Consider the following 57,671-nt stretch of genomic DNA (forward strand, 5'->3'; position numbering starts at 1 on the left):
TCACCGTGGATCGCGTGCAGGTCCCGCAGCGTGTCGATGGTGTACGTGGGGCCGCTGCGGTCGACGTCGATCCGGCTGACGGAGAACTGCGGGTTGGACGCCGTCGCGATGACCGTCATCAGATAGCGGTCCTCGGCCGGGGACACGTGCTTGTGGCTCTTCTGCCACGGCTGCCCGGTCGGGACGAAGATCACCTCGTCGAGGTGGAACTGGGCGGCCACCTCGCTGGCCGCCACCAGGTGTCCATGATGGATCGGGTCGAACGTCCCGCCCATCACGCCGAGTCGGCGCTTTCCGCGGCCGGTAGGCACTTCCTGCTCTCCCATGCGTGCAGAGCCTACTGGCACAGGTGTACGCCTCTGTCTCAGCGGTCGCGGTTGAAGCGTGTGGTGACCCACAGCAGGAACATCAGCGCGAGGAACGCACCGCCCCCGGTGAGGTAGGGGTTGAGGCTTTCGTGGTTGCCACCGAGCTCGCCGCCCTCGGAGGCGAGAGTGACCAGCTGGTGTGCGGTGCTCGTGAGGCTCATCTTCGGCAGGACCTATCGATCGGGAGTCGGAAGGAAGACGTCGCGCACATCGTATGCGGGCGCCCCGGGCACGCTCACGCCGACTCAGTCGTTGTTGTCGTCGTTGCGGTATCCGCGCAGCAGGAACCAGCCGAGCAGGGCGGCTCCGACGAGCGAGACGAGCAGCACGATACGGAGCGTGTTGCCAGGTCCCTGCTCCGTGGATGCGGCAGCGAGCAGAGCAACGGTTTGCGGCATGTCGGGCGTCTCCTCTGTTATCCACAGCCCCCCGCACACCGTAGCCCCAGCACCTACGCTGGGTTTTGTCAGGGGGCGAGCGACGTCTCGTACGAACAGGGGGCCATCCATGACCGAACACAGCCACGAGAACGTGCCCAGCAGGCAGCGCAGGCGCTTCACTGGGATCTCGTCCCGGGCCTACGAGCACCCGGCGGACCGCTCGGCCCTGGTGGCCCTGCGCAAGCTGAGCGGTTTCGACACCGTCTTCAAGACGCTGAGCGGTCTGCTGCCCGAGCGCAGCCTGCGACTTCTCTTCCTCTCCGACTCCGTCCGGGTGAGCGACGCCCAGTTCGCCCACCTCAACGACATGTTGCGGGATGCCTGTTACATCCTGGACCTGGAGAAGGTCCCTCCGATGTACGTCAATCAGGACCCGCAGCCCAATGCCATGTGCATCGGCCTCGACGAGCCGATCATCGTGGTGACGACGGGGCTGGTGGAGCTGCTCGACGAGGAGGAGATGCGGGCCGTCATCGGCCACGAGGTGGGACACGCCCTCTCCGGCCACGCCGTTTACCGCACGATCCTGCTGTTCCTCACCAGCATCGCCCTGAAGGTCGCCTGGATCCCGCTGGGCAACGTCGCGATCATGGCGCTCGTGACGGCGCTGCGCGAATGGTTCCGCAAGTCGGAGCTGTCGGCCGACCGGGCCGGGCTGCTCGTCGGCCAGGACCTTCAGGCCTCGATGCGCGGCCTGATGAAGATCGCGGGTGGCAACCACCTGCACGAGATGAACGTGGACGCCTTCCTCGCCCAGGCCGACGAGTACGAGAAGGGCGGCGACCTGCGCGACTCGGTGCTCAAGATCCTCAACCTGCTGCCCCGCTCCCACCCGTTCACCACGGTCCGCGCGGCCGAGCTGAAGAAGTGGTCCGAGACCCGCGACTACCAGCGGATCATGGACGGCCACTACCCGCGGCGCGACGAGGACAAGGACACCTCGGTGACGGACTCCTTCCGGGAGTCCGCGTCCCACTACGCGGACACGGTGCGCACCAGCAAGGACCCGCTGATGAAGCTGGTCGGCGACATAGCGGGCGGCGCCGGAGACCTGGGCGGCAAGCTCCGCGACAAGTTCACCGGCCAGGGCGGGGGCACGGCCGGCAAGGGCACCGGGAACGACACCGCCAACGGGTCGGCGGGGGCGGAGGGGACTCAGGAGTCCTGAGGGACCACTGAGCCTTGAGGAACCACAGAGCCTTGGAACCACAGAACCTTGAGGGACCGCTGAGCTCCGAGCGGCTCAGCTCTCCTCAGGAGCCCTGAGGAGCCGCGGGCCGGGCCGGGGACTGCTGGAGGACGTCGGTCTTCAGGGTGCCGCAGAGCGCTGCCGCGGGACGGCCCGTCGCGTACGGGTCGGTGCCCGCGGGGCCGCGGTGGGAGGCGTGCTGCCCGGCGAGCAGCGGCCGCAGCGCACCGGTGTTGTCCGTCGGGCACGACTGCGGCCCGGCCTGGACGTAGCTGGTGCGCACCTCCAGCCGGTGCAGCCGCAGGTCCTCCCGGTCGAAGCGGAAGTGCAGCTCGCGTCGCACGGTGAAGAGCGAGGCGTCGTCCGCCGCCCGGGGCCCCTCACCGGCCGGGCGGAGCGTGTAGGTGAAGGTGTGGTCCGACACCACCTCCAGCGTGTCGGACCCCTCCTCGGCGTAGCTCAGGATGCCCCGGACGCGTACGTCCGGGGCGGCGAGCGCCACCTTCGCCGGGTCGAACCGCACCAGCCACCCGGTCGCGGCGTGCCGGCCGTCGTCGACCGGGTGGTCGACGCTCTGCTCGAACTGGGTGGTCTGGTCGGGGTCGAGCAGCATCTGCACCGGTCGCACGGCGTCGCCGGTGAGCACGTCGGGGTCGAGCGAGGACGCCACCAGGTAGTCCTTGGCCGTGTCCAGGGCCGCCCCCACCTGGTCGGCCGAGAAGTTGTCCGTCCGCCCGACCACCGGCAGGTTGATGCCCGCGGCACCCTTCTCGAACTGCGCCGCGGGGCTCTTCGCGAGAAGCCCGGCAGCCGTTCCGCCGGGTACGGCGCCCTGGGGCGCCAGGGGGACGACGGTCGATCTCATGGGCTCGGCCCGCCTGCCGACGGGGGGCTGGTAGGGGTGGCGAAGGCCCATGTACACGGCCGTCCCGAAGGCCAGGGCGATCAGGAGGATCAGGGCGACGAGGGCCCTGGACCCGGCGCGGAAGCGGCGGGACGGCAGGCTGCGCACGGCGGGGGCGTGATCCGTCAGGCGCTCCCGTGCGGAGAATTCCTGCAGCCGGGCAGCGCGCACGAACGATTCGTCGAAGACGAGTGACCGGTACTCGTCCTCGCCTCCGCCCGCCGGGTTCTCGAGCGGACCTTCTGGCGGTTCTCCGTGGCCTGCCATGGCTTCTCCCGACTCCCACGTCACCGGACGGGCCGGAACGCTTCGCTCTGCTTCGGCCGAACGGCTTCGGACAGGGCCTGTCCGTCATGGGTTCGCATGACGTCGCACGGCTGCGCATGTACGGACGAGCGAGAAGCCCCCTCGGTGAGAGGGGTCACACTTTCAGGGTAGGTCGATCGGGGTCGGGGTAAACGCCCAGCCGCGAAGAACCGGCCGCGAGCTTCCCCGGGCTCTTCGGGGACATCGCCGGATTCACGACCAAGGAGGATGTACCGGGCATCCAGAACATGCACCCGCATGCGAGTGCATACCGTGCCGAAACATGTGCATCCGGTCGCCCACGGTGCGCGATCGCGCGCGAGGGCGCGGGCGTCCTCGGCACCCGGGCGTCCTCGGTGGGAGTGCGCGGGGCCTCAGCCCGTACGGGGTGTCGCGGAGGCCGTGGGCCGGACGTGGTCCGTGGTGGCGGAAGGGACGACTCCGGGGCCCGGGGCGCTGTCCACACCGGTCGTGGCGGGCGGCGGGGCGGGTTCCTGGCGGCTGCCCGACGCATTGCGGTAGACGGCGCTGAAGGCGAGCGCGATCATGCCGATCCCCATCAGCACCGCGAGCAGCCAGGCCACCGGCCGGTGCCAGCGCGCGGAACTCCGGTAGGGGCGCAGGGCGCCGCCGTGCCGCCCATAGGGGTCGTCGGGGTCCGGGGAGTCGTCGTGGGAGCCCTCGCGGCCGTATCCGCCGCCCGGGCCGTATCCCTCGTCGTGGAGGTCCTCGTCCAGCGGGGCGCCACCCGCGCGGGCCCGGGACGCCTCGGCCTCGGCACGGGCCTGAGCGGCTGCCAGCAGCCGCTCCACGGCGGTCGGTTCATGGATCTCGGCGGCCCGTACGAAGTCCTCGTCGAACACCACGGAGGCGAAGTCCTCGTCCGCGCCCCCGCGGTCGTCGTCGGGCTCCCAGCCGTCCGGGAACGGCCTGCCCCCCACGTCGTCCGGCACGGCTCCAGACTAGCCCCGCCGGGGCGTTCTGGGCAGGGAGCCCGCAAACATTCACCGGCTCCGGAAGGTCACCGCACGTGGCCGTCGCCCGTGACGATGTACTTCGTCGAGGTGAGCTCCGGCAGCCCCATCGGGCCCCTGGCGTGCAGCTTCTGCGTGGAGATGCCGATCTCGGCACCGAAGCCGAACTGGCCGCCGTCGGTGAAACGGGTGGACGCGTTCACGGCCACCGTCGTGGAGTCCACCAACTGGGTGAAGCGGCGGGCCGCCGCCTGGGAGGTGGTCACGATCGCCTCGGTGTGACCGGAGGACCAGAGCCGGATGTGGGCGACGGCCGCGTCCAGCGAGTCCACGACGGCCGCGGCGATGTCGTAGGAGAGGTACTCGGTCTCCCAGTCCTCCGGCGTCGCCGCCACCACGGTGGCCCTGGACCCCTCGGCGTGCGCGAGCACCCGCTCGTCGCCGTGCACGGTGACGCCCGCGTCGGCCAGCGCGTCCAGGGCCCTGGGCAGGAACCGGTCGGCGACGTCCCGGTGCACCAGGAGGGTCTCGGCGGCGTTGCAGACGCTCGGGCGCTGCGCCTTGGAGTTGACCAGGATCTCCACGGCCATGTCGAGGTCGGTCTGCGCGTCCACGTAGACGTGGCAGTTGCCGGTGCCGGTCTCGATGACGGGCACGGTGGACTCCTCGACCACCGTGCGGATCAGCGAGGCGCCGCCGCGCGGGATGAGGACATCGACGAGGCCGCGGGCCCGCATCAGTTCCCGTACCGAGTCGCGGCTCTCGCCCGGTACCAGCTGCACCGCGTCGGCGGGCAGGCCCGAGCCGCCGACCGCGTCCCGCAGCACCCGTACGAGTGCGAGGTTCGAGGAGTACGCGGAGGACGAGCCGCGCAGCAGGACGGCGTTGCCGGACTTCAGGCAGAGGGCCGCGGCGTCGACCGTCACGTTGGGCCGGGCCTCGTAGATGATGCCGACCACGCCGAGCGGCACCCGGACCTGGCGCAGGTCGATGCCGTTGGGGAGCGTCGAGCCCCGGACGACCTCGCCGACCGGGTCGGGCAGCGCCGCCACGTGCCGCACGTCGGCGGCGATGGCGCGGATCCGTTCGGGGGTGAGGGTGAGCCGGTCGATGATCGACTCGCTGGTCCCGGCCTCGCGGGCGCGGGCGACGTCCTCGGCGTTGGCGGTGACGATCTCGCCCGTCCGCACCTCCAGCGCGTCCGCGATGGCCAGCAGCGCGTCGTCCTTCGCCGCGCGGGGCAGCGGCGCGATGTCGGCGGCGGCGGAGCGGGCCCGGTAGGCGGCCTGGGCGACCGGGGACATGTTGTCGTACGGCGAGAGCGTGGTCATGCCCGCAGGGTAGTGCGCACACTGCGGGCATCCGTCACGTATCCCGTGATGCGAGACAACTCCCCCGCCTGCCGTCGCGGCGGTCAGTAGGGGTGCACTCCCACGGGGGCGGCCGGGGGCGGCCCGTATCCCTCGGCGACGCGCTGGTGGTACGTCTCGCGGTCGATGACCTCCAGGCCGACGATCTCCCAGGGCGGGAGCCGGGCGGTGGAGCGGTGCTCCCCCCACAGCCGCAGTGCGACGGCCGCCGCGTCGTGCAGGTCGCGGGCCTCTTCCCAGTAGCGGATCTCCGCGTGGTCGTCGGCGTACCTGCTGGTCAGCAGGAAGGGGTGGTCGTGCGCGAGTTGTTCGAGCCCGCGTCTGACCTCCTCCAGGGGAACGGCCCCGCCCGAGACGCTGAGCGTGATGTGCCACAGCCTCGACGGGGTGCGTTCCGTCCTCGCCGCCTCCGGCGCGGGTCCTCCCGCCGCCGTCGGTCCGGAGCCGGCGGTCCGGTCCTCATCAAGATCCGCGGACCCGCCGCCGTCGAAATCGGCCCCCGCTCCGACGCTGGTCAGGGCCCGGCCGGCCGTTCCTCGGGGCGGCGCCCCCGGGCGCGCTCGTCTCACCGGCGGCCTCCTGTGAATGCGTTCGCTGTGCTGTACCCCGCTTGTGTCCCGTTACAAAGTTGACCAGTCCTCGGCCGGGGATGGGGTGGTTTTCGTGAAGGTCTCCGGTGCGGGACCGGACTTTCAGCCGTTTCAGGGGCCGTCAGGAGTGCAGTACGACCAGATCGTCCCTGTGTACGATCTCGCGCTCGTAGGCCGGGCCGAGCTCCCGCGCCAGGTCGCGGGTGGACCGGCCGAGCAGCTGCGGGATCTCCTTGGCGTCGAAGTTGACGAGTCCGCGCGCCACCGGCCTGCCTCCGAGGTCGCGCAGCTCCACCGGGTCGCCGGCCGTGAACTCGCCCTCGACCCCGGCGATCCCGGCGGGCAGCAGCGAGCTGTGGCGCTCTACGACCGCGCGCACCGCCCCGTCGTCGAGGGTCAGCGAGCCCTGCGGGGTGGAGGCGTGGGCGAGCCAGAGCAGCCGGTCGGCCGAGCGGCGTCCGGTGCGGTGGAAGTACGTGCCGGTGTCCCGTCCGGCCAGGGCGTCGGCGGCCCGGCTCGCCGAGGTGAGGACGACCGGGACCCCGGCGGCCGTGGCGATCCGGGCGGCCTCGACCTTGGTGACCATGCCGCCGGTGCCGACGCCGGCCTTCCCCGCGCTGCCGATGGTGACGCCCGCGAGGTCCGCCGGTCCGGTCACCTCGGCGACCCGCGCGGTGCCCGGGGTGCTGGGGTCGCCGTCGTAGAGGCCGTCGACGTCCGAGAGGAGGACCAGAAGGTCGGCACGGACGAGGTGGGCGACGAGCGCGGCGAGCCGGTCGTTGTCGCCGAACCGGATCTCGTCGGTGGCGACGGTGTCGTTCTCGTTGACGATCGGGAACGCGCCCATGTCCAGCAACTGGTCGAGGGTGCGGCAGGCGTTGCGGTAGTGGGCGCGGCGGCTGGTGTCGTTACTGGTCAGCAGCACCTGGCCGACGCGTACGCCGTACCGTGCGAAGGAGGCGGTGTAGCGGGCGACGAGCAGCCCCTGGCCGACGCTGGCGGCGGCCTGCTGCCGGGCCAGGTCCTTGGGTCGGCGGTGCAGTCCGAGCGGGGCGAGCCCGGCCGCGATGGCGCCGCTGGAGACGAGCACGATCTCGCGCTCCCCGCCGCTGCGCACCTTGGCCAGTACGTCGACGAGTGCGTCGACCCGGTCCGCGTCGAGGCCGCCCGCCGCGGTGGTGAGGGAGGAGGAACCGACCTTGACCACGATCCTGCGGGCCTCTGCGACGCCCTGCCTTGCCCCTGACACGTACATCCCCAATGGTTCGGCCTCTCGCCCGGCCCCCGCAATCTACGCGAGCGGCGGCGACGGCGCTCGGGCGTTCCGCTCCCTGGACCCGTCCCGTCCGACCGGCGGCCCGGAGCGGCCGCGGAAGACCTCGGTTCCGGTTCCGGTTCCGGAAGACCCCGGTTCCGGTTCCGGGAGACGCTGCCGGCCGGCTCCGGAGGCTTCCGTTCGGCCCGGGGAAGAACGGATCGGTGTTCTCCGTTTCCGTGCTTCCCCGGCCCGCCGCGCAAAGGATTCACGAATACGGAACACTCCTTCGGAACTCGCGAAGGCATCCGGTCATGATTGGCGAAATCATGGCGGTCCGGGCGGGCAACCATCGAGGCGCCTCGACCATCTAACAGCCGATAGGGTGCACGGCGGGCGGCTCATCATGCCCATTTTCAGCGGCACGGGCCCGCGTCAGCCGCCGCCAGAGGGACTTCTACAGACAGTGGGACAGCAGCAATGCCAGTCAAAGTAAGTGTCGTCATTCCTGTGTACAACCCGGGCAAGTACATCGACCCCTGCATCGACTCGCTTCTGCGGCAGACCCTCCCGGCAGGGGAGTTCGAAGTCCTCTTCGTCAACGATGGCTCGACGGACGACACTCGCGAGCGGCTCGAGAAGCTGGCCGGGGAGCACCCGCATTTCCGCGTCATCACCATCCCGAATTCCGGCTGGCCGGGGAAGCCCCGCAACATCGGTGTGGACGAGGCGAAGGGCGAGTACGTCCAGTTCGTCGACCAGGACGACTACCTCGCTTCCGGTGCGCTGGAACGTCTGTACGCCATGGGTCACCGCAACGGATCGGACATCGTCATCGGGAAGGTGGCCAGCAACTTCCGCGGCGTTCCCCACGGCGTGTTCAAGAAGAACCGCGAGAAGTGCACGCTGCGTGACGCCCCGCTGTACGACAGCCTCACGCCGCACAAAATGTTCCGTACGGAGTTCCTCCGCGAGAACGGCATCGCCTACCCCGAGGGCAAGCGGCGCCTGGAGGACCAGCTCTACATGATGCAGGCGTACTTCCCCGCCAAGGTCGTGTCGATCCTCGGCGACTACACCTGCTACTACTACTCCCGGCGGGACGACGGCCAGAACGCCGGTTCCGCGAAGATCGTCCCGTCCGGCTACTACGGCAACCTCCGCGAGGTCCTCGACGTCGTCGTGGAGAACACCGAGCCCGGCGCCTTCCGCGACATGCTGCTGCGACGCTTCTACCGCGTCGAGATGATCGGCCGCCTCAGCGAGCCCGCGGTCCTCAAGTACGCCCCCGAGTACCTGGACGAGATGTGCGACGCCGTCCAGGACCTGGCGTCCGACTTCATGGACGACGGCGTGCACGACGGGCTCGGCCCGGTGCTGCGGCTGCGCTCGACCCTGCTGCGCAACAACGACCGCCAGGGCCTCGTCCGGATCTCCCGGTTCGCCGCCTCGGTCAAGGCCGCGGCCCGCCTGGAGGGCTTCGCCTGGCGTCCGGACGGCAAGATCGACCTCACCATCAGCGGCCGGCTCGTCCACGGCGACGACCAGGCTCCGCTGACCCTGCTCCGCCGCGACGGGCGCTACTTCCTGCACCCCGGGATCACCGAGGGGCTGCTGCCGGAGGGCGAGCTCCTGGACGTCACCGACGACATGAACGGGTTCTCCGCCGAGCTGGCGCTGCGCAACCGCGAGACGGCCGTCGAGTGGTCCTGCCCCGCGCAGTTCACCGCGCGGGTCGAGGAGCTCGGCGACGACGTGTGCGAGGTCGTCCTGCACGGCAGCGGCCAGATCGGCTCGGAGGCGACCGGGGGCCGCGGCCGGGTCTCCCGCGGCTTCTGGGACGTCTGGGTGCCGCTGCGCGGCCTCGGCCTGGTCCGCAAGGCGCGGCTCGGTGCCGACCGCGACCCCGCGGTGGACGCCGACTGCCTGCCCGCCTCGCTCGGCTCGCCGGCCCGCGCCGTCATCCCGTACTTCACCGACCCGCACGGCAACATCACCCTCGACGTCGCCCGCCGCGCCAAGAAGCTGGCCGAGTACCTGGAGGGCCGCCCGGTCCGGCGCTCCCCCGGCAGCGGCCCCACCGAGCTGCGCCTGGACCTCTTCACCGGGTCCTCCACGGCGTCCTCCGCGACCACCCTGGTCCTGAGCCCGGCGGACGGGGCGGACGGGCCCACCCACCAGCTCCGCACCACCCTGCGCCCCACCGAGGGGCGGGCCCACCTCACGGTGCCCGAGCGCGCGCCGGGCGTCGCGCCCGGCACCTGGAAGCTCTCGGTCCGGCTGGACGGCGACAAGAACCCCGCGTTCCACCTCTGCGAGGTCACCGTGGACAAGGGCGGCCGGATCACCGTTTCCCAGAGCCTGCCCGTGATCGACGCCGGGATCATGCACGGGATCACCACCAAGCGCAGGAAGGCGAAGCTGCGCCGGGCGCTGCGTGCCGTCGGCGGCCCGATCGTCCGCAGGCTCCCGGCCAAGGGCCGCAAGCGGGCGCGGCGCCTCGCCGCCCGGATCACCGGCTGACCCCGCCGCGTACCGCCGTACGCTTCCCACCAGCAGACACCGGCCGAGCACCTCGGCCATCGGCAACAGAACAAGGACGTGATCGCATGCGGCAGCTCTCCATCGCAGGAGCCTGGGTGCATGAGCCCAAGGTCTTCCCGGACAGCCGCGGCAGCTTCCACGAGTGGTTCAAGGCCGCGGAGCTCAGCGAGGCCGTCGGGCACACGCTGCGGCTCGCGCAGGCGAACTTCTCCGTCTCCAGCCGGGGGACGCTGCGCGGTGTGCACTTCGCCGACGTGCCGCCGAGCCAGGCCAAGTACGTCAAGTGCGTGCGCGGCGCGGTGCTCGACGTGATCGTGGACATCCGGGTCGGCTCCCCCACGTACAAGCAGTGGGAGGCCGTCCGGCTCGACGACGTCGACCACCACTCCGTCTACCTCGCCGAGGGGCTCGGCCACGCCTTCATGGCGCTGACGGACGACGCCTCGGTCGCCTACCTGTGCTCCGAGGGCTACTCGCCCGGCCGCGAGCACGGCGTCAACCCGCTCGACCCCGAGCTGGGCATCGAGTGGCCGCAGGGCATCACCCCGCTGCTGTCCGACAAGGACGCCGCGGCGCCCTCGCTGGCCGAGGCGGAGGCGCAGGGCCTGCTGCCCTCGTACGAGGCGTGCCAGGAGTACTACGCGCAGCTGCGCGCCCGCGGCTGAGTCCCGGGCGGGAGAAACGCCGGAGCCCCTGCGATCCTTACGGGTCGCAGGGGCTCGGTGCTGTCGGCGGGGGCGGTCAGCCCGTCACCCTCTTGATGCGCGAGCGCACCGGGGCGAAGGCCGAGCGCGGGCGGTGCAGGTTGCGGGCGCGGGTCAGGGCTGGCCAGAAGTCGGCCCGGAGCAGTGCCTCGGGCCGGACGGCGTTCTTGCGCACCAGCACCTCCTCGGGCACGTCCTGCGGGTCGGGTACGACGTACTCCTCGATGATCTTGTCGTACGCGTTCTTCAGGACGGTGCTCCCCGGGTCGGCGCCGAACACCACGACCACACCGGTCGGTTCCGTGTCCACCTCGACGACCACCAGGTCGGGGCGGTAGCGGCGCAGCACCTGCGCCACCTTGTACACGTCGCCGGTCCAGTACTTGGTGTGCCGGTCGCGGGCCGCCTCGTCGACGTCGCGGGGCAGCATGTCGTCCAGCACGATCACGCTCGACCAGCGGGAGTGCTTCTCCACGTTCATGAAGTCGCGCAGCGCGTACTCGAAGAGGTGCATGCCGTCGATGAAGGAGAGCTCCAGCTTCGGGTCCCCGCCCATCAGGTTGAGCGGGTCCCGGCGGGCGAGCGCGCGGAACGGGTTGCGGCCGTTGCGCAGGTGCAGCAGCGGATCCTTGCGGGCGAAGAAGGCGTCGCTCGTCGCCCTGACCAGGTGGACGTCGCAGCTGATGTCCGTCACGACCCGGAAGGCGGGGTCGACGGCGACGGAAGGGACCCGCGAGAGGGCCAGGCTTCTGCCGTCGTTGACCCCGATCTCCAGATAGTTCCGAGGACGGTAGATGCGGTGCAGATGGCGCAGGAACTCGTGGCGGTTCACGTGGAGCAGCCCTTCGGAGGAAACCAACTGGTCCGGTTCCCGGCGAAGTTACCTCATGACCACACTGCGACGTAAGCGTTCTCCCCGATGTAAACCCTCGTTCTGAACATCTTTGAAATTCGACGGGATTCGACCATCTGCAGGGTCAATTCGTGATCACGGCCGCTCGGCGGCGAGAAGTGCCGGGAATGCCTCCTCCAGTGCCGCCCGCCAGTGCCGGACCGGTTCGATCCCGGCCCGTGCCCAGCCGTCGTGGCCCAGCACGCTGAACGCGGGCCGGGGGGCCGGCCGCACGAACGCCTCGCTGGTCGTGGGGCGGACGCGGGTCGGGTCGGCGCCCAGGAGCCGGAAGATCTCCCGCGTGAAGCCGTACCAGGTCGTCTCGCCGCCGCTGGTGCCGTGGTAGACGCCGGCGGGGGCGGTGCCCGCGAGGGCGGCCCGTCCGAGCCGGACCAGCCGGTCGGCCAGGTCGACGGTCCAGGTGGGCTGACCGCGCTGGTCGCCCACCACGTCGAGGGTGTCCTTGACGCCCTCCAGCTTGATCATCGTACGGACGAAGTTGCCGCCGCCCGCGCCGTACAGCCAGGCGGTGCGGACCACGTAACCGGTGTCCGGCAGGGTGCTCAGCACGGCCTGCTCGCCGGCCAGCTTGGTACGGCCGTAGGCGCTGCGCGGTCCGGTCGGGTCGTCCTCGGCGTACGGCTTCTCGCCGTCGCCGGCGAAGACGTAGTCGGTGGAGACCTGGAGGAGCACGGCGCCGTACTCGCGGCACGCCTCGGCCAGGACGGCCGGGCCCGTTCCGTTGACCCGCAGCGCGGCGTCCTCCTGGGACTCGGCGTCGTCGACCGCGGTCCAGGCGGCGCAGTTCACCACGACGGCGGGACGGTGCTCCTCGAAGGCCGCGCGCACCGACGCGGGGTCGGCGATGTCGACGGCCGCCCGGTCCGCGGCGACCGCGGTGACGTCCTCGGCGGCGAGCCGGGTCAGGACGTCCCCGCCCAGCATCCCGCCGGCGCCGGTGACCAGCCAGACGGCGCTCACAGGGCGGCCCTCTCCTTCAGCGGCTCCCACCAGGCGCGGTTGTCGCGGTACCACTGCACGGTCTCGGCGAGGCCGGTGCGGAAGTCCTTGCGGGGCTCGTAGCCGAGCTCCTCGCGGATCTTGGTGCAGTCGACGGAGTAGCGGCGGTCGTGGCCCTTGCGGTCCTCGACGTAGGTGACGCTGGTGTCCCAGTCGGCGCCGCAGGCGTCCAGCAGCAGCTGGGTGAGCTCCTTGTTGGAGAGCTCGGTACCGCCGCCGATGTTGTAGACCTCGCCGGCCCGGCCCTTGGTGCGGACCAGCTCGATGCCCTGGACGTGGTCGTCGATGTGCAGCCAGTCGCGGACGTTGGCGCCGTCGCCGTAGAGCGGGACGGTCCCGCCGTCCAGCAGGTTGGTGACGAAGAGCGGGATGACCTTCTCGGGGAAGTGGTGGTGCCCGTAGTTGTTGGAGCAGCGGGTCACCCGCACGTCGAGGCCGTGGGTGCGGTGGTACGAGAGCGCGATCAGGTCGCTGGACGCCTTGGCCGCGGAGTACGGCGAGTTGGGCGCGAGCGGGTGGGTCTCGGGCCAGGAGCCCTCGTCGATCGAGCCGTAGACCTCGTCGGTGGAGATGTGCACGAAGGTCTTGATCCCGGCCAGGTGCGCGGCGTGGATCAGGGTGTGGGTGCCCACGACGTTGGTGCGGACGAACTCGGCGCCGCCGTCGATGGAGCGGTCCACGTGGGACTCGGCGGCGAAGTGCACCACCTGGTCGTGCTCGGCCATCAGCTTGGCGACCAGCTCCGGGTCGCAGATGTCGCCCTGGACGAACCTGAAGCCGGGGTGGTCGCGCACCTCGTCGAGGTTGGCCGGGTTGCCCGCGTAGGTGAGCTTGTCGAGCACGGTGACGGCGACGTCGCCGGGGCCCTGGGGGCCGAGCACCGTACGGACGTAGTGCGAGCCGATGAAGCCGGCGCCGCCGGTCACCAGGATGTTGGTGGTCATGAGGAGATCTGCACCTTGCTGTGGTCGCCGAGCACGAGTCGGTGGGCGGACGGGGAACGGGGGGCGGGGGTCACCTCGACGTCGCGGCCGATGAGCGACGCCTCGACGCGGCGGACACCGGCGATGGAGGCGCCCCGCAGGACGATGGAGTACTCGATCTCGCTGTCCTCGATGCGGACGTCCTCCGAGACCGAGGTGAACGGGCCCACGTAGGCGCCGCTGATCACCGAACGGGCACCGATGATCGCGGGCCCGACGATGCGGCTGCCGCTGACCTTGGCGCCCGGCTCGATCCGGACCCGGCCGATGATCTCGCTGTCCTCGTCGACCTCGGCGCCCTCCTGGAACGGCTCGACGGCCTCCAGGACGGTCCGGTTGACCTCCAGCATGTCGGTGACGTTGCCGGTGTCCTTCCAGTAGCCGCGGATCGTGGTGGACCGCACGTCGCGCTTCTGGTCGATCAACCACTGGATGGCGTGCGTGATCTCCAGCTCGCCGCGCCAGGACGGCTCGATCGAGCGGACGGCCTCGTGGATGGCGGGGGTGAAGAGGTAAACGCCGACGAGCGCCAGATCGCTCTTGGGCTCCTTCGGCTTCTCCTCCAGGGCCACCACCCGGCCCGCGGCGTCGAGTTCCGCGACGCCGAAGGAGGTCGGATTGGGCACCTGGGTCAGCAGGATCTGCGCGTCGGGCCGGTCCGAGCGGAACTCGTCCACCAGCCCGGTGATCCCGCCGACGATGAAGTTGTCGCCGAGGTACATGACGAAGTCGTCGTCGCCCAGGAAGTCCCGGGCGATCAGCACCGCGTGGGCGAGGCCGAGCGGCTCCTCCTGCGGGATGTACGTGACCTCGATGCCGAGCGCGGAACCGTCGCCGACCGCCTCGCGGATCTCGGGCGCGGTGTCGCCCACGATGATGCCGACCTCGGTGATGCCCGCTTCCGCGATGGCCTCCAGGCCGTAGAACAGCACGGGCTTGTTCGCCACGGGCACCAGCTGCTTGGCCGAGGTGTGCGTGATGGGACGCAGGCGGGTGCCGGCCCCTCCGGATAGTACGAGAGCCTTCACGTGAGCAGTCCCCATAACGATCTGTCGGTCCTGTCGCGGGCGCGACGCCCGGACGATTTTACTGATGGTTCTCTGTTGCTTCTCTGCGTGTTCTCCGGCGGATCCGCCGGGCGGGCCCGCCCGGTGTCCGCACGGTGCACGAGCGGTTGTCATCCCGCGTGCAGCCGCTCCTTCCAGCGCCGCATGTCGCGGCGCATCCTGCGGACCACCCGGCGGGACAGCGAGGCCCGGCGGGCGGCGACCTTCGGCTGGTCGATGCGCTTGCCGTCGTGCCAGTCCGGCACCGTGACCTCGTAGTTGGAATCGGCCAGACCGGCCGACTTGTCCCGGAAGTACGGGTACGCGAGGTAGAGCGTCCGGCCGTCGCGCGAGGCGACCACGTCCGGGACCGTCTTCGCCCGGATGTAGCGCACCGTCTCGACGAGCAGGTCCGTCCTGCCCAGCGCCACACAGGCCAGGCGCAGCCGCTCCGACACCTTGATCAGCCGGGCCACGCCGTCGTCCCAGTATGTGGCCATCAGCGGAGCCGCGAGTTCCATCTTGTGCCGGCGGACTTCCTCGGATTCCCTCAGCACGACGGGGCCGAACTGCTGGAGCATTCCGACCGTGAAGGGCCGGACCATCAGGAAATCCCGCTTCGGCCCCGCGGGTTCGAGACGATGAATGAGCGCCATCATGGCGCGCATCGCGTCGAAACGCCATTCGTAGTTGCCGCTCTTGGTGACGTGTTTCCCGTCCTCACGCCCCACCAGGTAATAGCAGACGTAATTGGAGATCACCGAGACGCCGGACCCGCGCAGATACGCCTCCATCGTGAAGAGGGCGTCCTCACCGGTCCTGAGATTCTCGTCGAACCGCAGGGAGAGGCGTTCCAGGAGTTCGCGCCGGAAGAGCTTCTGGGCGCTCAGGGTGTAAATGACCTTGGAGTTGTGGACGTCGACGCGTTCCTTCGTGGCCCGCCACATGGACTGGGGCGCGCCCCTGTTCACGCCGACCACCTTGCCGAGCACCACATCGGTGCCGGCCCGGTCCGCCATGGCCACCATCCGCTCCAGGGCCTCGTCGCCGAAGTAGTCGTCCGCGTCCAGGAAGAAGACGTAACGGCCGCGGGCCATACCGATGCCCACATTCCGCGGACCGCTGGGTCCACCGGAATTCTTCTGCCTGACCACTCTGGTCGGGACCTTCGATCTGGCCGCGAACTCCTCCAGGTACTCCCCCGTGCCGTCGGTGGAGCCGTCGTCGACCGCGACGATTTCGATCCGGTCGGCGCCGATGGTCTGCGCCTCCACCGATTCGAGACAGCGAATGAGGTAGGGCATTGCCTCATATGCACCGACAACAACGGTCACGTCAGGAATTTGCGTCTCGTTCACACAAACAGAAGACAGCCGGACCCACCCGTTGGTTGTCCCACGCCACACCGCCAAATGGTGATACTCATCACAAAGGCCCGGCACAACCCTTTGCGGGCTATGCCGGGCCTTGCTCGATCATGTAATGCAGATGGTTGACTTTCAGCCACTCACCGGTTCGCCCAGGCTCTTGCTCACCCCGGCGTTCCGCGCCTGGGACCTGGCCGCCAGCGCCTTCACCGCCGTGTTGAACTGCACCATCGAGGTGGGCTCGTCCGGGCCGAGGAGGTACTGCTTCAGCTCCAGGCGGGCATCCGCCAGCGCGTCCGAGGCCGGATCCGTCACCGCGGCGAGCAGCTCGTCCAGCTCGGCCGCCGAGTTGGAGAGGATCACCGCGGCACGCACCGCGGTGTTCTGCCGGCGGAACTCCTCCTCGCCCAGCTCGGCCGAGTCCGTGACCGCGTAGGGCTTGCCGCTCGCGATGAAGTCGGACACCACGCTGGAGATGTCCGAGACCATGGCGTCCGACTCGTTGAAGCAGTCGTACAGCCGCATCTGCGCACCGGTGATGACCCGGTGCTCCCACCAGCCCTGCGCACGCCAGGACGCCGCGTTCCACTCGTCCCTGAGCCGGGCGGTCTCGGCCTCGCGGGCCGGGTCGGCCAGCGAGTCGCGGGACAGCTCCGCCTCGTCCCGTGCGACGCGCCCGCCACCGGCCAGCTCGGCCAGCCGTGCCTCGATACGGGCCATCTCGGCCCGTGCCTCGGCCCGCTCGCTCTGCCCGGCGGCCGTCTGCTCGGCCCAGCGGGAGTCGGTGGTGCGCGCGGCGGCGGCCTGCTCGATCATCTCGGTGATGCGCTGGTGCACCGCCTTGGCCCTGGCGCTGCGGGTGCCGGTGAAGGGGTGCGGCTTGTACAGCAGCCGGACCGGCTGCTCGGCCTCCAGCAGCCGCCTGACGATGTTCACGCCGGCCAGCAGCAGTGAGGTGTTGCCGGGGTTGTCGTCCCAGCCCTCCCAGGTGGGGGCGTACAGCACGGTCGGGATCGGGTTGCGCTGCGTGCCGGACCAGGACTGGATGGTGGCCAGCTGCGGGCGGCCCACCTCCACGATGTCCTCGTCGCGCACGCCGACATCGGCCAGCGCGTAGCGGTCGCGGCCGGCCCGGCCCGCGGTCCACACCTCGTCGTAGACCTTGCTGTACGGGTTGACGCTGGCGATCTTGTCGCTGTCGCCGTGACCGATGAAGACGTGCTTCATGGTCGGCACCCGGAGCAGGTGGATGTTCTTGCCGACGTTGGCCGCGTAGAGCGCGACCCGCACCGACGACAGGTCCAGGTTCATCAGGTGCACGCCACCGGGGACGCAGAGCACCGGCACCGAGGTCTCGGCGAGCTGCGGCAGGATGTTGCGCTCGCGCAGCAGGATCATCGGCCGGCCCTCGACCTGGGCCATGGTCTCCAGCCACATGTTGGCCTGGTAGGCCGACTCCTTGGACCCCGAGAAGTAGAGGACCACGGTCGGCTCGTACTCGCCCAGCCAGGCGTCCACCGCGCCCAGCACCTTGTCCGCGGAACCCACGAGCCGCTTCGGGCGGACGTACGGCAGGAGCAGCAGCAGGTAGCAGAGCGCCAGCACCAGCGTCAGGCCGAGGCCCGCGTAGGCGATGCCGTCCACCCCGGTCTCGACCGCGACCAGCACGCCCACCATGGAGAAGACGTCCAGGTGCAGCATCTTCTCCGCGGGCCTGTTCATCAGGCTCTGCGGCGGGGCGTCCGAGATCCGGACCGCCGAGAGGTCGATGTTGCGGGTGGCGACCGGCAGCTTACGGCGCAGCCTGATCAGCGTGACGATGGTGCTCTGCGGTGCCTGGAGCCCGTAGAACGCCAGCAGGCAGGCGACCGTCACGTAGAAGAGCGGCTCCTCGCCGTATCCCATGCGGGAGAGCAGCAGGATGAGCAGCAGCTGGCGGACCAGGAAGCGGATCGAAAGACCGGCCCGGACCGCGGCGAGCCGGTTGATCAGATAGCTGCCGCAATGATGCAGATACCGGTCCGCGAGATAGGTGACCGCAGCGGCCGCGGCGAAGAACCAGAGATTGGGGAGTATTGCCGCGAGCATTATGCACGGGAACCCCAGAGCCACCAGGAGCGCGGCGACCAGCTCCGAACCGCTGCCCACCCGAGCCAAGCGCATGGCTTTCGAAATCACGAAGTACCGCTCCCGAGGGTGCCGACTTGTTTACTTTACGAGGGGAATGTGAAGGCAGAGCTTCACGAATTCGGACCCCTGCCGTCGCGTTTGGCGACTGCAGGGGTCCGAATAATCGATTGTCAAGCAGTATTACACATCGGCCTGACGGTCCAGGACGGCGGCAAGGGCCTGCTCGAAACCGGACGCCTCGGAGGCACCGCGGGTCGGGTCCTGCTGGCGCACGTCGATGACGTGACCGGTCATCTCGGAGAGCAGGACGTCGAGCGAGGTCCTGGCGACCGCCTCGGAGGAGAGCAGCGTGCCCGCGGGCTCCTCGCCGAAGGCCTTGGTGCGCATCGGGGTGGCGGTGCGCTCGGGGTTCACGCAGTTCACCCGCACCCCGTCGGCCGCCCACTCGTCCGCGAGCGCCTGGGTGAGGTTGACCATGGCGGCCTTGGTCGACGAGTAGAGGCTGTACTCCGCGCGGCCCCGGGTGTAGCTGCTGGAGGTGTAGAGCAGCAGCTGGCCCTTGGTCTCGGCGAGGTACTTGTACGCGGCCCGGGCGATCTGGACGGGTGCCAGGTAGTTGACGTTGAGCGCTTCCTGGATGGTCGTGTTGTCCGTCTCGGCGAGCTTGCCGATGCGGAGCACGCCCGCGGTGTTGATCACGTAGTCGACGCGGCCGGTGTCCGCGTACGCCTTGGAGAGCGCGTCGTCGATGTGCTCCGGGTTCTCCACGTGCGTGCCCGTGGTGGAACGGCCCAGGGCGTAGACGGTGGCGCCGTAGGACTCGGCGAGCGACGCGATGTCCGCGCCGATGCCGTACGAACCGCCGAAGACGACAAGGGTCTTGCCGGTGAGCAGCTCGCGGTAGGCGGCGTCGTCGGTCGGCTGCGGGACTGCCGTGGAGGCCAGCTGGAACAGCTTGTCCGCGATGAAGACGTCGACCGGCTGGGTGACCTTCATGTTGTACTCGTCGCCCGCCACGACGTAGATCGGCACGTCGGGCAGGTACTTCAGCACGACCGAGCAGTCGTCGGTGGCCTGGAAGTTCGGGTCGCCGGCGGCGACCTCGTAGGCCCGGCGGATGGTGGAGAGCTTGAATGCCTGCGGCGTCTGGCCGCGGCGCAGCCGGGAGCGGTCGGGCACGTCGGTGATGAACTCGCCGTCGCCGCCGTGGGTGCGGGTCACGATGATCGTGTCCGCGGACGGGATGGCGACGTCGACCGCCTCGTAGCGGCCGAGGGCGTCGACGCAGTCCTTGATGACGCGCTGCGAGAGCAGCGGGCGCACGGCGTCGTGGAAGAGGACGTTGCGGTCCTCGCCCTCGGCCAGGCCCTCGCCGAGGGCCGCGATGGCGCGCTCGGTGGTCTCGTTGCGCGTGGCGCCGCCCTCGATCACCTTGGTGACCTTGGTCAGTCCGGCCTTCGCGACGATCTTCTCCACGTCGGGCACGTAGCCCGGCGCCATCAGCACGATGACGTCGTCGATGGAGTCGGCCTGCTGGAAGATCGACAGCGTGTGCTCGATGACGGCCTTGCCTGCGATCTTCAGCAGCTGCTTGGGGATCGACAGACCCACGCGCTGACCGGTACCGCCGGCGAGCACGACTGCTGTGGTTCGGGCTTTGGCTATGTGCTGAGCAGACACAGACGACCTACCTTGCGAGGGCTGGGAGATACAGCGATGGTTGCACTCTCCGTTACCGTCTCGCAAGGTGGACGTCGGCCACCGCATGCCGTGGCGAAACCTCGTGTTGCCTTGCGATCAGGGCAAATACCGGAACTGACGCTTCCTGACCAGGTGACCGACGCCACAGGCATGAGCGGCATGAATCACTCATGAGCGGATTCGGTTCCCTCGGTCGTGTGACATGCCGTGTGACGTGGGGAACCTCCGACGGCCGGTCGGACGGCCCCGTACGACCGGCCGGGCCCGCGCGGGCGGACCCGGCCGACCGGATCAGAACGGGTTGAATTCGTCGAACTCGCGCTGCGCCTCGTCGCGTTCCGCCTCGCGGTCGCGGCGGCGCTGCGCCGCCGGGCGCGGCGCCTCGAGCCGGTGGTCCTCGCCCCGGCGGCCGAGCATCTCCGCGCCCGCGGCCATGGTCGGCTCCCAGTCGAAGACGACGGCGTTGTCCTCGGCGCCGATGGCCACGCCGTCGCCCGCCCGGGCACCGGCCTTCATCAACGCGTCCTCGACGCCGAGGCGGTTGAGCCGGTCCGCGAGGTAGCCGACGGCCTCGTCGTTGTTGAAGTCGGTCTGGCGCACCCAGCGCTCCGGCTTCTCGCCGCGCACCCGGTAGAGGTCGTCCCCCTCCCTGGTGACGGTGAAGCCCGCGTCGTCGACGGCCTTCGGACGGATGACGATGCGGGTCGCCACCTCCACGGGCTTGGCCGCGCGCGTCTCGGCGATGATGCCCGCGAGCGCGTAGGAGAGCTCCTTCAGACCGGTGCGGGCCACGGCGGACACCTCGAAGACGCGGTAGCCGCGCTCCTCCAGGTCCGGGCGGATCATGTCGGCGAGGTCCTGGCCGTCCGGGATGTCGATCTTGTTGAGGACGACGATGCGGGGCCGGTCCTCCAGGCCGCCGTACTGCTTCAGCTCCTCCTCGATCGTGTCGAGGTCGGAGACCGGGTCGCGGTCCGACTCCAGCGTCGCCGTGTCCAGTACGTGCACGAGCACCGAGCAGCGCTCCACGTGCCGCAGGAACTCCAGGCCGAGGCCGCGTCCCTGGCTGGCGCCGGGGATCAGGCCCGGCACGTCGGCGACGGTGTACACGGTGCTGCCCGCGGTGACCACGCCGAGGTTGGGGACGAGGGTGGTGAAGGGGTAGTCGGCGATCTTCGGCTTGGCCGCGGACAGGACGGAGATCAGCGAGGACTTGCCCGCGCTCGGGTAGCCGACCAGCGCGACGTCGGCGACGGTCTTGAGCTCCAGGACGATGTCCCGGGCCTCGCCGGGCTCGCCGAGCAGCGCGAAGCCGGGGGCCTTGCGCCGGGCGGAGGCCAGTGCGGCGTTGCCGAGGCCGCCGCGACCGCCCTGGCCGGCGACGAACGTGGTGCCCTGGCCGATCAGGTCGGCGAGCACCTCGCCGTCGCGGTCGAGCACGACCGTGCCGTCGGGCACCGGCAGGACCAGGTCCTGGCCGTCCTTGCCGGAGCGGTTGTCACCGGCGCCGGGCTGGCCGTTGGTGGCCTTGCGGTGGGGGTGGTGGTGGTAGTCGAGGAGCGTGGTGACGGACTGGTCGACGACCAGGGTCACATCGCCGCCGCGGCCGCCGTTGCCGCCGTCCGGACCGCCGAGCGGTTTGAACTTCTCACGGTGTACGGAGGCGCAGCCGTGGCCTCCGTTACCCGCGGCGACGTGCAGCTCGACGCGGTCCACGAAGGTGGTCATGGTGGGAACCTCCAGTTACATGCATGCAGAAATGTCTCACTCGTGCCGCCCGCCAGTCCGTGCCGTACCGCTGGGGGAAGCCGTTTCTCATGGGAGAAACGCGCGAGAGGCGGACCCGCTTCCCGTACGGGAAGTGAGGTCCGCCTCCGCAGAAACCGCTCGACGAGCGCCGGAAATCAGCCGGCGATCGGAACGATGTTCACGACCTTGCGGCCACGGTGCGTGCCGAACTCGACCGCACCGGCGGCGAGCGCGAACAGCGTGTCGTCGCCGCCACGGCCGACGCCCGTGCCCGGGTGGAAGTGGGTGCCGCGCTGGCGGACCAGGATCTCACCGGCGTTGACGGCCTGACCGCCGAAGCGCTTCACGCCGAGCCGCTGAGCGTTGGAATCGCGCCCGTTCCGGGTGGACGATGCGCCCTTCTTGTGTGCCATGTCTCCTCAGTCCCTTACTTCGCAGCCGCGGGGATACCGGTGACCTTGATCGCCGTGTACTGCTGACGGTGACCCTGGCGACGGCGGTAGCCGGTCTTGTTCTTGTAGCGAAGGATGTCGATCTTCGCGCCCTTGTGGTGGTCCACGACCTCGGCCTGGACCTTGATGCCGGCCAGAACCCACGGGTCGCTGGTCACGGCGTCGCCGTCGACCACGAGCAGGGTCGAGAGCTCGACCGTGTCGCCAACCTTGGCAGTGGAAATCTTGTCAACCTCAACGATGTCACCGACAGCAACCTTGTGCTGACGGCCACCGCTGCGCACGATGGCGTACACGCGGATCTCTCTCTCGCTCGGAACGGAGCCCCTGATGCCAGCCGCCCGCGCAGGCCGGGGCCCGCGACGATCCGGAAGGATGAGCGGCCTCTCCAGGCGGACGAATCCACCGGAAGGAATGTGCTCAGGGGAAGGCGCGCATGGGAAACACGCCGATGGACAAGGTTACGGGGCCGCCCCCGGGCGGTCAAACCGGGCCCCCGTGAGCCGATCCGCGGCGGACGACGGACCGGACACGGGGCCCCCGCACCCGCGGCGGACGCACCCCGTCGAGCACCCGGAAAACATTTCCACATTCCACGGATCGAATTCCCCGTCCCGTGGCACCATGACGTGATCAAAATGGCCTCGACCACCGCTTCCGCACAGCGTCGGAGAAGCCGGTCGGGGAATCACCGGATTGCCAAGAAATCGAGGTCGGCTCATTTCTGCTTTCAGAACGATGAAGAACAAGTTGATTGTTGCGGCTCTCGCCCTGACTTTGGTGCCGTTCGGGTCGGCCGAGGCCCTGGCCGACAGCGGGCCGGTCGAGCGCACCACCCTGTCGAAGGACGTCGAGATCACCCCCGGTGTCACCACCGCGCTGATCGGGCGGACGCTCACCTTGAAGTCCGGGGAGAAGCGTCACCTGCGAGCACGTCTGGAGGCCACGAGCTCCACGACGGGCATCGTGGGCCTGACCAGCCGCATCAAGTGCGTGGACCCGGCGGGCGCGGCCACGCCGGTCGTCGCGGCGTCGGCCCGCAATCACGAGGGCCACGACACCGACACGTACGCGGTGCCGGGCCACCTGCCCCTCTACGCCGATCTCCTCCTCACCGCACCGGCGGCGGGCACGTACACGTGCGGGCTCTACGGTTCGGCCTACTCCTCCCTGTCCGGTGAATACCACCTGACCGCGGTCGCGAACAGCACGTGGCTGGAGGTCAGCGGCAGCGACCAGACCGGTGCCGGGTGGTGGCAGAACCCCGCCTGCGAGAGCGCCGACAGCGGGGGGAACTGCACCTACGTCGGTTCCGGTTCGGCCGACCCCGACGCCTGGATCTTCTACGACGACGGAACACCGGTCCAGAAGTGGCAGGCGTCCCCCTCCGTGAGCTCCGTGGCGGCACAGGCGAACGTGGAACTGACCACGTGCTACAACGGCACCGCTTCCTGCGCCACCGCGATGCACCGGTATCCGCGCGGGACGAATGCGGTCGTGGACACGCGTTTCGATTTCATTCAGCTCGACACGACCGGCCACGCGTGCCGGACCAGCAGCACGGAGACCTCGCGCAGGACAATCACCGACGACGGGCATCACTATGCCGCGTACTTTTCCCTTCCCGACGTTCCCGTCGACCCCTCCTGCGGTACCCGCACATTCATCCTGCGCGTGTACGTGAAGCACGTTTCGGGCCAGACGGTGAAGATCGACGGCGTGCAGAGCGGTGTCACATCGCTCACCAACGCCATCGCGTTCAACAAGTTCTGACGGCCACGGCCGCCGCACGGCCCACCCGTCCACCGCACACGACGGAAGGGGGGCGGGTCCCTCGGGACCCGCCCCCCTTCCGTCGTGCTCCGGCCGCCGGTCAGCTCTCGGCGTCGGCCGGGACGGCGGCCTTCGCCGCCTTCTTGGCCGTCGTCTTCTTCGCGGCGGTCTTCTTGGCCGCGGTCTTCTTCGCGGCCGTCTTCTTCGTCGCCGCCTTCTTGGCCGTGGCCTTCTTGGCGGTCTTCCGGGCCGTCTTCTTGGCCGGGGCCGCCTCTTCGGCGGTCTCGGCCGGCTCGGTGTCGGCCTTCGGCTCCGCGTCCGGCTTCGACTCGGTCTTCGGGGCGGTCACCACGACGACCTCCGCCCCGTCCGCTCCGGCGGGCGAGCCCGCGGGGGCGGTGACCTTGCGGGTCACCCGGCGGCGGGCCCTCGGCGGGGCGGCCTCGGGGGCCACCTCCTCGGGCGCGGCCTCGGCCTTCGCGGCCTCGGCGACGGGCGCCTCCTCGGCCTGCGGAGCCTGCTCGGCGGCCTGCTCCGGGACGGCCCGCTCGGCGGCCTCCTCGACGACGACCGGCTCGGCCGCGGCCTTCGGGGCACCCGCCGGGGCGGTCGCCTTCCGGGTCGCCCTGCGACGCGTACGGCCCTGCGGGGCCTCCGCCGCGGGGGTCTCCTCGGCCACCTGCGGCTCGACGGCCGCCGGCGTCGCGTCGACCGGCTCGGCCGCCACGACCGGCTCCGGCTCGACGGCGGCCGGCTCCGGCTTCGCCACCGGCTCCGGTGCGACGACCGGCTCGGCCGCGGCCTTCGGGGCACCGGCCGGGGCCGACACCTTGCGGGTCGCACGGCGACGGCCACGGCCGCGCACGGCGGCCTCGGCCTCGGCCGGGCTGCTGTACAGCTCCTCGTCCGGGACGAACTCCGGCTCGGGCAGCGCCACCGGGGCGGCGACCTCGGCGGCCACCTCGGCCTCGGTCTCGACCTCGGTTCCGGCGGTGGGCTCGTGGCCCTGCTCCACGGTGTGCTCGTGGTCGTGGCCCGCGCCACCCCGGCCGCGCTTCTTGGAGCGCTTGCCGCCGCCACCGACCGAGGAGGGCTGCTCCATGTGGACGATGACGCCGCGCCCGTTGCAGTGGACACAGGTCTCGGAGAAGGACTCCAGCAGACCCTGGCCCACCCGCTTGCGGGTCATCTGGACCAGGCCCAGCGAGGTGACCTCGGCGACCTGGTGCTTCGTGCGGTCGCGTCCCAGGCACTCCAGCAGGCGCCGCAGCACCAGGTCCCGGTTGGACTCCAGCACCATGTCGATGAAGTCGACGACGACGATGCCGCCGAGGTCGCGCAGCCGCAGCTGGCGCACGATCTCCTCGGCCGCCTCCAGGTTGTTCTTGGTGACGGTCTCCTCGAGGTTGCCGCCCTGACCGGTGAACTTGCCGGTGTTGACGTCGACGACGACCATCGCCTCGGTCTTGTCGATCACCAGCGAGCCGCCGCTCGGCAGGTAGACCTTCCGGTCCAGCGCCTTCATCAGCTGCTCGTCGATCCGGTACGTCGCGAAGATGTCGACCTCGGAGGTCCACCGCGACAGGCGGTCCGTGAGGTCCGGCGCCACCTGCGAGACGTAGCCGTGGATGGTCTCCCACGCGTCGTCGCCGCTGACGATGACCTTGGAGAAGTCCTCGTTGAAGATGTCGCGGACGACCCGGACGGTCATGTCCGGCTCGCCGTAGAGCAGGGTCGGCGCGTTGGAGCCGCCGGTGCTCTTCGCCTTCTTCTGGATGTCCTCCCACTGCTGCTGCAGCCGCTCGACGTCACGGCGCAGCTCGTCCTCGCTCGCACCCTCCGCGGCGGTGCGGACGATGACGCCCGCGTCCTCGGGGACGATCTTCTTGAGGATGGTCTTCAGCCGGGCCCGCTCGGTGTCGGGCAGCTTGCGGCTGATGCCGGTCATCGAGCCCTCGGGCACGTAGACCAGGTAGCGGCCGGGCAGCGAGACCTGGCTGGTCAGGCGGGCGCCCTTGTGGCCGATCGGGTCCTTGGTGACCTGGACCAGGACGGACTGGCCGGACTTGAGGGCGGTCTCGATGCGGCGCGGCCCGTGGGCCATGCCGAGCGCCTCGAAGTTCACCTCACCGGCGTAGAGCACGGCGTTGCGGCCCTTGCCGATGTCGACGAAGGCGGCCTCCATGGACGGCAGGACGTTCTGCACCTTGCCCAGGTAGACGTTGCCGACGTAGCTGGTGGCCTGCTCCTTGTTGACGTAGTGCTCGACGAGCACGTTGTCCTCGAGGACGCCGATCTGGGTGCGCTCGCCGTTCTGGCGGACGACCATGACCCGCTCCACGGCCTCGCGGCGGGCCAGGAACTCGGCCTCGGTGATGATCGGGACCCGGCGGCGGCCCTGCTCGCGGCCCTCGCGGCGGCGCTGCTTCTTCGCCTCCATACGGGTCGAGCCCTTGATGGACTGGACCTCGTCGAAGCCGGTGCCGGCCTCGCGGTCGGAGTCCTTCCTGCGGGGCTCACGGACCTTGACGACCGTACGCTCCGGGTCGTCCGCACCGCTGTCGGTGTCGGCCGCGGCATCACCGCTGCGGCGCCGACGACGGCGGCGGCGACGGCTGCTGCTGGAACCCGCGGCGACCGCCTCGTGGTCCTCTTCCTCCTCCTCGGACTCCTGAGCCTGCTCCGGCTCGTCCTCGGAGTGGTCGGCGGCCTCCTCGCCGTGCTGCTCCAGGGCCTCGTCGTTCTCGCTGGCCTCACCGCGGCGGCGGCGACGGCCTCCGCGACGGCGGCGGCGCGAGGGGCGCTCCCCGTACTCGTCCGTCTCGTCGCCCTCGCCCTCGTGCTCGGCGTCGGCGTCGGCCTCGGCCTCCGGCTCCTCCTCGGCCGGCTCCTCCTCGGGAACCGCGGCCTGCTCGGGCTCGGCGGCCTCGACGGCCTCACCACGACGCCGACGGCGACGGCGCGAACCGCCCTGCGGCGCGGCCTCGGCGGCCGGGGCCTCGATGACGGCCGTCGGCTCCTCGACGGTCTCGGCCTCCTCCTCGACCTCGTCGTGGCGCGACGCGGCAGCGGCGGCGGCAGCCGTCTCCGGGGTCTGGAACATCGGCTCGGCGAAGACCGGAGCCTGGAACACGGCCACGGCGGGACGCGAGGCGCGGCGGCTCCTGCGCACCGGCTCCTCGTCCTTCCCGGTGAACTCCGGCTTGCCGGTGAACTCGGGGCGGCCCGCGGCGGCGGTGGCCCGGCGACGCTGACGGCCGCGCGGGGCGGCCTCCTCGGCCTCGGCCGCGGGTGCTTCCTCCACGACGGGCTCGGGCTCGGCGGCGGGCGTCTCCTCGACGACCTCCACGACCTCGGCGGCCTTCGGCGCACCCGCCGGAGCAGTCGCCTTACGGACCGCACGACGACGCGGACGCGCGGGCGCCGCCTCCTCCACGACCTCGGCCTCGGGCGCCTCGGTCTGCTGCGGCGCACCGGCCGGAGCCGACGCCCTGCGCCGGGTACGGCCACGCGGCGCGGCGGGCTCCGGCTCCACGACGGGCTCGGGCTCGGGCTCGGCGGCGGGCGTCTCCTCGACGACCTCGACGACCTCCACGACCTCCACGACCTCGGCGGCCTTCGGTGCACCCGCCGGAGCAGTCGCCTTACGGACCGCACGACGACGCGGACGCGCGGGCGCAGCCTCCTCCACGGTCTCGGCCTCGGGCGTCTCCTCGACAGCCTCCACGACCTCGGCGGCCTTCGGCGCACCCGCCGGAGCAGTCGCCTTGCGCACCGCACGACGACGCGGACGCGCGGGCGCAGCCTCCTCCACGGTCTCGGCCTCGGGCGTCTCCTCGACGACCTCCACGACCTCGGCGGCCTTCGGCGCACCCGCCGGAGCAGTCGCCTTACGGACCGCACGACGACGCGGGCGCGCGGGCGCCGCGGCTTCCGTCTGCGGGGTGCTCCCGGTGCCGGTCACGGCGTCGCCCTCGGACACCTCGGCGTCAGCGGCAGGTATGGCCGGCGTCGCCGTGCCCGTGGCCTCCGCCATCGGCGGTCCGGCCGGGCGGGACGCGGCGCGGCGCCTGCGGCGCGGCGGCAGCTTGTCGCCGGGTGCGTTGTTCTCTTCGTCGTTCCCGGTCGTGCCGGGCTCATTGGACTGGGGCATGCGGGCGGTTCTCCCGTCAGGCTCCCGGGCGCCGCGTCTGTTTCCGGTCCGGCGCGGTCCGCGCGATGTACGCGGGCCCGCCGTCCGGGGCGCGGGCGCCGCACGGGAGCTCAATGTCTGGCTCGCCGGTTCCGTACGCGCTGGGCGTACGGCCTGGCGAAAGTCTTATTGGGTCATCGCGCGGCCCGAACCGGATGGCTCCCGAGTCGTGGGGCCGCGCTGCAACGACCGCCTTACGCGGAACCTGCACCTTCCGGCGCCGTCGCGACGGCGGTCCCGGCGGCCGTGGGTGGAGCGGCCGGAGCTGCCTCGCGGTCGGGCGCGAGCGGGTCGGTCACCGTGCCGGACTCCTCGTCGAAGAGCCCCTGCGCCAGCCTGGTCACCGCTGCGGGGACCGGCGGCGCCAGGTCGGCCACAACGCGGAGACCGGACAGGACGTCGTCAGGTCGCACGGCAGGTGTCACGTGCCGAACAACCAGCCGCAGTATCGCACAGGGCCCGTCCCCGGACCTATCAGGTCGGGAATCGAGGGCCTGCAGGTCGACCACGGCGGCGCGGGCGTCGAAGGTGCGCATGCCGTTCTTCGCACGGCGCTGGACCTCGACGGTCTCGGCCCCGTTGAAGGCGGCCACGGCCCCCGCCGCGTCCGCCGGGTCCACGCCGTCCAGGCGCAGTTCCCAGACGGAGGCGGTCAGCCGGTCGGCGAGACCCGAGGTACGGGCCTCCACGGCGTCGACGACGTCGAGACCGTCCGGCAGCGAGGCGTCGAGCTGCTCGCGCAGCACGGCCGGATCGCGGTGTTCGGTGAGTGCGATCTCCAGGAACTCGGCCTCGCTGCCCGTACCGGTGGGGGCGGCGTTGGCGTACGACACCTTCGGGTGCGGGGTGAAGCCGGCCGAGTAGGCCATGGGCACCTCGGAGCGGCGCAGTGCCCGCTCGAAGGCACGCTGGAAGTCACGGTGACTGGTGAACCGGAGGCGGCCGCGCTTGGTGTAGCGCAGTCGGATGCGCTGCACCGCCGGTGCGGGCGGCGGGCCTTCGGGCTGTCGCTTGCCCAGTGGTTCTTCTCCTCGGTGCGGGGCGGACGCGGTGGCACGCCGCCCTCGAAATACGGGTGGCCCGGGGGCCCGGTCCGGCTCACCCCCGCTCGGCGTACTTCGCTCCGGGCGGGGAGATCTCTGGTTCGGGCGCCGCGCTGGGCACAGTCGTTGCACTACCCAGAGTACGCGCAAGGGGGCTCCCCGGTTCCCGGGGCTCGGCCATCGCCGGAGCACCGGCCGGCCACCGGGACGTCCCGGGCCGGGCGCCGGGGCCGTGCCCGCCGTGCTCCCTGCCGTGCACGACGCGCAGGCCCGGCCCGGGAAACCCCGGGCCGGGCCTGCGTCTTCTTCCGGTCGCCGTCCGCGGGAGCGCCCCCGCGGCGGCGGTCGCTCCTACTTCACGACCGTGAGCGGCAGCAGCTTCTTGCCGGTCGGGCCGATCTGGATGCTGGTGTCCATCTGCGGGCAGACGCCGCAGTCGAAGCACGGGGTCCAGCGGCAGTCCTCGACCTCGGTCTCGTCGAGCGCGTCCTGCCAGTCCTCCCAGAGCCAGTCCTTGTCGAGGCCGGAGTCCAGGTGATCCCAGGGCAGGACCTCCTCGTAGGTCCGCTCGCGGGTGGTGTACCAGTCGACGTCCACGCCGTACTCGGGCAGCGTCTTGTCCGCGGCGGTCATCCAGCGGTCGTAGCTGAAGTGCTCGCGCCAGCCGTCGAAACGGCCGCCGGACTCGTACACGGCGCGGATGACGGAGCCGACCCGGCGGTCGCCGCGCGAGAGCAGGCCCTCGACGATGCCGGGCTTGCCGTCGTGGTAGCGGAAGCCGATGGAGCGGCCGTACTTCTTGTCGCCGCGGATCTTGTCGCGGAGCTTCGCCAGGCGCTCGTCGGTCTCCTCGGCACTCAGCTGCGGGGCCCACTGGAACGGCGTGTGCGGCTTGGGCACGAAGCCGCCGATGGAGACGGTGCAGCGGATGTCGTTCTGGCCGGAGACCTCGCGGCCCTTGGCGATCACGTTGACCGCCATGTCGCCGATCTGGAGGACGTCCTCGTCGGTCTCGGTGGGCAGGCCGCACATGAAGTACAGCTTCACCTGGCGCCAGCCGTTGCCGTACGCGGTGGCGACGGTACGGATGAGGTCCTCTTCCGAGACCATCTTGTTGATGACCTTGCGCATCCGCTCGGAGCCGCCCTCGGGGGCGAAGGTGAGGCCGGAGCGGCGACCGTTGCGGGTCAGCTCGTTGGCCAGGTCCACGTTGAACGCGTCGACGCGGGTGGAGGGCAGCGAGAGGCCAATCTTGTCCTCGGTGTACCGGTCGGCGAGGCCCTTGGCGATGTCGCCGATCTCGGTGTGGTCCGCGGAGGAGAGCGAGAGCAGGCCGACCTCCTCGAAGCCGGTCGCCTTGAGACCCTTGTCGACCATCTCGCCGATGCCGGTGATGCTTCGCTCCCGCACGGGGCGCGTGATCATGCCGGCCTGGCAGAAACGGCAGCCGCGGGTGCAGCCGCGGAAGATCTCGACGGACATCCGCTCGTGGACGGTCTCGGCGAGGGGCACGAGGGGCTGCTTCGGGTACGGCCACTCGTCGAGGTCCATGACGGTGTGCTTGGACACCCGCCACGGCACGCCCGACCTGTTCGGCACGACGCGGCCGATGCGGCCGTCGGGGAGGTACTCGACGTCGTAGAAGCCCGGCACGTAGACGTTGCCGGTCCTCGCGAGGCGGAACAGCACCTCCTCGCGTCCGCCGGGACGGCCCTCGGCCTTCCAGGCGCGGATGATCTCGGTGATCTCCAGGACGGCCTGCTCGCCGTCGCCGATGACCGCGCAGTCGATGAACTCGGCGATCGGCTCCGGGTTGAACGCGGCGTGGCCACCGGCCAGCACGATCGGGTCGTCGAGGGTGCGGTCCGCGGCGTTCAGCGGGATGTCCGCGAGGTCCAGGGCGGCGAGCATGTTGGTGTAGCCGAGCTCGGTGGAGAAGCTCAGCCCGAAGACGTCGAACGCCTTGACCGGGCGGTGGCTGTCCACGGTGAACTGCGGGACCCGGTGCTCGCGCATCAGTTCCTCGAGGTCCGGCCACACGCTGTAGGTGCGCTCGGCGAGGACGCCCCGGCGCTCGTTGAGCACCTCGTACAGGATCATGACGCCCTGGTTGGGGAGCCCGACCTCGTACGCGTCGGGGTACATCAACGCCCAGCGGACGTCGCATTCGTCCCACGGCTTGACGGTGGAGTTCAGCTCACCGCCGACGTACTGGATGGGCTTCTGCACATGCGGGAGCAGAGCTTCGAGCTGTGGGAAGACCGAATCGACTGACATCGCGAACTTTCGAGAGCCGGCAGGGGTGACCATCCAGCGTACCCCGATGCTCAGCCTCCCAGCGCCGACCGGAGCTTCGGCCGCGACGCCCGCTCCCAGACGCCGGGCAGCTCCCGTTCGCGTGCGGCGGCGGCCGCCTCCTCCCGCCCGTACAGCAGTCCCCAGGTGAAGGCCGACTCCCCCGCCGCGTGGGCCTGGGCTGCCAGGGTCCGCAGGGCCTCCCGGGCCACCACGCTGTCCTGGTGGTCGCCGAGCAGGCTCTGCACCGCCTTCATCCGTTTGGCGAACCGCTTGGCGGGTCTGCCGAGCGCGGGGCGGGCCGCCTCCGCCGCGTAACGGGTGCGCTTGGCGGCCTTGCGGGCCTCGTGCAGGGCGAGGTCCCGGCCGTGGCCGGGCGGCAGGTCCAGGGCGTGGCCGACGCGTTTCGCGAGACGCCCGTACTCCTTCAGCAGGGCGCGGGGCAGTGCCCGGCCGGGGGCGCGGGAGGCGGCGGGCAGCAGCGGCGGGTCCGTGAGCAGGGCGTCGAGGCTCTCCAGGAGCGCCAGGTACCGCTTCCCGTCGAGCACGGCCACGGTACGGCGGCGGGAGCCCGCCCGGCGGGCCGTCGACCTGATCCGGAGCCGCCCGCGGACCGGGCCGAGGAGCAGGGTGCGGGGCAGTTCGTCGAGGTGGCCGCGCAGCCGGGCGTCGAGCACCTCCTGGTCGCGGTCGACGCCCAGCTCGGCGGCCAGCCACTTCAGCTCCCGGCCGACCGGGTCGGTGGCGTCGCGGTCCAGGATCCTGCGGTACGTCCGCAGGGCGCTGCGCAGTCTGCGGGTGGCGACCCGCAGCTGGTGCACGGAGTCCGGGAGGTCCCGGCGCACGGCGGGGTCGAGGGCGACGATCGCCTCGGCCTGGCGGCGTACGTACGCCAGGACGTGGTCGCCCGCGGTGGTGGGCGCGGGCTCCTCACGGGCCTCCTCGGCGCGGGCCGCCTTCACCTTTCCCGGCTTCGCCTTCTTTCCCGGCTTCGCCTTCTTCGGCTTCTTCGCGGGATCGGGTGCGGCCCCGGGCTCCGCGCCGGGCCCGGTCTCCGCGAGGGCCCTGGCCAGCTTCGACGCGGACGCGGACGGACGGATGCCGGCCTTGCGCAGCCGGCGCTCCACGGCGTCCAGGAGCGCCGGGTCGCCGCCGTCGGCGAGCTCGACCTCGATCTCGGCCCAGGTGGCCGTGGCCCCGCCGCCCGTCAGCCGTACGGCCCGCACCTCGTCGACGGCGACCTCGGCGAGCGGCTCGCCCCGGTCGTCGACCAGGTGGTGGACGTCGCGGGCGGAGCGCAGCCGGACGACCGGGACGAGCACGGCGCCCCGGACCCGGGAGCGGACCAGGCCGGCCAGGGAGCGCGGCAGGGTGTCGGAGAGGGGTTCGCGCAGCTCGTCCCGGATGCCGGAGGCGACCGGGAACTTGAGGTGCCATCCGGCGTCGGCGCCGCCGGTGCGGCGGCGCAGGGTGAGGGAGTCCGCCGCGAGCCGGTGGTCCTCGGTGTCGTGGTAGACGGCGTCCAGCTCGGTGACGCCCCGATGGACGACGGCCGAGACCCCGGGCACCCGGCTCAGGTCGGGCAGCCGGGTCCCGGCCGTGGCTTCGTACTTCCGCTCGATCTCGCGCTTCGAGTCCACCATGACCCGAATCTATCCGTGCTGTCCGGAAATGCGCAGTGCTCCCGTACCGGCTCAGGCGCTTATCGGCCGCTGCACCCTGATCGACTGGAGCAGTCCGACGGCCACCCAGACGGCGAACATCGAGGATCCCCCGTACGACACGAAGGGCAGCGGGAGGCCGGCGACCGGCATGATGCCGAGTGTCATCCCGATGTTCTCGAACGACTGGAAGGCGAACCAGGCGATGATCCCGGCGGCGACGATCGTGCCGTACAGCTCGGTCGTCTCGCGGGCGATCCGGCAGGCGCGCCACAGGACGACGCCGAGCAGGACGAGGATCAGTCCGGCGCCGAGGAAGCCCAGTTCCTCGCCCGCGACGGTGAAGACGAAGTCGGTCTGCTGTTCGGGGACGAACTGGCCGGTGGTCTGGGTGCCCTGGAAGAGGCCCGTGCCGTAAAGGCCGCCGGAGCCGATCGCGATCCTGGCCTGGTTGGTGTTGTAGCCGACGCCCGCCGGGTCGAGCGCGGGGTTGGCGAAGGCGGCGAAGCGGGCGATCTGGTAGTCGTCGAGCAGGCCGAGCTGCCAGATGGCGACGGCTCCGGCCGCGCCCGCGCCGAGGAGTCCGAAGACCCAGCGGTTCGAGGCGCCGGAGGCGAGGAGCACCCCGAGCACGATGACGGCCATGACCATCACGGAGCCGAGGTCCGGCATCCCCATGACGATGGCCATCGGGACGGCGGCCAGCCCGAGGGCCTTGGCGACGGTCCGGTGGTCGGGGTGGAGCTGGTCGCCCGCGTCGACGCGCTCGGCGAGCAGCATCGCCATGACCAGAATGATGGTGATCTTGGTGAACTCGGAGGGCTGGAGCGAGAAGCCGCCGCCGATGATGATCCAGGCGTGGGCGCCGTTGACGGTGGCGCCGAGCGGGGTGAGGACCGCCAGCACCAGGACCACCGACAGGCCGTACAGGATCGGGACGGCGCCGCGCAGGGTCCGGTGGCCGAGCCAGATCGTGCCGACCATCAGGGCGAAGCCGATGCCGGTGTTGAGCACGTGCCGGAAGAGGAAGTAGTACGGGTCGCCGTGGGTGAGCGAGTCGCGGCCCCGGGTCGCCGAGTAGACCAGCAGCGAGCCGATGAAGGAGAGCGCGATCGCGGACCCGAGCAGCGGCCAGTCGAGCTTGCGCACGACGGAGTCGCGGGCGGTGAGCCTGCCCCAGGCGGAGCGCTCGGGGGCGTACCGCTGGACGGAGAAGCCGGCCATCAGTCGCGCCTCCCCAGGACTGCCGCGAGGGTCTGCTCCTCGGTGGTCTTCTGCGAGTCGGGGTCGTAGGGCTTGATCTGCGGGGCGTCGATCGAGCCGTCCGGCTGGATCTTGGGCAGGGACTTCTGCGGGGCGGGCAGCAGCGCCTTCTTCAGGTCCTGCTTGCCGGAGTCGTCGAGTCCGTAGAGGGCGTCGTAGATGTTGCGCACGGCGGGCCCGGACGCGCCGGAGCCGGTGCCGCCCTGGGAGATCGTCATGACGATCGAGTAGTCCTTGGTGTACGTGGCGAACCAGGAGGTCGTCTGCTTGCCGTAGACCTCGGCCGTACCCGTCTTGGCGTGCATCGGGATCTTGTCCTGCGGCCAGCCGCCGAATCGCCAGGCGGCCGAACCGCGGGTCGCGACTCCCGCGAGGGCTTCGTCTATGTCGTTGCGGGTCTGGCGCGTGAAGGGCAGCTTGCCGTGCGCCTTGGGCTCGATCGTCTCGACGGTCCGGCCGTCGCCGCTGACGATCGCCTTGCCGACGGTGGGGTCGTAGAGCGTGCCGCCGTTGGAGATCGCGGCGTAGATGGTGGCCATCTGGATCGGGGTGACGAGGGTGTCGCCCTGGCCGATCGAGTAGTTGACCGAGTCACCGGCGCGCATCTTGTCGCCTTCCAGGCAGTTCTCGTACGCGATCTGCTCGACGTACGTGCCGCCCTTCTTGCCCTGCTTGCACCAGGCGTCCCTGTTCGCGTCGTAGAAGTCCTGCTTCCACTTGCGGTCGGGGACCCGGCCGCTGACCTCGTTGGGGAGGTCGATGCCGGTCTCCTTGCCGAGGCCGAACTGGTGGGCGGTCCTGTAGAACCAGTCCTTCGGGTGCTTCTTCGGCTTGTTGCCGCCGTCCTTGGCCCATTCCTTGTGCGCGAGGGCGTAGTAGACGGTGTCGCAGGAGACCTCCAGGGCCCGGCCGATGGTGATGGAGCCGTAGCCCTGGGACTCGAAGTTCTTGAAGGTCTGGCCGCCGATGCTGTACGAGCTGGGGCAGGGGTAGTTGCCGTCGAAGGGGTAGCCGGCGTTGACCGCGGCGGTCGACGAGATCACCTTGAAGATCGAGCCGGGGGCGGCCTGGCCCTGGATGGCCCGGTTCAGCAGCGGGTAGTTGGACTTCTTGCCGGTGAGCGCCGCGTAGTCCTTGGCGGAGATGCCGCCGACCCAGGAGTTGGGGTCGTAGTTGGGCAGGGAGGCCATGGCGACGACGCGGCCGGTCTTCGCCTCCATGACGACGACGGCGCCGGAGTCGGCCTTGTAGTTCTCGCCGGTGTTCTTGTCGAAGGACTTGCGGGCTTCCTTCATGGCGTTGTTGAGCTCGTACTCGGCGACGGCCTGGACCCGGGCGTCGAGGGAGGTGACGACGGTGGAGCCGGGCTTCGCCTTGTCGTTCTTCGCCTGGCCGATGACCCGGCCGAGGTTGTCGACCTCGTAGCGGGTGACGCCCGCCTTGCCGCGCAGCTCCTTGTCGTAGGTGCGCTCCAGTCCGGAGCGGCCGACCTGGTCGGAGCGGAGGTAGGGCGAGTCGGTGTCCTGGGCCTTGGTGATCTCCTCGTCGGTGACCGGCGAGAGGTAGCCGAGGACCTGCGCGGTGTTGGCCTTGCCGGGGGCGGGGTAGCGGCGTACGGCGGTGGGTTCGGCGGTGATGCCGGGGAAGTCCTCGGCCCGTTCGCGGATCGTCAGGGCCTGCTGGGTGGTGGCCTCGTCGGTGACCGGGATCGGCTGGTACGGGGAGCCGTTCCAGCAGGGCTGCGGCGTCTTGGAGTCGCAGAGCCGGACCTTGTCGAGGACCTCCTTGGGCTTCATGTCGAGGACGCCGGCGAGCCGGGTCAGCACGCTCTTGCCGTCGTCCTTCATCTTCATCAGCTCGGTGCGGCTCGCGGAGACCACCAGCCGGGTCTCGTTGTCGGCGAGGGGCACGCCGCGCGCGTCGAGGATGGAGCCGCGGACGGCGGGCTGGACGACCTGCTGGACGTGGTTGTTCTTCGCCTCGTCGCTGTACTCCTGGCCGTTTCGGATCTGGAGGTACCAGAGGCGTCCGCCGAGGGTGAGCAGCAGGGAGAAGACGAGGACCTGGATGACGGCGAGCCTGATCCGGACCCGCTGGGTCCGGCCGGTCTCGGGGATGTTGCTCATGCGGCGCCCCCGCAGGCGGTCCGGGGGGCGGTGCCCCTGTGGTGCGGCCTCACAGTCGCTTGACTCCCTTGATCCGTCCGGCGCGGGAGGCGCGGTTACGGGCGGCCTTGACGCGCAGTCCGCCGCGCTGGCTGCCGATCCGCAGTCCGGTGCCGGAGGCGAGCCAGCCCGCGGCCACGTCCCCGCCGCCGGAGGTATCGGCGAGCGGATCGTTCACCGTGCGTCTGGCGACGGCCATGATCAGCGGTACGACGAAGGGCGCGAGGAGCAGGTCGTAGACGGCGGCGGTGAACAGCAGGCCGCCCAGGCCCACGTGACGGGCCGCCGTGTCCCCGACGAGCGCGCCGACGAGCGCGTACAGCAGGGTCGAGCCGACGGCCGCGGCGACGACCCCGGCCATCGGGACCATCGCCGACTTCAGCTGCCCGTTCTCCGGCTTCAGCAGTCCGGCCAGATAGCCGATGACGCAGAGGACCAGCGCGTAGCGGCCGGCGGCGTGGTCGGCGGGCGGCGCCAGGTCGGCGAGGAGTCCCGCGCCGAAGCCGATGAGCGCGCCGCTGACGTGTCCGTACACGAAGGCGAGGCCGAGGACGACCAGGAGCAGCAGGTCCGGCACGGCGCCGGGGAGCTGGAGGCGGGCGAGCACGGAGACCTGGACGACGAGGGCGACCACGACCAGGACCGTGGAGAGCAGGATCCGGTTCAGACGCATGGAGATCAGCTCTACCTCTGCTCGGTTGCCGCGGTGCCAGCGTTCAAGGTGGCGTCCGGACCGCCGCTGGGGTCCGGGCTTCCGCTGGGGTCCGGGCTCTCGTGGATGTTGCCGACGACGTTCCCCTCGGTGTCGACGATGTCGCCGTTGGGCGAGATCGTGACGGTGACGGTGGGGGTGGGCTTCGGCTTGGCGGGCTTGGCGGGCTTCTTCGGCAGGACCATGTCGCGGGGGTCCTCGCGCGGTGCCTGGACCACGACGCCGACGATGTCGAGCTTGCTGAACCCGACGTACGGGCGGACGTAGACGGTACGGGTCAGGTCGCCGCCGGACGGGTCGACGCGGACCACCTCGCCGACCGGGACGCCGGGCACGAACGGCTTGTCCTTGCTGGAGCCGAAGGTGACGAGCCGGTCGCCCTTCTTCACCTTGGCCTTGCCGTTGAGGAACTGGACCGACAGCGGCCGGGTGCCCTGGCCGGTGGCGAAGCCGAGCTCGTCGGTCTTCTCCATGCGGGTGCCGACGGTGAAGTCGGGGTCGTTGGCCAGGAGCACCGTGGCGGTGTCCGGGCCGACGGTGGTGACCCGGCCGACGAGCCCGTCGCCGTTGATGACGGTCATGTCGCGCTTGATCCCGTCGTGGGAGCCAGCGTCGATGGTGACCGTCCAGGAAAAGCCCTGGGCCGCTCCTATGGCGATGACCTCGGCGCCCTTGATCCCGTACTGTCCGGCGGCCGACTTCTTCAGCATCCGGTCGAGCTCGCGGGCCCGGCTCCGGTTGCGGTCGTCGCTGCCGAGCTTCGCCTTGAGCTCGGCGTTCTGCTTCTCCAGCTGGGCGATCCGGTTGTGCCGCTCACCGGAGTCGCGCACCGCCCCTATGGCGTTGCCCACCGGGTCGACGGCTGCCGCGACGCCGTTCTCGACCGGCCCGAGGGCCGCTGCGGCGACCCGCCGGGCGCCGTCCACCGGTGACTCCTCGCCCCCGCGGATGTCCACCGTGATCAATGCGAACGCGATGGCGATCAGCAGCACCAGGAGCAGCCGGCTCTCTCGTGTGTCCCTCACGTGCGGCGGCCGTGCCTTCCTCGTCGGAATGTTCGTGCCTGTATATCAACGATCGGCCGTACGGGTCGGCAGTGTTCCGTACGGCGGACCGATGCGTTGTCCATCTGATGGGTTACCTGCGGGGCTGGGCGTCCAGCACCTGCTGGAGCGCCTCGAACTCCTCGACGCACTTGCCCGATCCCAGGGCCACCGAGTCCAGCGGATCCTCCGCGATGTGGATCGGCATGCCGGTCTCGCGGCGCAGCCGCTCGTCCAGTCCGCGCAGCAGCGCGCCACCGCCGGTGAGGACGATGCCGCGGTCCATGACGTCGCCGGAGAGCTCCGGCGGACACTTGTCGAGCGTGGTCTTCACGGCGTCGACGATCGCGTTGACCGGTTCCTCGATGGCCTTGCGGACCTCCGCGGCCGAGACGACCACGGTCTTGGGAAGGCCCGAGACCAGGTCGCGGCCGCGGATCTCGGTGTGCTCGTCCTTCTCCAGGTCGTACGCGGAACCGATCGTGATCTTGATCTGTTCGGCGCTGCGCTCGCCGAGGAGGAGCGAGTACTCCTTCTTGATGTGCTGGATGATCGCGTTGTCCAGTTCGTCGCCCGCGACCCGGATCGACTGCGCGGTGACGATTCCGCCGAGCGAGATGACCGCGACCTCGGTGGTGCCGCCGCCGATGTCGACGACCATGTTGCCGGTGGCCTCGTGGACCGGCAGCCCGGAGCCGATGGCCGCCGCCATGGGCTCCTCGATGATGTGCACCTGACGCGCGCCGGCCTGCGTCGACGCCTCGATCACGGCGCGGCGCTCGACCCCGGTGATGCCGGAGGGCACGCAGACGACCACCCGCGGACGGGCCAGGTAGCGGCGCTTGTGGATCTTCAGAATGAAGTAGCGGAGCATCCGCTCGGTGATCTCGAAGTCGGCGATCACGCCGTCCTTCAGGGGGCGCACGGCAACGATGTTGCCCGGGGTGCGCCCGATCATCTTCTTCGCCTCGGAGCCGACCGCCAGGATGCCGCCGGTGTTGGTGTTGATGGCCACGACGGACGGCTCGTTCAGGACGATGCCGCGCCCCCTGACGTACACCAGCGTGTTGGCAGTCCCGAGGTCGATAGCCATGTCACGACCGATGAACGACATTGTTTTCCCCTTGTTCCCCATGAGGATGCGTCGGGCCTTCCAGGAAAGCGATATGGCTGGTTCTGGACGGCGAGGTGAGCGCTGTGGGCGTGGAAGAGTCCATCGTAGTGCCGCGTGCGCGGACACTGCGCGAGGGTCCTTCGCCATTGTGGGCGGAACGGGTGGCCGTTCCACTCATGGTGACGTTATGTCTGTGGCATGCGTTCCCGCGATCCGGAACCCTATGCCGAAGGGCGACCGAATTAATTCGGTCGCCCCAGGTCATGAGCGCTGTTCGGCTGATCGGGGGTCAGGAGAGGCCGGGGAAGAAAAGCTTCAGTTCCCGCTCCGCGGACTCCTCGGAATCCGAGGCGTGGATGAGGTTCTCCCGGGTGATCGTGCCGAAATCGCCCCGGATGGAACCGGGCGCGGCGGCGATCGGGTCGGTGGGACCGGCCAGCGTACGGACGCCCTCGATGACCCGCTCGCCCTCGGCGACCAGCGCCACGATCGGACCGGACTGCATGAACTCGACGAGCGGCTCGTAGAACGGACGGCCGACGTGCTCCGCGTAGTGCTGCTCCAGCGTGGCCCGGTCCAGGGTGCGCAGCTCCAGCGCGGTGATCCGCCAGCCGGCCTTGCGCTCGATCCGCCCGACGATCTCGCCGACCAGTCCGCGCCGGACCGCGTCGGGCTTGAGGAGAACGAGGGTGCGCTGGGTCATGGTGTGCTGCTCCTTGCAGGCATGCGGGTGCGGTGCACCGAGGCTACAGGTGTACGGGGGCGGGTCGGTGGCCGGGCCCGGTCGGCGGGTGGCCCGTCAGCCGCCCGCCGGCGCCTCGGCCGACTCCTGCGCGGCCGCCCAGCGGGCCTTCGCCTCGTCGACCTTGCGGCCGTAGTGCACCGAGGCCCACCACAGTCCGCCGAAGACCGCGCCGAGGAAGAACATCGTCGGGACGACGAAGCCGCTCAGCACCAGGGCGATCTGCAGCGCCCAGCCGAGCTGCACCCCGCCGGGGCGGGTGATCATGCCGCAGAGCAGCACGGACAGCAGCATGCCGATGCCGCAGACCGTCCAGACCGTGGCGTCCGACAGGTCGTCGGACTTCATCGCGACGAGTCCCGCGAAGCCGATCACGAAGAACTCACCGATCAATGTCGATGCACAGAGCGTACGCACGGGTCAACGCCTTCCCAGAAGCAGCCGGGCCTCACCGACCGTGATCACGGAGCCGGTCACCAGGACGCCGGCGCCCGCGTACTCGTCCTCCTCCTCGGCGAGGGTGATCGCCGCCTCCAGGGCGTCGTCCAGGCGGGGCTCCACCTGGACCCGGTCCTCCCCGAAGACCTCGACCGCGACGGCGGCCAGCTCGTCGGCGTCCATCGCGCGGGCGGTGGAGTTCTGCGTGACGACGACCTCGGCGAAGATCGGCTCGAAGGCTTCGAGGAGCCCCTTGACGTCCTTGTCGCCGCTGGTGCCGACCACGCCGATCAGCCGGGAGAAGCCGAACGCCTCGGAGATCCCTTCGGCGGTGGCGCGGGCGCCCGCCGGGTTGTGCGCCGCGTCCAGGACGACGGTGGGGCTGGAGCGGACGACTTCGAGGCGGCCCGGCGAGATCACCGCGGCGAACGCCCGGCGGACCGTGTCGATGTCGAGCGAACCGGGCTGTTCGGCGCCGATCCCGAAGAACGCCTCCACCGCGGCGAGCGCCACCGCGGCGTTGTGCGCCTGGTGGGCGCCGTACAGCGGGAGGAAGATCTCCTCGTACTCGCCGCCCAGGCCGCGCAGCGTCAGCAGCTGCCCGCCGACGGCGACCTCGCGGGAGACGACGCCGAACTCCATGCCCTCGCGGGCGACCGTGGCGTCGACCTCGACGGCCTTCTTCAGCATGACCTGCGCGGCGTCCACGGGCTGCTGCGCCAGGATGACCGTGGCGCCCTGCTTGATGACCCCGGCCTTCTCGACGGCGATCTCGGCGGGCGTGGAGCCGAGCCGGTCGGTGTGGTCCAGCGAGATGGGGGTGACGACGGCGACCGAGCCGTCGATGACGTTCGTCGCGTCCCAGCTGCCGCCCATGCCGACCTCGACGACGGCGACGTCGACCGGTGCGTCGGCGAAGGCCGCGTAGGCCATGCCCGTCAGCACCTCGAAGAAGGAGAGCCGGTACGGCTGGGAGTTGTCGACCATCTCCACGTACGGCTTGATCTCCTGGTACGCCTCGACGAAGCGCTCGGGGGCGATCGGGGCGCCGTCCAGGCTGATCCGCTCGGTGATCGACTGGACGTGCGGCGAGGTGTAGCGGCCGGTGCGCAGGTCGAAGGCGCCGAGCAGCGCCTCGATCATGCGGGCCGTGCTCGTCTTGCCGTTGGTCCCGGTGATGTGGATCGAGGGGTAGGCGCGCTGCGGCTCGCCGAGCACGTCCATCAGCGCGGCGATGCGCGTGACGGAGGGCTCCAGCTTGGTCTCGCCCCAGCGTCCGGCGAGCTCCTGCTCCACGGCGCGCAGCGCCTTGTCCACCTCGGGATCGGCGGGGCGGGCGGGGACCGCGTCGCCCTGCGGCGGCCCGGAGCGGGTGCGCAGCGTGCGGCTCCCGGCCTCGATCACCGCCAGGTCGGGGTCGCGCTGGGTCTCTTCGTCGACGATCCCCGCGAAGGTCTCGTCGGGATCGGAGTCGTCGTACCGGTCGGAAGGGCGGGGCTCACTCACGGGGCCAGTCTACGGATGGGCGACGACAACGCGCGCAGCGCCCGGGGAGCGGGACGGACCGGGCGCGACGGGGCCCGCCGCCCGCGTGTCGCGCCCGGCGGGAGCAGGGTGGGAGGTGTGCGCTCCCGTCCGCCGGTCCTGATCGCCGCGCCCGACGGCCCGCATCCGGCACTCTCCCGGGTGACCGCCGATCCGCGGTACGGGACGCCGGTCGTCCGCACCGGCGAGAGCGTGCTGCGCGCCCTGTACGAGCACCGTCCCGACGCCCCGGTCCTCAGCCCCCGGCTGCGCGGCCTCGACCCGTGGGAGGTGCCGGGCCGGATGCGGGACACGAGCGGTCCGCCGATCGCGGTGGTGGACCTGACGTACCGAGGGGGCGGACACGGCCCGGACCCTGGCGCCCGGGGGCGCGGACCCGCTGCACGCGCCGCCGCCGCGGGCCCGGTCGCGGCGCGCCGTCGAGCCCCCGCGGCGTTCGGCGACCCGGACGCCGGCGGCGTGCGGATCGGCGTACGGACGCGCGACGCGGCGGATGCCGCGCGGCCGCGACGGCCGGGCGAAGACCCGGCGCGACGCGGAGCCGGTGGCCGCGGGCCGGGTGGCACCGGAGTCCTGACGCACGCGACGGACGGGCGCGAGGGCGCACGCAACGGACGTACGCACGCGCGCACGAGGACGGACGCGGAAAAGGGCGGAGCCCCCGCCCCCCTGGTCGGTCAGGGGGGCGGGGGCTCCGTGCTCGGGTCATCAGCCCTGCGGCAGCTTCGCCAGCTGGCCGGAGATGCGCTCGATGTCCGCCTCGGCCTTGGCGAGCCGGCCGCGGATCTTGTCGACCACGTTGTCCGGGGCCTTGCCGAGGAACGCCTCGTTGGAGAGCTTGCCGAGGGCCTGGGCCTTCTCCTTCTCGGCGGCGCCCAGGTCCTTCGTCAGGCGCTTGCGCTCGGCCTCGACGTCGATGGTGCCGGAGAGGTCGAGGGCCACCGTGGCCCCGGCGACGGGCAGCGAGGCGGTGGCGTGGAAGCCCTCCCCGGCCGGCTGCAGGCGCAGCAGCTGGCGGATGGCCGCCTCGTGCGGGGCGAGCGCCGTCCCGTCCAGGGTCAGCTCGGCCGGGACCTTCTGGCCGGGCTGGAGGCCCTGGTCGGAGCGGAACCGGCGGACCTCGGTGACGACCTGCTGGACGAGCTCGATCTCCTGCTCGGCCGCGTCGTCACGGAAGCCCGAGTCCTTCGGCCAGTCGGCGATGACGACGGACTCGCGGCCGGTGAGTGCGGTCCACAGGGTCTCGGTGACGAAGGGGACGACCGGGTGCAGCAGGCGCAGCATCACGTCGAGGACCTCGCCGAGGACCCGGCCGGAGACCTCGGCCGGGCGGCCACCGCCGAAGAACGTGGTCTTGGACAGCTCGACGTACCAGTCGAAGACCTCGTCCCAGGCGAAGTGCCGGAGCGACTCGCTGAGCTTGGAGAACTGGAAGTCGTCGTAGTAGGCGTCGACTTCGGCGACCGTCTTGTTGAGGCGGGACAGGATCCAGCGGTCGGTCACCGACATCTCGTCGGCGGACGGCAGCTCGCCCTCGATCGTCGCCCCGTTCATCAGGGCGAACCGGGTGGCGTTCCAGATCTTGTTGGAGAACTTCGCGGAACCCTGGACCCAGTCCTCGCCGATCGGGACGTCGGTGCCCGGGTTGGCACCGCGCGCGAGCGTGAAGCGCAGCGCGTCGGAGCCGTACTTGTCCATCCAGTCCAGCGGGTTGACGACGTTGCCGAAGGACTTCGACATCTTCTTGCCGAACTCGTCGCGGACCATGCCGTGCAGGACGATGGTCCCGAAGGGCGGGACGCCCTCGTTGACGTACAGGCCGAACATCATCATCCGGGCGACCCAGAAGAAGAGGATGTCGTAGCCGGTGACCAGGACGGAGTTCGGGTAGAACTTCGCGAGGCTGTCGGTCTTCTCCGGCCAGCCGAGCGTGGAGAACGGCCACAGGCCGGAGGAGAACCAGGTGTCCAGGACATCGCTGTCCTGGGTCCAGCCCTCGCCGGTGGGCGGCTCGTCGTCCGGCCCGACGCAGACCATCTCGCCGTCGGGCCCGTGCCAGACGGGGATGCGGTGGCCCCACCAGAGCTGGCGCGAGATGCACCAGTCGTGGAGGTTGTCGACCCAGTCGAAGTACCGCTTCTCCATCTCCTGCGGGTGGATCTTGACCTTGCCGTCGCGGACGGCGTCACCGGCCGCCTCGGCGAGCGGGGCGACCTTGACCCACCACTGCATGGACAGCCGGGGCTCGACGGTGGTCTTGCAGCGCGAGCAGTGGCCGACGGAGTGGACGTACGGCCGCTTCTCGGTGACGATCCGGCCCTCGGCGCGCAGGGCGCCCACGATCGCGGAGCGGGCCTCCAGCCGGTCCAGCCCCTCGAAGGGGCCGGGGACGGTGATGACCGCGCGCTCGTCGAGGACGGTGAGGAACGGCAGGTCGTGGCGCTGCCCGATCTCGAAGTCGTTCGGGTCGTGGGCGGGCGTGACCTTGACGGCGCCGGTGCCGAACGACGGATCGACGTGGTGGTCGGCGACGACGGGGATCGTGCGGTCGGTCAGCGGCAGCTTGATCTGCTTGCCGACGAGGTGCTTGTAGCGCTCGTCGTCGGGGTGGACGGCGACGGCGGTGTCACCGAGCATCGTCTCGGCACGGGTGGTGGCGACGACGATGGTGTCGTCCCCCTCCCCGTACGTCATCGAGACGAGCTCGCCGTCGTCCTCCTGGTACTCGACCTCGATGTCCGAGATCGCGGTGAGGCAGCGGGGGCACCAGTTGACGATGCGCTCACGACGGTAGATCAGCTCGTCGTCGTACATCCGCTTGAAGATCGTCTGGACGGCCTTGGACAGGCCCTCGTCCATGGTGAAGCGCTCGCGGGACCAGGCGACGCCCTCGCCGAGGCGGCGCATCTGGCCGGAGATCTGGCCACCGGACTCGTTCTTCCACTGCCAGACGCGCTCGACGAATGCCTCGCGGCCCAGGTCGTGGCGGGACTTGCCCTCCTTGCCGAGCTCGCGCTCGACGACGTTCTGGGTGGCGATGCCGGCGTGGTCCATGCCGGGCTGGTACAGCGCCTCGTAGCCCTGCATCCGCTTGCGGCGGACCAGGGCGTCGATCAGCGTGTGCTCGAAGGCGTGCCCCAGGTGGAGGCTGCCCGTGACGTTCGGCGGCGGGATGACGATGGAGTACGGCGGCTTCTCGCTGTGCTCGTCGGCCTCGAAGTAACCCCGTTCTACCCAGCGCTCGTACAGCTTCCCCTCTACCTCGGCCGGTGCGTACTGGGTCGGCAGTTCGGGGTTGCTGGCTGGCGTCTGCTGAGTGTTCTCGGTCACGGGGGACAGTTTAGAGCCGTCACGGTCGTGCACTGAAACGGGATTGTTCGGTAACGGTGTTCCTCCCGGTGCTCCACTCGGATGAACCTTCCGTCAGGATGTCCGGAGCGCATAAGAACGTATAGGCATGACGAACAGGGGACACCGCAGATGAGCTACAACCAGCCGGGCCCGTACGGCGGCCAGCCGCCCCAGGGCCAGCCCGGACCCTACGGTGGTCAGCCCCAGGGCCAGCCCGGCCCGTACGGCCAGCAGCAGCCGGGCCCGTACGGCCAGCAGCCCCCGCAGGGGCAGCCTGGGTACGGATACCCCCAGCAGCAGCCCCAGCAGGGCTACGGCTACCCGCCGGCCCAGCAGCCCGGCCCGTACGGTCAGCAGCCCCCCACTCCCCCGTACGGCGGCCAGCCGGCCTACGGCGGGCAGCCCCCGTTCCCCCCGGCGGAGCCGAAGAAGAAGACGGGCCTGATCGTCGCCGCCGTGGTCGTGGCGCTGGCGGTCATCGGGGGCGGGGTGTACTTCCTGGCCTCGGGCGGCCCCGACAACGGCGACGTCGCGGACTCCACCAGGGGCTACAAGCTGAAGCCCGCCGCCTCCGTCGGCGAGTACAAGAAGCAGTCGCTGAGGGACCGCTCCGGGGCGGTGACGAGCGACGAGGAGAAGGCCGAGACCGCGGCCCTGGGCATCAAGAACCCCCAGCAGGCGGGTACCAGCTACGAGGCCGGCTCCGGGAAGAACGACCTCACCGCCAAGTCGCTCACCCTCCAGGGGTACTGGGGCGAGGTCGCCGACCCGGCCAAGGCCGTCGACCAGTCCTTCGAGCTCGCCAAGGCCGCGCTGCAGAAGAGCGAGTCGAAGATGAGCCTCCAGCTCGTCGGCAGCCCCCAGTCCTTCGAACCGTCCGGGTTCAGCGGTGCGCTGATGAAGTGCCAGGACCTGAAGATCACCAATCCCGAGGGCGACGGCACCATGAAGAACGGCCCGAAGGAGTTCACCGTCCCGGTCTGCGCCTGGGCCGACTACAGCACGGTCGGCGTGGTCAACGGTATCGACGTGGCACTCGCCATCTCCGGCAAGGGCATGTCCCAGGAGTCCCTGGCCGATCTGACCGCCACCCTCTACAACACGTCCCGCGTCAAGGCCTGATCACCTCGCGTTACGCGGAAGAGGGGCGCCCGGCCGGGCGCCCCTCTTCCGTATGCGTACGTATCCGTTACGCGGACTTCTCGTGCCGGCCGCCGTCGCCGTTGCCGATCGTGCGCGGCTCGCGCGGGACCAGGGTCGGGTTGACGTTGTTGCGGACGACGTCCGCCGTGATGACCACGCGGGCGACGTCCTTGCGGGACGGCACCTCGTACATCACGGACTGGAGGACCTCCTCCATGATGGCCCGCAGACCGCGCGCGCCGGTGCCGCGCAGGATCGCCTGGTCGGCGATGGCCTCCAGGGCCGGGCGGTCGAAGTCCAGCTCCACGCCGTCGAGTTCGAACAGCCGCTGGTACTGCTTCACGAGGGCGTTGCGCGGCTCGACGAGGATCTGCAGCAGCGCCTCGCGGTCCAGGTTGTGGACCGAGGTGAGGACGGGCAGCCGGCCGATGAACTCCGGGATCATCCCGAACTTCACCAGGTCCTCCGGCATGACCTCCTGGAACTGGTCGCTCGCCTCGATCTCTCGCTTGGAGCGGATGGTCGCGCCGAAGCCGATGCCCTTGGCACCCGCCCGGGACTCGATGATCCGCTCCAGGCCGGAGAAGGCACCGCCCACGATGAACAGCACGTTCGTCGTGTCGATCTGGATGAACTCCTGGTGCGGGTGCTTCCGGCCGCCCTGCGGGGGCACGGAGGCGGTGGTTCCCTCCAGGATCTTCAGCAGGGCCTGCTGGACGCCCTCGCCGGAGACGTCACGGGTGATCGACGGGTTCTCGCTCTTGCGGGCGACCTTGTCGATCTCGTCGATGTAGATGATCCCGGTCTCGGCCTTCTTGACGTCGTAGTCCGCGGCCTGGATCAGCTTCAGCAGGATGTTCTCGACGTCCTCGCCGACGTAGCCGGCCTCCGTCAGCGCCGTCGCGTCGGCGATGGCGAACGGGACGTTGAGCATGCGGGCCAGCGTCTGCGCGAGCAGCGTCTTGCCGGAGCCCGTGGGGCCCAGCAGCAGGATGTTGGACTTGGCCAGCTCGATGGCGTCGTCCCGGCCCTGCGCGCCGCCGTTCTCGCCCGCCTGGACCCGCTTGTAATGGTTGTACACAGCGACCGAGAGGGCCTTCTTCGCAGGCTCCTGCCCGACGACGTACCCCTCGAGGAACTCGTAGATCTCGCGCGGTTTCGGGAGTTCCTCCCACCGCACCTCGGAGGTCTCGGCGAGCTCCTCCTCGATGATCTCGTTGCAGAGATCGATGCACTCGTCGCAGATGTACACACCGGGACCCGCGATGAGCTTCTTCACCTGCTTCTGGCTCTTTCCGCAGAACGAGCACTTGAGCAGGTCGCCGCCATCACCGATGCGTGCCACGAGGTGCTTCCCCTTCGCCTGGGAGCAGCTTGGTTCAGCGGCTCCTGGTGCCTCTATCAGACGGTACCTTGCCTTGCCCCCCGTTCGGGGCCCCCTTGGCACGGTTCACACGGCGGAAGCCGGGCGAACCCCGTGTGCCAAGGGGCGAAGGCGGACGTCAGACGGCCGAGGCCGCCTGCTTGCGGGTCGACACGATCTGGTCGACGAGACCGTAGGCGAGGGCGTCCTCGGCGGTCAGGATCTTGTCGCGCTCGATGTCGTCGCGGATCTTCTCCAGCGGGGTGGTGGAGTGCTTGGCCAGCAGCTCCTCCAGCTGGGTGCGCATCCGCAGGATCTCGTTGGCCGCGATCTCCAGGTCGGAGAGCTGCTCGCGGCCGGTCTGCGAGGACGGCTGGTGGATCAGCACGCGGGCGTTGGGCAGTGCCATGCGCTTGCCGGGGGTGCCCGCGGCGAGCAGCACGGCCGCGGCGGAGGCCGCCTGGCCCATGCAGACCGTCTGGATGTCCGGCTTCACGAACTGCATCGTGTCGTAGATCGCGGTGAGCGCGGTGAACGAGCCGCCGGGGCTGTTGATGTAGATGGAGATGTCCCGGTCCGGGTCCATCGACTCCAGGCACAGCAGCTGCGCCATGACGTCGTTGGCGGAGGCGTCGTCGATCTGCACGCCGAGGAAGATCACGCGCTCCTCGAAGAGCTTCGCGTACGGGTCGTACTCGCGCACGCCCTGCGAGGTGCGCTCCACGAAGCGCGGGACGATGTAGCGGTTGTCCACCTGCGGGCCGGTGTAGAGGCCGCTCGCGGAGGCGCCGGGGAAGTTGTTCATGTGGGTGTTCACCATCCTGGTGGCGTTCTGTGGCTGGGTGTCTCGGCGTACGAGAGGTGCGCGGGGCGGTGGAGCCGATCCGGTGGGTGCCGGATCAGGCGCCGGTGCCGCCGCCGCCCGGAACGCCCGATGCGGCCGTGATGATCTCGTCGATGAGGCCGTACTCCTTGGCCTCCTCCGCGGTGTACCAGCGGTCGCGGTCGCCGTCGCGGATGATCGTCTCGACGGTCTGGCCGGAGTGACGGGCGGTGATCTCCGCCATGCGCTGCTTGGTGCGCAGCAGGTACTGGGCCTGGATCTTGATGTCCGAGGCCGTACCGCCGATGCCGGCCGAACCCTGGTGCATGAGGATGTCGGTGTTCGGGAGCGCGAAGCGCTTGCCCGCGGTACCGCCGGTGAGCAGGAACTGGCCCATCGAGGCCGCCATGCCCATGCCGATGGTGACCACGTCGTTCGGGATGTACTGCATGGTGTCGTAGACCGCCATGCCGGCCGTCACCGAACCACCGGGGCTGTTGATGTAGAGGTAGATGTCCTTCTCGGGCTCCGCGGCGAGAAGAAGCAGCTGCGCGGTGATCTTGTTGGCGATCTCATCGTCGACCTGCTGACCGAGGAAGATGATGCGCTCGCCGAGCAGCCGGCTGTAGACCTGGTCACCGAGGCCTCCACCGAGGGACGGCTCTCCGGCGGCGTAGGGCATCAGATTCGTCACGTATCCACCTGCTCGTCTCTGACGGCTCCGGCCGTCTCAGCGTCTTCGTACCGGGTGGGCGGGGACTCCCCTGCCCTTCCTATTCATGGACCCTAACGCGCAGGTGGGACAACGCCATCCCGCTTCCGCAACTGTTCGCTCGGAGCGCAAGGTCCGCAGTCCGCACAAGGGTTGTGGGGCACCGCGTGCCATATGGCGACGGGCTCCGGACGCGACTGCGTCCGGAGCCCGTCGAAGGGGTTCAGCGCGAGGCTCAGGCCTCGTTCTTCTCCTCGGCGGCCTCGGCGGCGGCGTCGGCGGCGGCCTCGGTGGTGCCCTCGGCGGCCTCGACGGCCTCGACGGCCTCCTCCTCGTCCTCCAGGTCGATGACCTCGCCGTTGGTGTCGACGACCTTGACGGCCTCGACGACCACGGCCAGCGCCTTGCCCCGGGCGACCTCGCCGACGAGCATCGGCACCTGGCCGCCCTCGACGACGGCCTGGGCGAACTGGTCGGGGCTCATGCCGGAGGAAGCCGCACGCCGCATGAGGTGCTCGGTGAGCTCCTCCTGGTTGACGTTCAGCTTCTCCTTGTTGACGATCTCGTCCAGGACGAACTGGGTCTTGATGCCCTTGATCGCCTGCTCGGAGGTCTCGGCGTCGAACTCCTCGACCGTCTTGCCCTGGATCTCCAGGTACTTCTCGAGGGTCAGGCCCATCTGGCCGAGCTGGTGGTGCTCCAGGTTGTGCTTGCGGGTCTGCACCTCGTCCGCGAGCAGCTTCTCCGGGATCGGGACCTCGGCGAGCTTGAGCAGCTCGTCCAGGACGCGCTCCTGGGCCTGGGTGGCCTGGTCGTACTGCTTGGTGTTCTCCAGGCGCTTGCGGCTGTCGGCCTTCAGCTCGTCGAGGGTGTCGAACTCGCTGGCCATCTGGGCGAACTCGTCGTCCAGCTCGGGGAGCTCACGGGCGGCGACCGCGGAGACCTTGACGGTGACCTCGGCCTCCTTGCCCTCGGCCGAGCCGCCCTTCAGCTCGGAGGTGAAGGTGGCCTCGCCACCCGCCTCCAGGCCGGTGACCGCGGCGTCGATGCCGTCGAGGAGCTCGCCGGAACCGATGGTGTACGAGACACCCTCGGCCACGCCGTCCTCCAGGACCTCGCCGTCGACCTTGGCCTCCAGGTCGATCGTCACGACGTCGCCCTCGGCGGCGGCGCGCTCGACCGGGTTGGTGGAGGCGAAGCGCGCGCGGAGCTGCTCCACGGCCTTCTCGACGTCCTCGTCGGTGACCTCGATGGCGTCGACGGTGACCTCGATGCCGGAGTAGTCCGGGATCTCGATCTCGGGGCGTACGTCAACCTCGGCGGTGAAGGCCAGCAGCTCGCCGTCCTTCAGCTCGGTGATGTCGACCTCGGGCTGACCGAGGACGTTGAGCTCACCCTCGTTGACGGCCTCGGTGTAGAACTTCGGGAGCGCGTCGTTGACGGCCTCCTCCAGCACCGCACCGCGACCGAACCGCTGGTCGATGACCCGGGCAGGGATCTTGCCCTTGCGGAAGCCCTTCACCGTGACCTGCTGGTTGATCTTCTTGTACGCCGCGTCGAGGCTGTCCTTGAGCTCCTCGAAGGGCACCTCGACAGTGAGCCGAACCCGGGTCGGGTTCAGGGTCTCCACGGCGCTCTTCACGGTTCGGTCTCCTTGTGGCTGACTTCTTGGGGTTCTGCTCCGCCGCACGGGAGGCGGCTTCGCGGACCGAGCCCGGTACATCAGACACACGGGCACGCAATTTGCATAGTAACGGCAAGGAGTCGGACTCCCACAATGCGATCTTGCCCGTGCTCCGCGATCCCGCGAGCGGCCCCGGGACGCCGCTCGCGATGGTCACTGATCTTGCCGGTGGTCGGGGTGGCCGGATTCGAACCGACGACCTTCCGCTCCCAAAGCGGACGCGCTACCAAGCTGCGCCACACCCCGTCGGTGCGACACGTAGGGTACATGCAGTCGGACAGTGCGTCGGCCCCTCCGGGCGGGTGCCGTCGGACGCCGTGCCGGGTCGCCGCGACAACGGGTGTGCGGGCAGCGCCCACGACCCGCTACGATGCTTCACGTGCCGCCGGGTCACCGGACCTGCGGTGCGGCCTCGCGGGCGTAGCTCAATGGTAGAGCCCTAGTCTTCCAAACTAGCTACGCGGGTTCGATTCCCGTCGCCCGCTCCATGCTCGGGCCCGGTCCGGCGAGATCACTCGCCGGACCGGGCCCTTTGCGTTCTGTGCTCTTCTTGCGTTCTGCGCTCTTCCGCCCTCGGTGCTCCACGGCCGCGTCCTTCGCCCGCGGCCCGCGAGGGCGCCCCGCACGAAGGCACCCCGCAGCGGACCGGGAGAGGTCCACGCGCCGGGCCCCGTACGGCATCTGTCGCAGGGTCGGCGGCGCCGGCGGGGCTGCGGGGTCAGAAGGAGATCTGGTTGATGGTCTCGGCTATCGAGTTCATGAACCGGTTGATCGACGGCGCCATGCCGGTCGACGCCAGGAAGAAGCCGAAGAGCGCCGCGACGACCGCGGGCCCGGGCTTGATGGAACCACCCCGGATCATGACCACCAGGATGATCGCAAACATGAGCACCACGGACAGTGAAATGGCCACGACTGATCACACCCTTGGTCGGTACACCTTGCCGGCCCGGAGATGTGCGGCCGAGCACCCTCCGTCGCGCTCCATCGTGCCACCAACTCCCCTGTGGTCGCTGCCGGGTGACGGATCACACTGACGAGATCGCGCCATCCTCACGCCCCGCGCACGCCAGGGGCGCACGGCCGCACGCGGGTCGCACGGAGGCCGTCGCGAGCCCCCCGTGCCTGTGCGCCGACTGTGAATAACCCTCCCGAACAGGGCTGCGAATGTGATGGTTTCCATATCCCCACACTTCATTCACACGCAATTCCAAGGTTCGGGTGCGATGAAATTAACGACCCACAACAGCCTGCCGCTATGCACCATTTAAGGTGGATGAATCGGCGCATAGCGGGCGGTTGACGGCGGTTTCGCTTTCGATTGGGAGGGAACGCGAGATATCCGTGAGCGGTTTTACGAATTGCAATCGAGGCGTCTAAGGTGCGTGAGATGTTCCACGCTCCGAACGCATTTCAGAGGGCCCCGCTCCCATCGGCGACCCGGGAGTCGGAGCCCAGACACCGAGGGACGACGACCGCCACCGCGGCTCCCGCACCCGCGGCGAACAAGCCGTCGGCGCCCCCTCCGACGAAGAAGCGCGACGCCTACTTCGACAACGTCAAATATCTGGCCATCGTGCTCGTCGCGGTGGCGCACTCGTGGGAACCGGTGATGGAGGGCAGCCGGACCGCCCGTGCGCTGTACATGGTGGCGTACACCTTCCACATGCCGGCGTTCATCATCGTCTCCGGCTACTTCTCCCGCTCCTTCGACATGTCCGCCGCCAAGGTGCGGCGCCTGATCACCGGCGTCGCCGTGCCCTATGTGGTGTTCGAGACCGCGTACTCGCTGTTCAAGCGGTACGCGGACGACTCGCCGGACCAGCCGATCAGCCTGATCGACCCCTGGTACCTCACCTGGTTCCTGATCGCGCTGTTCGTCTGGCGGATCACCACGCCCCTGTGGCAGTCACTGCGCCATCCGCTGCCGGTCGCGCTGGGCATCGCGATGCTCGCCTCCCTCTCCCCGACGATCGGCGACGACCTCGACCTCCAGCGCGTCCTGCAGTTCCTGCCGTTCTTCGTGCTGGGACTGCGGCTGCGGCCCGAGCACTTCCACGCGGTGCGCCGGCGCGAGGTGCGGATGTTCGCGCTCCCGCTGTTCGCCGCGGCCCTGCTGTGCGCGTACTGGGCGGCGCCCCGGATGCAGCTGGGCTGGTTCTACCGCAGCAACAGCGCGCAGGAGATGGGCGCCCCGTGGTGGTCCGGTGCCGTGATGACGCTGGTCATGTTCGGCTGCGCACTGCTGCTCACCGCCGGGTTCCTGTCCTGGGTGCCGCGCCGCCGCACGTGGTTCACGGTGCTCGGCGCCGGCACCATCTGCGGCTACCTGCTGCACGGCTTCCTGATCAAGGGAGCCGGTTACGCCGGGGTGTTCGACCTCTACGAGTGGCTCGCGGCGCCCGGTGGCCTGATCCTCGTCTCCGTGGTCGCGGCCGCCGCGGTGACGGTGATGTGCACGCCGCCGGTGCGGCGGGCGCTGCGCGCCGTGACGGAACCGGACATGAAGTGGGCGTTCCGGCGGGATCCGGCCGAACGCTGACTCCGCGGCTCCGGCCCCGGTCCTGACTCCGCGGTCCTGACCTCGGGGCCCTGCCCGCGGGGCCCCGCCCTTGGGGTCAGGACCGCGCCGTGTTGGCTTGAACCTGTTGTTCACCGGGTCGTCGGGGCGGGGTGAGCCCGAGCAGCTTCCGTGCCCGGGCATATTTCTCGGTCAGCCGGGTACGGGTCGCCGGTTCCAGTACGGCGAGGCGGTCCGGGTCGGCGTTGTGGGCCAGGTCGGACTCCTTGACCAGCAGGGCGCCCGGGGTGTCGAGGATGCGCCGGGTGTACGCGACGAGGTCCTCGCCGTCCCGTTTGGTGACGGCGAGGACCATGTCCTTGACCTGTTGCGGCAGTGCGGCACCGGCCAGCCACTCCTCCGACAGCGCGTCGTCCTCGACCGCGTCGTGCAGCCAGGCAGCGGCGATCTGTTCGTCGCTGCCGCCCCTGGCCCGTACGCCCTCGGCGACGGCCGCGAGGTGCTCGGTGTACGGACGGCCCGCCTTGTCCCGCTGCCCGGCGTGGGCGGCGCGGGCGATCGCCTCGACTTCGGCCAGGGTCAGGTCACCGCGTGGAGTGGTCATGGACCGACTCTACGGACGGGCGGCCGCCGTGCGCAGGGCCGCCCTGGCCGGGACCGTGGTGGCGAGGAGGCCGAGTCCGACGGTCGCGGCGACGAAGGAGCCGTACAGCACCGGCGGGATGTACGGGGACTCGCCCGTCAGGCCCTTCATCATCGGGACGAGGGTGGCCAGCGCGATCCCGGTGCCGAGCGCGATCCCTGCGACCGTGACCAGCAGCGCCTCCCAGCGGATCATGCCCATGACCTGGCGGCGGGTGGAGCCGACCAACCGGAGCATGGTCAGTTCGCGGCGGCGGTCGAGGACGGTCATCACGAGGGTGTTGACGGCGGCGATGCCGGCGAATCCGCCGAGGACCGAGGCCATGGTGGTGTTGGCCCAGGCGTTGAGCTCGCGGCCCTCGTCCTGTGCCGCGGCGTAGCCGGAGCGGTCGGAGACGGTGCCGAGCGCGGCGAGTCCGCGCGCGGCGGCGGGAGTGGCGCGCACCAGCAGGTCGGAGGCGTACGGCGAGGTCACATGGGGCTTCAGATCGGCCGCGGGCAGGGTGACGAGGCTGGTGCCCAGGCCCCGTCCGTAGACCGCGACGACCTTCGCGGACGCCTTGGTGCCGTCCGGCATCCGCAGGGCGAGCCGGTCGCCGGGGTCCAGGTCGAGCGATTGGGCGAGTGTGGTGTCGACGGCGACGGTCCCGGGCCGCAGGGCGGTGAGGGAGCCGCTCCTGACGTCGAGGTCCTGGACCTTCGAGAGTTCCTCGCCGGAGCCGATGACGCCCTGGGCGGAGGCGGTCTGGAGCATCGGGCCCGCCGATCCGCCGGGCACCAGGACGGCGGTGCGGAGCAGGCCGACGGCGGTGGAGACGCCGGGGGTGGCGGCGGCCCGTCCGGTCGCGTCGGAGGCGAGTCCCGCCGGGGCGGAGACGATGTGGTCGGCGGTGATCGCGTCGCGCTGCTGGTGCGCGGTGGCCCGTTCCTCGCTGGTGTGCATGAAGACGAGCGTCGACGAGAAGGCCATCGCGAGCACGATCGGGGTGATCGCGGAGGCCAGTCGGCGGGAGTTGGTGAGGGAGTTGGCGGCGGCCAGTGAGCCGGACGCCCCGGCGGCGCGCAGCGGCAGTCCGATGACGGCGGCGCAGATCCGGGCGATGACCGGGCCGAGCAGTCCGACGGCGACCATGAAGAGCATGACGACGCCCAGGGCCGCGTTCGCCGCGTCCATGCCGGAGGCGGCGGCGGCGATGCCGGCGAGGACGGTGCCGCCGATGAGGGCCGCGATGCCGAGCGGGGTGCGGATCGCGCCGAACGGGGCGCGTTCCACGGCCGTCTGGGCGAGGGCCAGGCCCGGCTTCATCTTCGCGGGGCGGCGCGCGGCGAGGTAGCCGGCGCCCAGCGCGGTGGCCATGGTGGCGAGTACGGCGACGGCCATGGGCAGCGGGGAGACGTGCAGGTCGACGGCCTCGGGGACGGCCCCCCGGTCCTGGAGCTGGCCGAACCACCAGGTGGCCAGGGCGGTTCCGGGCAGGCAGCCGAGCGCCCCGGCCGGCGGGGCGACGAGCAGGGATTCCGCGGCGATGCTGCGGCGCAGCTGGCGCGGGGTGGCGCCGATGGCGCGCAGCAGGGCGAACTCGCGGCCGCGCTGACCGACGGAGAGGGCGACCGTACCGGCGGCGGTGAAGACGGCGACCATGGCGGCGACGCCGCCGAAGGAGGCGCCGAGGCCGAAGAGGAGTTCCTTGGCGCCCGCGAGGGCCGAGTCCTCGGCGGCGCCCCGGTCGTCGCCGGTGTGGACCTGGGCCGCGGCGGTGTGGCCGACGGCCTTGCGCACCTGGTCGGCGAGGGCGTCGGCGGAGGTGCCCGGTGCGGCGAGCACGGCGAGGGCGTCGACCCGGCCGGGGTGGCCGGAGAGCTGTACGGCCTGCCGGTCGGCGAACCAGACGGTGGCGCCGGGGGCGGTGGTGCCCGAGACCTTGAACTCCCGGAGGCCCGCGGGGGTGTCGAGGGAGATCCTGTCGCCGGCCCCGGCCCCGGTGCCGGCGGGGACGACGACCTCGCCGGCGCGGGGTGCCCCGCCGGTGGCCAGCCGGGTGCCGGTGAAAACGGCCGAGCCCCAGCCGTGGGCGGTGAGGGGGGTGCCGTCCCGGTGCACGGGGTAGGTGACGTCGCCGATCACGGTGGCCGCGCCGGGGGCCGAGGCGGCCTTGTCGACCAGGGCCAGGGGCAGTCGGGCGGTGTCCGGGACGGTCACGGGAGTGTCGGGGTCGTCCTCGCGGACCTTCAGATGGATCTGTTGGTCGGCGGCGACCACCACGGGGGCCTTCGCGTAGCGCTCGGCGGGCACGGAGGCGCGCACACCGGTCTCCAGCAGGATGCCGCAGGCGGAGATGACGGCCGCGGCCATCAGGAGCGCGACGAACGTCCCGACGAACGACGAGGGTTTGAAGCGTACGGCCGCGCGGGCGAGGCCGTTGGGGACGAGGGACATCAGGCTGCTGCTCCTGCGCGAACGGGGGTGGTGCGGGCGGTCAGCGCGGTCATCCGGGCGGCGATCCGCGCGGTGTCGGCGCGCGGCAGGCTGTCCGCGATCGTGCCGTCGGCGAGGAAGAGCACCTGGTCGGCGTGGGCGGCGGCCGCCGGGTCGTGGGTGACCATGACGACGGTGGCGCCGAGGCCGTCCACCGCGTCGCGGAGCAGGGCGAGGATCTCGGCGGCGGTGGTGGTGTCGAGGGCGCCGGTCGGCTCGTCGGCGAAGACCACGTCGGGTCGGGTGACCAGGGCGCGGGCGACGGCGACGCGCTGCTGCTGGCCGCCGGAGAGCTGGCCGGGGCGGCGGCCGCCCTTGTCGCCGAGGCCGACCCGGGCGAGCATCTCGGCCGCCTCGCGGCGGCCCCGGGCGGAGCGGGGGCGCTGTCCGGCCAGGCGCATGGGGAGGATGACGTTCTGCTCGACCGTCAGGGACGGGAGCAGGTTGAAGGACTGGAAGACGAAGCCGAGTCGGGTGCGGCGCAGTTCGGTGAGCCGGTTCTCGCTCATGCCGGTGATCTCGGTGCCGCCGAGGCGTACGGAGCCCTCGGTGGGGCGGTCGAGCCCGGCCGCGCACTGGAGGAAGGTCGACTTCCCGGAGCCGGAGGGGCCCATGACGGCGGTGAAGGAGGCGCGCGGGAGGGCCAGGTCGATGCCCCGCAGCGCGTGGACGGCGGATCCGCCCCGGCCGTACTGCCTGCGGACACCGCGCAGTTCGACCGCGAGGTCGGAAAGCCCGGCCCCCCGGTGGGTGCTCGCCGGGTGCTGCCCGTCCTGCGTGCGTCGGGTGCCTCGCAGCCCCATGATCTCCGCCTCTCCTTGCTCGTCGGCCGTTCCTTCGGCCGTGCTTCGAACCTACGGAGCGGGGGTGGCCCCGGAACATGGCGGCTGCTGGCGGATCGGGGGTGGGGAAAACCCCAGGTCGTACCGGGGGTGTGCGGTTCCGGGGCCGGAGGGGCGGGCGATCGGGCCGCCACTTCCGTGTCT

General features: G+C 70.6%; 45 protein-coding genes and 2 tRNA genes (1 of these 47 cut by a window edge). 7 read left to right on the forward strand and 40 right to left on the reverse strand.

What is annotated here, in order from left to right; translation table 11 throughout:
- From nadD to EAO76_RS44415, 3 genes are all read right to left on the reverse strand, one after another.
- Positions 1 to 326, reverse strand: partial view of a nicotinate-nucleotide adenylyltransferase gene (gene nadD, locus EAO76_RS09200; protein WP_148835100.1) — the 5' portion only. The gene continues 292 nt to the left of window position 1, outside the view; the window shows 326 of its 618 coding nt (coding positions 1–326); the start codon lies at positions 324 to 326; its stop codon lies off the left edge, out of view.
- Between the two features lie 38 nt (positions 327 to 364).
- Positions 365 to 529 (reverse strand): hypothetical protein, encoded by a 165-nt coding sequence (locus EAO76_RS44410; protein ID WP_187438511.1) that lies wholly within the window; start codon positions 527 to 529, stop codon positions 365 to 367.
- An 84-nt stretch (positions 530 to 613) separates the two neighbouring features.
- Positions 614 to 766, reverse strand: a complete 153-nt coding sequence (locus tag EAO76_RS44415; RefSeq protein ID WP_187438512.1) for a hypothetical protein — start codon at positions 764 to 766, stop codon at positions 614 to 616.
- A gap of 109 nt (positions 767 to 875) precedes the next feature.
- On the opposite strand from EAO76_RS44415, the gene EAO76_RS09205 reads away from it, so the two are divergent.
- A complete protein-coding gene (locus tag EAO76_RS09205; RefSeq protein WP_148835102.1) occupies positions 876 to 1,976 on the forward strand; it encodes a M48 family metallopeptidase in 1,101 nt (366 codons plus the stop codon).
- A gap of 85 nt (positions 1,977 to 2,061) precedes the next feature.
- Here EAO76_RS09205 and EAO76_RS09210 read toward each other — a convergent pair whose 3' ends face one another.
- The 5 genes from EAO76_RS09210 to proB all read right to left on the reverse strand — a co-directional run bounded on the left by EAO76_RS09210 (position 2,062) and on the right by proB (position 7,348).
- Entirely contained in the window at positions 2,062 to 3,168 is a 1,107-nt protein-coding gene (locus EAO76_RS09210; protein WP_148835104.1) for a hypothetical protein, read from the reverse strand.
- Between the two features lie 413 nt (positions 3,169 to 3,581).
- Positions 3,582 to 4,160, reverse strand: a complete 579-nt coding sequence (locus EAO76_RS09215) for a hypothetical protein (protein WP_148835106.1) — start codon at positions 4,158 to 4,160, stop codon at positions 3,582 to 3,584.
- Positions 4,161 to 4,228: 68 nt separating this feature from the next.
- A complete protein-coding gene (locus tag EAO76_RS09220; RefSeq protein WP_148835108.1) occupies positions 4,229 to 5,512 on the reverse strand; it encodes a glutamate-5-semialdehyde dehydrogenase in 1,284 nt (427 codons plus the stop codon).
- An 83-nt stretch (positions 5,513 to 5,595) separates the two neighbouring features.
- A complete protein-coding gene (locus tag EAO76_RS09225) occupies positions 5,596 to 6,120 on the reverse strand; it encodes a hypothetical protein (protein ID WP_148835110.1) in 525 nt (174 codons plus the stop codon).
- Positions 6,121 to 6,262: 142 nt separating this feature from the next.
- Positions 6,263 to 7,348, reverse strand: coding sequence for a glutamate 5-kinase (gene proB, locus EAO76_RS09230; protein ID WP_262375363.1), 1,086 nt, complete (start codon positions 7,346 to 7,348; stop codon positions 6,263 to 6,265).
- A 528-nt stretch (positions 7,349 to 7,876) separates the two neighbouring features.
- On the opposite strand from proB, the gene EAO76_RS09235 reads away from it, so the two are divergent.
- Positions 7,877 to 9,919, forward strand: coding sequence for a glycosyltransferase family A protein (locus tag EAO76_RS09235; RefSeq protein ID WP_148835114.1), 2,043 nt, complete (start codon positions 7,877 to 7,879; stop codon positions 9,917 to 9,919).
- 86 nt (positions 9,920 to 10,005) lie between these two features.
- A complete protein-coding gene (gene rfbC, locus EAO76_RS09240; protein WP_148835116.1) occupies positions 10,006 to 10,605 on the forward strand; it encodes a dTDP-4-dehydrorhamnose 3,5-epimerase in 600 nt (199 codons plus the stop codon).
- A gap of 76 nt (positions 10,606 to 10,681) precedes the next feature.
- On the opposite strand, the gene EAO76_RS09245 is transcribed toward rfbC, so the two are convergent.
- The 10 genes from EAO76_RS09245 to rplU all read right to left on the reverse strand — a co-directional run bounded on the left by EAO76_RS09245 (position 10,682) and on the right by rplU (position 22,280).
- Positions 10,682 to 11,476, reverse strand: coding sequence for a class I SAM-dependent methyltransferase (locus EAO76_RS09245; RefSeq protein WP_148835118.1), 795 nt, complete (start codon positions 11,474 to 11,476; stop codon positions 10,682 to 10,684).
- Between the two features lie 156 nt (positions 11,477 to 11,632).
- Positions 11,633 to 12,481 carry a dTDP-4-dehydrorhamnose reductase gene (rfbD, locus tag EAO76_RS09250; protein WP_376298010.1) on the reverse strand — a complete coding sequence of 283 codons (849 nt, stop codon included), beginning with the start codon at positions 12,479 to 12,481 and terminating at the stop codon, positions 11,633 to 11,635.
- A gap of 32 nt (positions 12,482 to 12,513) precedes the next feature.
- Positions 12,514 to 13,500, reverse strand: coding sequence for a dTDP-glucose 4,6-dehydratase (gene rfbB / locus EAO76_RS09255; protein ID WP_148835122.1), 987 nt, complete (start codon positions 13,498 to 13,500; stop codon positions 12,514 to 12,516).
- Positions 13,497 to 14,567 (reverse strand): glucose-1-phosphate thymidylyltransferase, encoded by a 1,071-nt coding sequence (locus EAO76_RS09260; RefSeq protein ID WP_148835665.1) that lies wholly within the window; start codon positions 14,565 to 14,567, stop codon positions 13,497 to 13,499. Before EAO76_RS09260 ends, rfbB begins: the two co-directional genes overlap by 4 nt.
- Before the next feature lie 149 nt (positions 14,568 to 14,716).
- Positions 14,717 to 15,889: a glycosyltransferase family 2 protein gene (locus EAO76_RS09265; protein WP_376298006.1), complete on the reverse strand. Its 1,173-nt coding sequence runs from the start codon at positions 15,887 to 15,889 to the stop codon at positions 14,717 to 14,719.
- A 195-nt stretch (positions 15,890 to 16,084) separates the two neighbouring features.
- Entirely contained in the window at positions 16,085 to 18,115 is a 2,031-nt protein-coding gene (locus tag EAO76_RS09270; protein ID WP_262375322.1) for a hypothetical protein, read from the reverse strand.
- A 147-nt stretch (positions 18,116 to 18,262) separates the two neighbouring features.
- Positions 18,263 to 19,762, reverse strand: coding sequence for a bifunctional cytidylyltransferase/SDR family oxidoreductase (locus EAO76_RS09275; RefSeq protein WP_148835129.1), 1,500 nt, complete (start codon positions 19,760 to 19,762; stop codon positions 18,263 to 18,265).
- Between the two features lie 312 nt (positions 19,763 to 20,074).
- Complete coding sequence (gene obgE / locus EAO76_RS09280; RefSeq protein ID WP_148835131.1) at positions 20,075 to 21,511, reverse strand: GTPase ObgE; 1,437 nt, start codon at positions 21,509 to 21,511, stop codon at positions 20,075 to 20,077.
- Positions 21,512 to 21,687: 176 nt separating this feature from the next.
- Positions 21,688 to 21,945 (reverse strand): 50S ribosomal protein L27, encoded by a 258-nt coding sequence (gene rpmA / locus EAO76_RS09285; RefSeq protein WP_018103204.1) that lies wholly within the window; start codon positions 21,943 to 21,945, stop codon positions 21,688 to 21,690.
- Positions 21,946 to 21,959: 14 nt separating this feature from the next.
- Entirely contained in the window at positions 21,960 to 22,280 is a 321-nt protein-coding gene (gene rplU, locus EAO76_RS09290; protein WP_042812502.1) for a 50S ribosomal protein L21, read from the reverse strand.
- A 442-nt stretch (positions 22,281 to 22,722) separates the two neighbouring features.
- On the opposite strand from rplU, the gene EAO76_RS09295 reads away from it, so the two are divergent.
- Positions 22,723 to 23,757, forward strand: coding sequence for a hypothetical protein (locus tag EAO76_RS09295; protein WP_148835133.1), 1,035 nt, complete (start codon positions 22,723 to 22,725; stop codon positions 23,755 to 23,757).
- 100 nt (positions 23,758 to 23,857) lie between these two features.
- Here EAO76_RS09295 and EAO76_RS09300 read toward each other — a convergent pair whose 3' ends face one another.
- From EAO76_RS09300 to EAO76_RS09360, 13 genes are all read right to left on the reverse strand, one after another.
- On the reverse strand, positions 23,858 to 27,910 hold the full coding sequence (locus EAO76_RS09300) for an Rne/Rng family ribonuclease (protein WP_148835135.1): 4,053 nt from the start codon (positions 27,908 to 27,910) through the stop codon (positions 23,858 to 23,860).
- A gap of 233 nt (positions 27,911 to 28,143) precedes the next feature.
- Positions 28,144 to 28,926, reverse strand: coding sequence for a TIGR03936 family radical SAM-associated protein (locus EAO76_RS09305; RefSeq protein ID WP_148835137.1), 783 nt, complete (start codon positions 28,924 to 28,926; stop codon positions 28,144 to 28,146).
- 417 nt (positions 28,927 to 29,343) lie between these two features.
- Positions 29,344 to 31,269 carry a TIGR03960 family B12-binding radical SAM protein gene (locus EAO76_RS09310; protein WP_148835139.1) on the reverse strand — a complete coding sequence of 642 codons (1,926 nt, stop codon included), beginning with the start codon at positions 31,267 to 31,269 and terminating at the stop codon, positions 29,344 to 29,346.
- 50 nt (positions 31,270 to 31,319) lie between these two features.
- Positions 31,320 to 32,930, reverse strand: a complete 1,611-nt coding sequence (locus tag EAO76_RS09315; protein ID WP_148835141.1) for a CYTH and CHAD domain-containing protein — start codon at positions 32,928 to 32,930, stop codon at positions 31,320 to 31,322.
- A 51-nt stretch (positions 32,931 to 32,981) separates the two neighbouring features.
- The gene (rodA, locus tag EAO76_RS09320) at positions 32,982 to 34,172 is read right to left on the reverse strand and encodes a rod shape-determining protein RodA (protein ID WP_148835143.1); all 1,191 of its coding nucleotides are present in this window, start codon (positions 34,170 to 34,172) and stop codon (positions 32,982 to 32,984) included.
- The gene (gene mrdA, locus EAO76_RS09325; RefSeq protein ID WP_148835145.1) at positions 34,172 to 36,337 is read right to left on the reverse strand and encodes a penicillin-binding protein 2; all 2,166 of its coding nucleotides are present in this window, start codon (positions 36,335 to 36,337) and stop codon (positions 34,172 to 34,174) included. Before mrdA ends, rodA begins: the two co-directional genes overlap by 1 nt.
- Before the next feature lie 49 nt (positions 36,338 to 36,386).
- The gene (mreD, locus tag EAO76_RS09330; RefSeq protein ID WP_148835147.1) at positions 36,387 to 37,049 is read right to left on the reverse strand and encodes a rod shape-determining protein MreD; all 663 of its coding nucleotides are present in this window, start codon (positions 37,047 to 37,049) and stop codon (positions 36,387 to 36,389) included.
- Between the two features lie 11 nt (positions 37,050 to 37,060).
- Positions 37,061 to 38,113 carry a rod shape-determining protein MreC gene (gene mreC, locus EAO76_RS09335; RefSeq protein ID WP_148835149.1) on the reverse strand — a complete coding sequence of 351 codons (1,053 nt, stop codon included), beginning with the start codon at positions 38,111 to 38,113 and terminating at the stop codon, positions 37,061 to 37,063.
- A 112-nt stretch (positions 38,114 to 38,225) separates the two neighbouring features.
- Positions 38,226 to 39,245 (reverse strand): rod shape-determining protein, encoded by a 1,020-nt coding sequence (locus EAO76_RS09340; RefSeq protein ID WP_148835151.1) that lies wholly within the window; start codon positions 39,243 to 39,245, stop codon positions 38,226 to 38,228.
- Between the two features lie 289 nt (positions 39,246 to 39,534).
- A complete protein-coding gene (ndk, locus tag EAO76_RS09345; protein WP_148835153.1) occupies positions 39,535 to 39,948 on the reverse strand; it encodes a nucleoside-diphosphate kinase in 414 nt (137 codons plus the stop codon).
- Between the two features lie 96 nt (positions 39,949 to 40,044).
- A complete protein-coding gene (locus EAO76_RS09350) occupies positions 40,045 to 40,404 on the reverse strand; it encodes a DUF4233 domain-containing protein (protein WP_148835155.1) in 360 nt (119 codons plus the stop codon).
- 3 nt (positions 40,405 to 40,407) lie between these two features.
- Complete coding sequence (locus tag EAO76_RS09355) at positions 40,408 to 41,931, reverse strand: folylpolyglutamate synthase/dihydrofolate synthase family protein (protein ID WP_148835156.1); 1,524 nt, start codon at positions 41,929 to 41,931, stop codon at positions 40,408 to 40,410.
- 747 nt (positions 41,932 to 42,678) lie between these two features.
- Entirely contained in the window at positions 42,679 to 45,300 is a 2,622-nt protein-coding gene (locus tag EAO76_RS09360) for a valine--tRNA ligase (RefSeq protein WP_148835158.1), read from the reverse strand.
- A 150-nt stretch (positions 45,301 to 45,450) separates the two neighbouring features.
- Between EAO76_RS09360 and EAO76_RS09365 the strand changes: the two genes are divergently transcribed.
- Positions 45,451 to 46,443 (forward strand): hypothetical protein, encoded by a 993-nt coding sequence (locus EAO76_RS09365; protein ID WP_148835160.1) that lies wholly within the window; start codon positions 45,451 to 45,453, stop codon positions 46,441 to 46,443.
- 67 nt (positions 46,444 to 46,510) lie between these two features.
- On the opposite strand, the gene clpX is transcribed toward EAO76_RS09365, so the two are convergent.
- The 5 genes from clpX to EAO76_RS09390 all read right to left on the reverse strand — a co-directional run bounded on the left by clpX (position 46,511) and on the right by EAO76_RS09390 (position 51,292).
- Positions 46,511 to 47,809 carry an ATP-dependent Clp protease ATP-binding subunit ClpX gene (gene clpX, locus EAO76_RS09370; RefSeq protein WP_148835162.1) on the reverse strand — a complete coding sequence of 433 codons (1,299 nt, stop codon included), beginning with the start codon at positions 47,807 to 47,809 and terminating at the stop codon, positions 46,511 to 46,513.
- A gap of 157 nt (positions 47,810 to 47,966) precedes the next feature.
- Complete coding sequence (locus tag EAO76_RS09375) at positions 47,967 to 48,647, reverse strand: ATP-dependent Clp protease proteolytic subunit (RefSeq protein WP_148835164.1); 681 nt, start codon at positions 48,645 to 48,647, stop codon at positions 47,967 to 47,969.
- A gap of 79 nt (positions 48,648 to 48,726) precedes the next feature.
- Entirely contained in the window at positions 48,727 to 49,332 is a 606-nt protein-coding gene (locus EAO76_RS09380; protein WP_187438547.1) for an ATP-dependent Clp protease proteolytic subunit, read from the reverse strand.
- Positions 49,333 to 49,597: 265 nt separating this feature from the next.
- Entirely contained in the window at positions 49,598 to 51,004 is a 1,407-nt protein-coding gene (tig, locus tag EAO76_RS09385; RefSeq protein ID WP_148835168.1) for a trigger factor, read from the reverse strand.
- A gap of 211 nt (positions 51,005 to 51,215) precedes the next feature.
- Positions 51,216 to 51,292, reverse strand: a tRNA-Pro gene (locus tag EAO76_RS09390).
- Between the two features lie 168 nt (positions 51,293 to 51,460).
- On the opposite strand from EAO76_RS09390, the gene EAO76_RS09395 reads away from it, so the two are divergent.
- Positions 51,461 to 51,534: transfer RNA gene (locus EAO76_RS09395), tRNA-Gly, on the forward strand.
- A 230-nt stretch (positions 51,535 to 51,764) separates the two neighbouring features.
- Here the strand turns inward: EAO76_RS09395 and EAO76_RS09400 are convergent.
- The gene (locus tag EAO76_RS09400; RefSeq protein ID WP_148835170.1) at positions 51,765 to 51,959 is read right to left on the reverse strand and encodes a hypothetical protein; all 195 of its coding nucleotides are present in this window, start codon (positions 51,957 to 51,959) and stop codon (positions 51,765 to 51,767) included.
- Between the two features lie 477 nt (positions 51,960 to 52,436).
- Here EAO76_RS09400 and EAO76_RS09405 point away from each other — a divergent pair, with 477 nt between their 5' ends.
- Positions 52,437 to 53,588: an acyltransferase family protein gene (locus EAO76_RS09405; RefSeq protein WP_148835172.1), complete on the forward strand. Its 1,152-nt coding sequence runs from the start codon at positions 52,437 to 52,439 to the stop codon at positions 53,586 to 53,588.
- A gap of 76 nt (positions 53,589 to 53,664) precedes the next feature.
- Here the strand turns inward: EAO76_RS09405 and EAO76_RS09410 are convergent, their stop codons facing one another.
- Genes EAO76_RS09410 through EAO76_RS09420 form a run of 3 tightly spaced genes read right to left on the reverse strand, consistent with a single transcriptional unit; the run spans position 53,665 to position 57,488 of the window.
- Positions 53,665 to 54,171 (reverse strand): HD domain-containing protein, encoded by a 507-nt coding sequence (locus EAO76_RS09410; RefSeq protein ID WP_148835174.1) that lies wholly within the window; start codon positions 54,169 to 54,171, stop codon positions 53,665 to 53,667.
- 9 nt (positions 54,172 to 54,180) lie between these two features.
- Complete coding sequence (locus EAO76_RS09415; protein ID WP_148835176.1) at positions 54,181 to 56,646, reverse strand: ABC transporter permease; 2,466 nt, start codon at positions 56,644 to 56,646, stop codon at positions 54,181 to 54,183.
- Positions 56,646 to 57,488: an ABC transporter ATP-binding protein gene (locus EAO76_RS09420; protein ID WP_148835178.1), complete on the reverse strand. Its 843-nt coding sequence runs from the start codon at positions 57,486 to 57,488 to the stop codon at positions 56,646 to 56,648. The genes EAO76_RS09415 and EAO76_RS09420 overlap by 1 nt, the downstream gene beginning before the upstream one ends.
- Between the last annotated feature and the right edge of the window lie 183 nt (positions 57,489 to 57,671).

The organism is Streptomyces sp. sk2.1, assembly GCF_008120935.1.
Classification (GTDB): Bacteria; Actinomycetota; Actinomycetes; order Streptomycetales; family Streptomycetaceae; genus Streptomyces.

Excerpts from the sequence above, each read along its gene's own strand:
- EAO76_RS44410 (WP_187438511.1), bottom strand. The coding sequence starts at position 529 with ATGAGCCTCACGAGCACCGCACACCAGCTGGTCACTCTCGCCTCCGAG.
- EAO76_RS44415 (WP_187438512.1), bottom strand. The coding sequence starts at position 766 with ATGCCGCAAACCGTTGCTCTGCTCGCTGCCGCATCCACGGAGCAGGGA.
- EAO76_RS09205 (WP_148835102.1), top strand. The coding sequence starts at position 876 with ATGACCGAACACAGCCACGAGAACGTGCCCAGCAGGCAGCGCAGGCGC.
- EAO76_RS09210 (WP_148835104.1), bottom strand. The coding sequence starts at position 3,168 with ATGGCAGGCCACGGAGAACCGCCAGAAGGTCCGCTCGAGAACCCGGCG.
- EAO76_RS09220 (WP_148835108.1), bottom strand. The coding sequence starts at position 5,512 with ATGACCACGCTCTCGCCGTACGACAACATGTCCCCGGTCGCCCAGGCC.
- EAO76_RS09235 (WP_148835114.1), top strand. The coding sequence starts at position 7,877 with ATGCCAGTCAAAGTAAGTGTCGTCATTCCTGTGTACAACCCGGGCAAG.
- rfbC (WP_148835116.1), top strand. The coding sequence starts at position 10,006 with ATGCGGCAGCTCTCCATCGCAGGAGCCTGGGTGCATGAGCCCAAGGTC.
- rfbD (WP_376298010.1), bottom strand. The coding sequence starts at position 12,481 with ATGCTGGGCGGGGACGTCCTGACCCGGCTCGCCGCCGAGGACGTCACC.
- rfbB (WP_148835122.1), bottom strand. The coding sequence starts at position 13,500 with ATGACCACCAACATCCTGGTGACCGGCGGCGCCGGCTTCATCGGCTCG.
- EAO76_RS09265 (WP_376298006.1), bottom strand. The coding sequence starts at position 15,889 with ATGCCCTACCTCATTCGCTGTCTCGAATCGGTGGAGGCGCAGACCATC.
- EAO76_RS09270 (WP_262375322.1), bottom strand. The coding sequence starts at position 18,115 with ATGCGCTTGGCTCGGGTGGGCAGCGGTTCGGAGCTGGTCGCCGCGCTC.
- obgE (WP_148835131.1), bottom strand. The coding sequence starts at position 21,511 with ATGACCACCTTCGTGGACCGCGTCGAGCTGCACGTCGCCGCGGGTAAC.
- rpmA (WP_018103204.1), bottom strand. The coding sequence starts at position 21,945 with ATGGCACACAAGAAGGGCGCATCGTCCACCCGGAACGGGCGCGATTCC.
- EAO76_RS09295 (WP_148835133.1), top strand. The coding sequence starts at position 22,723 with ATGAAGAACAAGTTGATTGTTGCGGCTCTCGCCCTGACTTTGGTGCCG.
- EAO76_RS09300 (WP_148835135.1), bottom strand. The coding sequence starts at position 27,910 with ATGCCCCAGTCCAATGAGCCCGGCACGACCGGGAACGACGAAGAGAAC.
- EAO76_RS09310 (WP_148835139.1), bottom strand. The coding sequence starts at position 31,269 with ATGTCAGTCGATTCGGTCTTCCCACAGCTCGAAGCTCTGCTCCCGCAT.
- EAO76_RS09315 (WP_148835141.1), bottom strand. The coding sequence starts at position 32,930 with ATGGTGGACTCGAAGCGCGAGATCGAGCGGAAGTACGAAGCCACGGCC.
- rodA (WP_148835143.1), bottom strand. The coding sequence starts at position 34,172 with ATGGCCGGCTTCTCCGTCCAGCGGTACGCCCCCGAGCGCTCCGCCTGG.
- mrdA (WP_148835145.1), bottom strand. The coding sequence starts at position 36,337 with ATGAGCAACATCCCCGAGACCGGCCGGACCCAGCGGGTCCGGATCAGG.
- mreD (WP_148835147.1), bottom strand. The coding sequence starts at position 37,049 with ATGCGTCTGAACCGGATCCTGCTCTCCACGGTCCTGGTCGTGGTCGCC.
- EAO76_RS09340 (WP_148835151.1), bottom strand. The coding sequence starts at position 39,245 with ATGTCGTTCATCGGTCGTGACATGGCTATCGACCTCGGGACTGCCAAC.
- ndk (WP_148835153.1), bottom strand. The coding sequence starts at position 39,948 with ATGACCCAGCGCACCCTCGTTCTCCTCAAGCCCGACGCGGTCCGGCGC.
- EAO76_RS09365 (WP_148835160.1), top strand. The coding sequence starts at position 45,451 with ATGAGCTACAACCAGCCGGGCCCGTACGGCGGCCAGCCGCCCCAGGGC.
- EAO76_RS09375 (WP_148835164.1), bottom strand. The coding sequence starts at position 48,647 with ATGGTGAACACCCACATGAACAACTTCCCCGGCGCCTCCGCGAGCGGC.
- EAO76_RS09380 (WP_187438547.1), bottom strand. The coding sequence starts at position 49,332 with ATGCCCTACGCCGCCGGAGAGCCGTCCCTCGGTGGAGGCCTCGGTGAC.
- EAO76_RS09405 (WP_148835172.1), top strand. The coding sequence starts at position 52,437 with ATGTTCCACGCTCCGAACGCATTTCAGAGGGCCCCGCTCCCATCGGCG.
- EAO76_RS09410 (WP_148835174.1), bottom strand. The coding sequence starts at position 54,171 with ATGACCACTCCACGCGGTGACCTGACCCTGGCCGAAGTCGAGGCGATC.
- EAO76_RS09415 (WP_148835176.1), bottom strand. The coding sequence starts at position 56,646 with ATGTCCCTCGTCCCCAACGGCCTCGCCCGCGCGGCCGTACGCTTCAAA.
- EAO76_RS09420 (WP_148835178.1), bottom strand. The coding sequence starts at position 57,488 with ATGGGGCTGCGAGGCACCCGACGCACGCAGGACGGGCAGCACCCGGCG.